The 55,828-nt window shown below is 71.0% G+C and carries 53 protein-coding genes and 3 tRNA genes (2 of these 56 cut by a window edge); 32 read left to right on the forward strand and 24 right to left on the reverse strand.

Annotation, left to right across the window (positions count from 1 at the left end; genetic code table 11):
- Positions 1-910 carry the 3' end of a CHAT domain-containing protein gene (locus ACN267_RS25460; RefSeq protein WP_421489804.1) on the forward strand. It extends 1,346 nt beyond the left edge of the window, so the window shows 910 of its 2,256 coding nt (coding positions 1,347-2,256); its start codon lies beyond the left edge, outside the window; its stop codon occupies positions 908-910.
- A 97-nt stretch (positions 911-1,007) separates the two neighbouring features.
- Positions 1,008-1,517 (forward strand): tetratricopeptide repeat protein, encoded by a 510-nt coding sequence (locus ACN267_RS25465; protein ID WP_421489805.1) that lies wholly within the window; start codon positions 1,008-1,010, stop codon positions 1,515-1,517.
- A 50-nt stretch (positions 1,518-1,567) separates the two neighbouring features.
- Here ACN267_RS25465 and ACN267_RS25470 read toward each other — a convergent pair whose 3' ends face one another.
- Positions 1,568-1,810, reverse strand: coding sequence for a hypothetical protein (locus ACN267_RS25470; protein ID WP_421489806.1), 243 nt, complete (start codon positions 1,808-1,810; stop codon positions 1,568-1,570).
- A gap of 228 nt (positions 1,811-2,038) precedes the next feature.
- Between ACN267_RS25470 and ACN267_RS25475 the strand changes: the two genes are divergently transcribed.
- Positions 2,039-2,377, forward strand: coding sequence for a transposase (locus ACN267_RS25475; protein ID WP_421489807.1), 339 nt, complete (start codon positions 2,039-2,041; stop codon positions 2,375-2,377).
- 144 nt (positions 2,378-2,521) lie between these two features.
- Here the strand turns inward: ACN267_RS25475 and ACN267_RS25480 are convergent, their stop codons facing one another.
- Positions 2,522-3,472, reverse strand: a complete 951-nt coding sequence (locus tag ACN267_RS25480; protein WP_421489808.1) for a CU044_5270 family protein — start codon at positions 3,470-3,472, stop codon at positions 2,522-2,524.
- Positions 3,469-4,077, reverse strand: coding sequence for an RNA polymerase sigma factor (locus ACN267_RS25485; RefSeq protein WP_421490496.1), 609 nt, complete (start codon positions 4,075-4,077; stop codon positions 3,469-3,471). Before ACN267_RS25485 ends, ACN267_RS25480 begins: the two co-directional genes overlap by 4 nt.
- A gap of 363 nt (positions 4,078-4,440) precedes the next feature.
- Here ACN267_RS25485 and ACN267_RS25490 point away from each other — a divergent pair, with 363 nt between their 5' ends.
- Complete coding sequence (locus ACN267_RS25490; protein ID WP_421489809.1) at positions 4,441-5,118, forward strand: hypothetical protein; 678 nt, start codon at positions 4,441-4,443, stop codon at positions 5,116-5,118.
- A gap of 820 nt (positions 5,119-5,938) precedes the next feature.
- Here ACN267_RS25490 and ACN267_RS25495 read toward each other — a convergent pair.
- From ACN267_RS25495 to ACN267_RS25510, 4 genes are all read right to left on the reverse strand, one after another.
- Complete coding sequence (locus ACN267_RS25495) at positions 5,939-6,658, reverse strand: CDP-alcohol phosphatidyltransferase family protein (protein ID WP_421489810.1); 720 nt, start codon at positions 6,656-6,658, stop codon at positions 5,939-5,941.
- Positions 6,633-7,700 (reverse strand): iron-containing alcohol dehydrogenase family protein, encoded by a 1,068-nt coding sequence (locus ACN267_RS25500; RefSeq protein WP_204958274.1) that lies wholly within the window; start codon positions 7,698-7,700, stop codon positions 6,633-6,635. The genes ACN267_RS25495 and ACN267_RS25500 overlap by 26 nt, the downstream gene beginning before the upstream one ends.
- Complete coding sequence (locus ACN267_RS25505; RefSeq protein WP_421489811.1) at positions 7,688-8,419, reverse strand: sugar phosphate nucleotidyltransferase; 732 nt, start codon at positions 8,417-8,419, stop codon at positions 7,688-7,690. Before ACN267_RS25505 ends, ACN267_RS25500 begins: the two co-directional genes overlap by 13 nt.
- Positions 8,420-8,519: 100 nt before the next feature.
- A complete protein-coding gene (locus tag ACN267_RS25510; RefSeq protein WP_421489812.1) occupies positions 8,520-9,329 on the reverse strand; it encodes a hypothetical protein in 810 nt (269 codons plus the stop codon).
- 167 nt (positions 9,330-9,496) lie between these two features.
- On the opposite strand from ACN267_RS25510, the gene ACN267_RS25515 reads away from it, so the two are divergent.
- Both ACN267_RS25515 and corA read left to right on the forward strand, forming a co-directional pair.
- Positions 9,497-10,591 (forward strand): PLP-dependent aminotransferase family protein, encoded by a 1,095-nt coding sequence (locus ACN267_RS25515; protein ID WP_421489813.1) that lies wholly within the window; start codon positions 9,497-9,499, stop codon positions 10,589-10,591.
- Positions 10,592-10,887: 296 nt separating this feature from the next.
- A complete protein-coding gene (gene corA, locus ACN267_RS25520) occupies positions 10,888-12,036 on the forward strand; it encodes a magnesium/cobalt transporter CorA (RefSeq protein ID WP_204958271.1) in 1,149 nt (382 codons plus the stop codon).
- 11 nt (positions 12,037-12,047) lie between these two features.
- Here corA and ACN267_RS25525 read toward each other — a convergent pair whose 3' ends face one another.
- Complete coding sequence (locus tag ACN267_RS25525) at positions 12,048-12,962, reverse strand: polysaccharide deacetylase family protein (RefSeq protein WP_281901795.1); 915 nt, start codon at positions 12,960-12,962, stop codon at positions 12,048-12,050.
- A gap of 233 nt (positions 12,963-13,195) precedes the next feature.
- Entirely contained in the window at positions 13,196-14,092 is an 897-nt protein-coding gene (locus ACN267_RS25530) for a hypothetical protein (protein ID WP_421489814.1), read from the reverse strand.
- 84 nt (positions 14,093-14,176) lie between these two features.
- Between ACN267_RS25530 and ACN267_RS25535 the strand changes: the two genes are divergently transcribed.
- Together ACN267_RS25535 and ACN267_RS25540 are read left to right on the forward strand one after the other, a co-directional pair.
- Positions 14,177-14,707, forward strand: a complete 531-nt coding sequence (locus tag ACN267_RS25535; protein ID WP_204958268.1) for a peptidylprolyl isomerase — start codon at positions 14,177-14,179, stop codon at positions 14,705-14,707.
- Between the two features lie 27 nt (positions 14,708-14,734).
- Positions 14,735-15,682 carry a rhomboid family intramembrane serine protease gene (locus ACN267_RS25540; RefSeq protein WP_204958267.1) on the forward strand — a complete coding sequence of 316 codons (948 nt, stop codon included), beginning with the start codon at positions 14,735-14,737 and terminating at the stop codon, positions 15,680-15,682.
- Positions 15,683-15,745: 63 nt separating this feature from the next.
- Here the strand turns inward: ACN267_RS25540 and ACN267_RS25545 are convergent, their stop codons facing one another.
- Positions 15,746-16,171 carry a PH domain-containing protein gene (locus tag ACN267_RS25545; RefSeq protein WP_204958266.1) on the reverse strand — a complete coding sequence of 142 codons (426 nt, stop codon included), beginning with the start codon at positions 16,169-16,171 and terminating at the stop codon, positions 15,746-15,748.
- A 104-nt stretch (positions 16,172-16,275) separates the two neighbouring features.
- On the opposite strand from ACN267_RS25545, the gene ACN267_RS25550 reads away from it, so the two are divergent.
- The 6 genes from ACN267_RS25550 (at position 16,276) to ACN267_RS25575 (ending at position 22,203) form a co-directional block, all read left to right on the forward strand.
- A complete protein-coding gene (locus ACN267_RS25550) occupies positions 16,276-17,448 on the forward strand; it encodes a thiolase family protein (protein WP_281901803.1) in 1,173 nt (390 codons plus the stop codon).
- A gap of 139 nt (positions 17,449-17,587) precedes the next feature.
- Positions 17,588-18,700, forward strand: a complete 1,113-nt coding sequence (locus tag ACN267_RS25555; RefSeq protein ID WP_421489815.1) for an aminoglycoside phosphotransferase family protein — start codon at positions 17,588-17,590, stop codon at positions 18,698-18,700.
- A gap of 118 nt (positions 18,701-18,818) precedes the next feature.
- Positions 18,819-19,331: a hypothetical protein gene (locus tag ACN267_RS25560; protein WP_204958263.1), complete on the forward strand. Its 513-nt coding sequence runs from the start codon at positions 18,819-18,821 to the stop codon at positions 19,329-19,331.
- Positions 19,332-19,438: 107 nt separating this feature from the next.
- Positions 19,439-20,134, forward strand: coding sequence for a response regulator transcription factor (locus ACN267_RS25565; RefSeq protein ID WP_204958262.1), 696 nt, complete (start codon positions 19,439-19,441; stop codon positions 20,132-20,134).
- Complete coding sequence (locus ACN267_RS25570; RefSeq protein WP_204958261.1) at positions 20,127-21,554, forward strand: sensor histidine kinase; 1,428 nt, start codon at positions 20,127-20,129, stop codon at positions 21,552-21,554. Before ACN267_RS25565 ends, ACN267_RS25570 begins: the two co-directional genes overlap by 8 nt.
- A 55-nt stretch (positions 21,555-21,609) precedes the next feature.
- Positions 21,610-22,203, forward strand: coding sequence for a hypothetical protein (locus ACN267_RS25575; protein ID WP_204958260.1), 594 nt, complete (start codon positions 21,610-21,612; stop codon positions 22,201-22,203).
- A gap of 66 nt (positions 22,204-22,269) precedes the next feature.
- Here ACN267_RS25575 and ACN267_RS25580 read toward each other — a convergent pair whose 3' ends face one another.
- Entirely contained in the window at positions 22,270-24,504 is a 2,235-nt protein-coding gene (locus ACN267_RS25580; protein ID WP_421489816.1) for a phospholipid carrier-dependent glycosyltransferase, read from the reverse strand.
- Between the two features lie 145 nt (positions 24,505-24,649).
- Here ACN267_RS25580 and ACN267_RS25585 point away from each other — a divergent pair, with 145 nt between their 5' ends.
- Positions 24,650-25,354: a glycosyltransferase family 2 protein gene (locus ACN267_RS25585; RefSeq protein ID WP_421490497.1), complete on the forward strand. Its 705-nt coding sequence runs from the start codon at positions 24,650-24,652 to the stop codon at positions 25,352-25,354.
- Between the two features lie 24 nt (positions 25,355-25,378).
- Here the strand turns inward: ACN267_RS25585 and ACN267_RS25590 are convergent, their stop codons facing one another.
- On the reverse strand, positions 25,379-26,263 hold the full coding sequence (locus ACN267_RS25590) for a transketolase family protein (RefSeq protein WP_421490498.1): 885 nt from the start codon (positions 26,261-26,263) through the stop codon (positions 25,379-25,381).
- Between the two features lie 2 nt (positions 26,264-26,265).
- Entirely contained in the window at positions 26,266-26,988 is a 723-nt protein-coding gene (locus ACN267_RS25595) for a transketolase (RefSeq protein ID WP_421489817.1), read from the reverse strand.
- Positions 26,989-27,033: 45 nt separating this feature from the next.
- On the opposite strand from ACN267_RS25595, the gene soxR reads away from it, so the two are divergent.
- Complete coding sequence (gene soxR, locus ACN267_RS25600; protein WP_204958910.1) at positions 27,034-27,495, forward strand: redox-sensitive transcriptional activator SoxR; 462 nt, start codon at positions 27,034-27,036, stop codon at positions 27,493-27,495.
- A gap of 80 nt (positions 27,496-27,575) precedes the next feature.
- Here the strand turns inward: soxR and ACN267_RS25605 are convergent, their stop codons facing one another.
- Complete coding sequence (locus ACN267_RS25605; protein ID WP_421489818.1) at positions 27,576-28,553, reverse strand: NAD(P)H-quinone oxidoreductase; 978 nt, start codon at positions 28,551-28,553, stop codon at positions 27,576-27,578.
- A 295-nt stretch (positions 28,554-28,848) separates the two neighbouring features.
- Here ACN267_RS25605 and ACN267_RS25610 point away from each other — a divergent pair.
- Positions 28,849-28,935 (forward strand) — tRNA-Ser (locus ACN267_RS25610).
- A gap of 190 nt (positions 28,936-29,125) precedes the next feature.
- Here the strand turns inward: ACN267_RS25610 and ACN267_RS25615 are convergent.
- Both ACN267_RS25615 and ACN267_RS25620 read right to left on the reverse strand, forming a co-directional pair.
- Positions 29,126-29,413, reverse strand: coding sequence for a hypothetical protein (locus ACN267_RS25615; protein WP_307821148.1), 288 nt, complete (start codon positions 29,411-29,413; stop codon positions 29,126-29,128).
- A gap of 502 nt (positions 29,414-29,915) precedes the next feature.
- Positions 29,916-30,134, reverse strand: coding sequence for a GntR family transcriptional regulator (locus ACN267_RS25620; protein WP_204958256.1), 219 nt, complete (start codon positions 30,132-30,134; stop codon positions 29,916-29,918).
- A 709-nt stretch (positions 30,135-30,843) separates the two neighbouring features.
- Between ACN267_RS25620 and ACN267_RS25625 the strand changes: the two genes are divergently transcribed.
- Complete coding sequence (locus tag ACN267_RS25625) at positions 30,844-31,212, forward strand: hypothetical protein (protein WP_239485256.1); 369 nt, start codon at positions 30,844-30,846, stop codon at positions 31,210-31,212.
- Here the strand turns inward: ACN267_RS25625 and ACN267_RS25630 are convergent.
- Entirely contained in the window at positions 31,167-31,547 is a 381-nt protein-coding gene (locus tag ACN267_RS25630; RefSeq protein WP_204958255.1) for a nuclear transport factor 2 family protein, read from the reverse strand. The two genes, ACN267_RS25625 and ACN267_RS25630, sit on opposite strands and share 46 nt — an antisense overlap.
- 132 nt (positions 31,548-31,679) lie before the next feature.
- Here ACN267_RS25630 and ACN267_RS25635 point away from each other — a divergent pair, with 132 nt between their 5' ends.
- Entirely contained in the window at positions 31,680-32,213 is a 534-nt protein-coding gene (locus ACN267_RS25635; RefSeq protein ID WP_204958254.1) for a YbhB/YbcL family Raf kinase inhibitor-like protein, read from the forward strand.
- Positions 32,214-32,264: 51 nt separating this feature from the next.
- On the opposite strand, the gene ACN267_RS25640 is transcribed toward ACN267_RS25635, so the two are convergent.
- Positions 32,265-32,975 carry a class I SAM-dependent methyltransferase gene (locus tag ACN267_RS25640; protein WP_204958253.1) on the reverse strand — a complete coding sequence of 237 codons (711 nt, stop codon included), beginning with the start codon at positions 32,973-32,975 and terminating at the stop codon, positions 32,265-32,267.
- A gap of 409 nt (positions 32,976-33,384) precedes the next feature.
- On the opposite strand from ACN267_RS25640, the gene ACN267_RS25645 reads away from it, so the two are divergent.
- Positions 33,385-35,082 carry a hypothetical protein gene (locus tag ACN267_RS25645; RefSeq protein WP_421490499.1) on the forward strand — a complete coding sequence of 566 codons (1,698 nt, stop codon included), beginning with the start codon at positions 33,385-33,387 and terminating at the stop codon, positions 35,080-35,082.
- A 7-nt stretch (positions 35,083-35,089) separates the two neighbouring features.
- On the opposite strand, the gene ACN267_RS25650 is transcribed toward ACN267_RS25645, so the two are convergent.
- Entirely contained in the window at positions 35,090-35,869 is a 780-nt protein-coding gene (locus ACN267_RS25650) for a hypothetical protein (protein WP_421490500.1), read from the reverse strand.
- A 352-nt stretch (positions 35,870-36,221) separates the two neighbouring features.
- Here ACN267_RS25650 and ACN267_RS25655 point away from each other — a divergent pair, with 352 nt between their 5' ends.
- The gene (locus tag ACN267_RS25655; RefSeq protein WP_281901819.1) at positions 36,222-37,721 is read left to right on the forward strand and encodes a peptide deformylase; all 1,500 of its coding nucleotides are present in this window, start codon (positions 36,222-36,224) and stop codon (positions 37,719-37,721) included.
- A 97-nt stretch (positions 37,722-37,818) separates the two neighbouring features.
- Here the strand turns inward: ACN267_RS25655 and ACN267_RS25660 are convergent, their stop codons facing one another.
- The gene (locus ACN267_RS25660) at positions 37,819-38,937 is read right to left on the reverse strand and encodes a globin domain-containing protein (protein ID WP_421489819.1); all 1,119 of its coding nucleotides are present in this window, start codon (positions 38,935-38,937) and stop codon (positions 37,819-37,821) included.
- A 145-nt stretch (positions 38,938-39,082) separates the two neighbouring features.
- Here ACN267_RS25660 and ACN267_RS25665 point away from each other — a divergent pair, with 145 nt between their 5' ends.
- Positions 39,083-39,856: a CPBP family intramembrane glutamic endopeptidase gene (locus ACN267_RS25665; RefSeq protein ID WP_421489820.1), complete on the forward strand. Its 774-nt coding sequence runs from the start codon at positions 39,083-39,085 to the stop codon at positions 39,854-39,856.
- A 76-nt stretch (positions 39,857-39,932) separates the two neighbouring features.
- Here ACN267_RS25665 and ACN267_RS25670 read toward each other — a convergent pair whose 3' ends face one another.
- The gene (locus tag ACN267_RS25670; RefSeq protein WP_421489821.1) at positions 39,933-40,688 is read right to left on the reverse strand and encodes a hypothetical protein; all 756 of its coding nucleotides are present in this window, start codon (positions 40,686-40,688) and stop codon (positions 39,933-39,935) included.
- A gap of 898 nt (positions 40,689-41,586) precedes the next feature.
- On the opposite strand from ACN267_RS25670, the gene ACN267_RS25675 reads away from it, so the two are divergent.
- From ACN267_RS25675 to ACN267_RS25690, 4 genes are all read left to right on the forward strand, one after another.
- Positions 41,587-41,677: transfer RNA gene (locus tag ACN267_RS25675), tRNA-Ser, on the forward strand.
- Positions 41,678-41,712: 35 nt separating this feature from the next.
- Positions 41,713-41,785, forward strand: a tRNA-Arg gene (locus tag ACN267_RS25680).
- Between the two features lie 634 nt (positions 41,786-42,419).
- On the forward strand, positions 42,420-42,791 hold the full coding sequence (locus tag ACN267_RS25685; RefSeq protein ID WP_281902018.1) for a hypothetical protein: 372 nt from the start codon (positions 42,420-42,422) through the stop codon (positions 42,789-42,791).
- A gap of 180 nt (positions 42,792-42,971) precedes the next feature.
- Positions 42,972-43,427, forward strand: a complete 456-nt coding sequence (locus tag ACN267_RS25690) for an Mth938-like domain-containing protein (RefSeq protein ID WP_421489822.1) — start codon at positions 42,972-42,974, stop codon at positions 43,425-43,427.
- A gap of 42 nt (positions 43,428-43,469) precedes the next feature.
- On the opposite strand, the gene ACN267_RS25695 is transcribed toward ACN267_RS25690, so the two are convergent.
- On the reverse strand, positions 43,470-43,913 hold the full coding sequence (locus ACN267_RS25695) for a DUF4279 domain-containing protein (protein WP_421489823.1): 444 nt from the start codon (positions 43,911-43,913) through the stop codon (positions 43,470-43,472).
- Positions 43,914-44,104: 191 nt separating this feature from the next.
- Here ACN267_RS25695 and ACN267_RS25700 point away from each other — a divergent pair, with 191 nt between their 5' ends.
- The 3 genes from ACN267_RS25700 to ACN267_RS25710 all read left to right on the forward strand — a co-directional run bounded on the left by ACN267_RS25700 (position 44,105) and on the right by ACN267_RS25710 (position 45,922).
- A complete protein-coding gene (locus tag ACN267_RS25700; RefSeq protein ID WP_421489824.1) occupies positions 44,105-44,752 on the forward strand; it encodes a DUF4304 domain-containing protein in 648 nt (215 codons plus the stop codon).
- A 118-nt stretch (positions 44,753-44,870) separates the two neighbouring features.
- A complete protein-coding gene (locus tag ACN267_RS25705; protein ID WP_421489825.1) occupies positions 44,871-45,362 on the forward strand; it encodes a helix-turn-helix domain-containing protein in 492 nt (163 codons plus the stop codon).
- Entirely contained in the window at positions 45,341-45,922 is a 582-nt protein-coding gene (locus ACN267_RS25710; protein ID WP_421489826.1) for a transposase, read from the forward strand. Before ACN267_RS25705 ends, ACN267_RS25710 begins: the two co-directional genes overlap by 22 nt.
- Before the next feature lie 27 nt (positions 45,923-45,949).
- On the opposite strand, the gene ACN267_RS25715 is transcribed toward ACN267_RS25710, so the two are convergent.
- Positions 45,950-46,627, reverse strand: coding sequence for a helix-turn-helix transcriptional regulator (locus tag ACN267_RS25715; protein WP_421489827.1), 678 nt, complete (start codon positions 46,625-46,627; stop codon positions 45,950-45,952).
- 99 nt (positions 46,628-46,726) lie between these two features.
- Positions 46,727-47,644, reverse strand: a complete 918-nt coding sequence (locus tag ACN267_RS25720; protein ID WP_421489828.1) for a UbiA family prenyltransferase — start codon at positions 47,642-47,644, stop codon at positions 46,727-46,729.
- A gap of 797 nt (positions 47,645-48,441) precedes the next feature.
- On the opposite strand from ACN267_RS25720, the gene ACN267_RS25725 reads away from it, so the two are divergent.
- The 3 genes in view from ACN267_RS25725 to ACN267_RS25735 are tightly spaced (at most 58 nt apart) and all read left to right on the forward strand, a layout consistent with a single transcriptional unit that may run on beyond the window.
- Positions 48,442-50,265, forward strand: a complete 1,824-nt coding sequence (locus tag ACN267_RS25725; RefSeq protein WP_421489829.1) for a non-ribosomal peptide synthetase — start codon at positions 48,442-48,444, stop codon at positions 50,263-50,265.
- Positions 50,266-50,323: 58 nt separating this feature from the next.
- Positions 50,324-54,766, forward strand: coding sequence for a type I polyketide synthase (locus tag ACN267_RS25730; RefSeq protein ID WP_421489830.1), 4,443 nt, complete (start codon positions 50,324-50,326; stop codon positions 54,764-54,766).
- A 1-nt stretch (position 54,767) separates the two neighbouring features.
- Positions 54,768-55,828, forward strand: partial view of a serine hydrolase domain-containing protein gene (locus ACN267_RS25735; protein WP_421489831.1) — the 5' portion only. It continues 91 nt past the right edge of the window; 1,061 of the gene's 1,152 nt are visible here — the first part of the coding sequence; its start codon is at positions 54,768-54,770; its stop codon lies beyond the right edge, outside the window.

Raw genomic sequence — 55,828 nt, forward strand, 5'->3', positions numbered from 1 at the left:
CCGCGAGCTGACCAGCAAGATCCGCTTCGACAGCCTCGACCAGAGCATCGAGGCCGCCGCACTGCTCGACAACGAGCAGGTTCCCCTGTCGATCCGGCTACGGCACCTGCTCGACGTCGACGGGCCGCTCGGCGACACGCCCTGCCTGTTCGTGTTCGACGACTTCGAAACCGGCAACCTCGACACCCGCGACGACGGCAGCCGGGTCCTCGCCCCGACGATGGCCGAGATCCTGCCCGCCCTGCTGGCCGCCATCCGCGACACCGGCAGCCCGAGCCGCGTCGTCATCACCAGCCGCTACCGCTTCCCCACCCCGGTTGGCACCACCATCGCCGTCGAGGCGCTGGAAACCCTCACCCCGGTTGAGCAGACCAAGAAGATTGCCAACCTGACCAACCTGCGCCCCGAATCCATCATCAACCCCACCATCCGGAATCGGGCGATCGAGGCGGCAGCCGGTAACCCCCGCCTGCTCGACTGGCTCAACCGGATCGTCGGCGACGCCACCCTCGACGTCGACGGCCTGCTCACCGCCATCGAGAACGAAGCCGACCGGTTCCGCCGGGAAACCGTCCTGGCCGACAACCTGCTTGACTCCCAACCCCTCGAACTGCGCCGGATGCTCGCGAGGATCAACGTCGTCGAACTACCGATCCCCGCCGCCACCGTCCACGCCCTGCACCCGCACCCCGACGCCGCCCGGCACCTGCGGCGGGCCGTCGAACTCGGCCTACTCGAAGAGGGCACCGACCCGGAGAGCCGCGAGCCCCGCTACTTCGTTTCCAACCTCTTGCACCCCCTCGTCCGCTCCCTGCTCACCGATGAGGAGCACATCCAGGCCTGCGCCGACGCTGCCAAGTCCCTCTACCAAATCTGGGTCCTCGACCCCACCCCCGCCGATGGCCACTGACCCGAAGGTCCTCGCCTGTTGGGTCGAGGTGCATCGGCTCGCAGTCGCCGGGTGGCAGCCCGCTATCGCCCGGGACGTCGGTGACCGGGTATGTCGTGTGTGGCTGCGTACCTCGCGGTTCGCCGCCGTCGAAGCCATGGCCACCGCGACCCTGACCCTCGGCCCGGACGCCGGTTCCTTCTACGACCGGGGTTGTGCCCGGCGTGCGACCGGTCGGCCGCAGCCGGCGCTGGAGGACTACCACCAGGCCCTGACCATGTACCGGCAGGCCGGCCACCGGGGCAACGAAGCCGCCACCCTCAACAACATCGGCCTCGTGTACGCCAACTTGGGGGATCGGCAGCGGGGCCTGGACCACTACCAGCAGGCCCTGCCCATCCTGCGGGAGGTCGGCGACCGAGCCGGCGAAGCCGTTACCCGGTATAACATCGCGATGGTCCACCGGGCGGACGGTGACCTCGACCAGGCGATCCGCGAACTCGAACGCGTCGTCGACCTCGACCGGCAGGTCGGCCACCCCGACCTCGAAGCCGACACCCGCGTCCTCCAACAACTCCGCCGAGAACGCGCGGAGGACCCAAGATCCGGACCGCTCCCAGGACCGTGACGGCAGCGGTGTCAGTGGATGATCCGCACCACCTGTCCGGCGATGGCATATTAGTTCGCGCCGGGGCAGGCGGAGATCCAGGCGTACAGCAGGGCTTCGCCGGTGCGCAACGGGACACCGGCGACATTGGCCGGGATCAGCGCCGACAGCGGCTGCGTCTGCCCGGTGCAGGTCCAGGTGCGGTACTGCCGAACGGACCCGTAGGCGATGCGGTTCCCCACGGCCTGAATGATCGTGGCGCGCAGCTCGCCGGAGGAGCCCTCGTCATAGGTCACCGCGTAGTCCAACTGCACCCAAGACGTGGAAGGCCAGCAACGACCCCGACTTCACCTCGAAGATGCGCCGCATCCTCGACCTCTACGACCACCCACCAGCCGACGGCAGGGTGCTCTGCGTCGATGGGTTCGGGCCACTCAACCTCCAACCCCGCCCCGGCCACGCATGGCGAGGCGTCGGACATCCGGTGCGACTACGCGCCACCTACCAGCGTGACCAGGGCGTACGGCACATGATCGCCGCCCTTGACCTCGCTACCGGACCGCCTGCATTACCGCATCCGCGACCGCAAACGGTGGTGCGATTTCCTCAGCTTCCTCAAGACCCTGCGCCACCGCTGGCCCGACCAACACTTCTACCTGATCCTGGACAACTTCTCCCCGTGCAAGCACCGTCAAGTCCGCGCCTGGTGCTTCGCCAACCAGGTCGACCTGGTCTTCCTGCCGACGTATGCGTCCTGGCTGAACTGGGTCGAGGCCGAGGACCCGTGCGCCGGAGTAGCGGTATCCCGGCGGGGTCGATACCCCTACTCCGTCCCAAACCGAGTGGATCAAGGTGAGCGCCATTCGGCATCGGAGCGTTGATCGACGGGGTGCCAATGCTGCTCTCGCCACTCTGGCGGTGTGGGCCGGTCGTCACATCGTCGGCACACCGATGTCGTGGCCGAAGTCGGCGGCTCGCCGCGCACGCCTGCATCGGAGTGCGCGGCCCGCCTCGGCGATGACCGTTCAGGCTGGGACTTTGCCGGCCTCTGTGGTCGGGGCTTGTTTAATTATGGCCGAGCTGGTGGTTCCCAGGAAAGTAAATGAGGTGGAGTCGAATACCAGCGCTTCGAAACCACCTGCGGAGATACCGATTCCTCGCCGACCTGAACCATCCTGGACGTCGTTTACCGTGCCGACACCCGGGAGCTTTGCCAGAGCCTTGAAGATTACGCTGCGCTGTTCTGGCTGTAGGTAAGTCCCTGTCATGAGAAGCGACCTTGCTGTTTCGAACGCTAAGCCGTCCTGCCCACTGATCGGGTTGGGAATCGAGGGCTCCGGGCTAGGTGAACCACCTGGGCGATCCCCGATGAGCCAGGCCAGCACCGCAGAGGGGTCAGTAGGGAAATCAATTGGTAAGACGCCCCTTGTGCAGGGTGCGGCTGCACCTCCTGGTACGGCCGGCTTTTGCGCCTCCGGACATGGGGCGACCGGAAGCCAAGGCCCCCACTCGCTGCCGCCCTCTTCGGGGCGCTGTCGTTGCTGGCCGCTCTTCGCTGGGTCCACCGGGAGCCAGATCTGGGTCACGACCGGGCTATTTCTGACGACCTTGAAGGAGCCGTCAGGCTGCTCAACTTGGCTCGGGTAACTGCTGACCGTCTCGGTAAAGATGTACTCGCTGGCCTGGAGGGGAAGAAGAGTGGATTGGCTGCTGACGGCGGCGGCCTTGTCGAGGATGGTAGTGGCCCCGTTGGCCGCCGTCTGGCCAGGCGATATTCGTGGCGGACTCGGCCATACGACCGCCAGCGCCGCAGTAACTCCTGCTACCGCAAGCGTTGCGACTCCGGCGTGCCATATCTTCAACGGTCGCCTACGAGGTGGGTCGCAGAGGGTGGCTGGGGAAAATGGAGCAAGTGGCTCACCCTGGCCCGGGGCGAGGTCCTCTCCCAGCTGCTTGATCAGTTCTAGATCCTTCACGTCAGCTCCAGGGCGATGTCGTCGGGCAGATACTTGCGGATCTTCTGACGGGCGCGATGCAGCCGCGATCGAACTGTGCCGGGCGGTACCTGAAGCGCCCTGGCTACTTCCTCGTAGTTCAGACCGGCCCACGCGACCATGAGCAGCACGTCCCGGTCGCGACGAGAGAGCTTCGTGAGCGCCTCGATCAGCGGCTTCCGTAGCGTCCGAGCTGATACCGCATCAGCCACCTGATTGGCAATACTCTCCGTACGTTCCTGATCTTGATGGATGGAGCGGAGGAGGGTGCGATACCTGGCCTTCTCCACACGGTGGTGGCGGGCGATCTCGTTGATCGCTATGGCGAAGAACCACGGCCGAGCATCGCTGTGTCTGAGGTCGTACGTCTGTCTGGCGCGGAACGCCTTCAAGAAGGTCTCCGCGACGACGTCCTCTGCTGCCTCCCGTCCGAGTCTTCGATAGGCATAGCCGTGCAACACCCTGGCATGTCGCTCATATAGCACACCGAAGTGGCTGGGGTCCAGCATCGACTCCTTGATGACCTCGGAGTCGGTGCGTTCCGCTGTAGCCGGGGTGCCGTGAACGTGGCCTTCCGTATTGATCACCTGCTTCAAATCCGCCTCCTGTGTTCCGTGGCCGCCCTGTCTATGCAGCAGAGGGTCAACGCGTTCGCCCTTTTCGGCCCGCCTACACTATCGTTATCGATTCGTTACACTGACGTAGTGTTACCTGAGTTTCGAGTGGATGGGCCGTGACCTGCCCGGCCCTCACGTAAAGATTAACCCTAAGTGATAGATGTCAAAAAGTAAAAGCAGTCTTTAATTGTTGGAGCATTGTGGGCGGATCCGCGGCAATTCCGCTGCTATCGTAAGGGTCGACGGGGAATGTTTGCGCTGGCAGAAAATGGCGGTCCGCGGGCTGGCATGCCCTCGCCTTAATTCCTAATTACCCTGGACGGAGAGGAATCAATGGCGAAATCAAGAAGACTGGTTCGTGTCCTGCTGGCGGCATCTGCTGCCGCTGCAATCAGCGTCAACGGTGTGCCCGCTCACGCGGGTGGCGCTACCGTGGCCTCCGCCTCCGAAGTGTCGGTGGCCCTCGGGTCACTAATGGAGCTCTATCCGGGCTCGGTAGTGGTGAGTGAAGACACTCTTCGGATTGCTCCTGGTGTCGAGATCACCATGCCGGCGAGCCAGCCGCGAAACAAGAGAGTGTTGTCAAAGGCTGCTGTCAAGGCGGCCCTCGATGCCCCAGCCCGCCAACGACCTGCACCCTCTGCTCCGTCCGAAAGCTGGATCAAGACACCGGCCCAGCGCGGCGCAACTGCCGAGCCACCCCATTACGGATGTAACTATCAGTACCTGTGCCTGTTTGCGGATCAAGGTTTCCTCGGGTACAGCATCAGCTTCTACACCTGCGGGTTCAGGGATCTGGCGACGTTCAACTATCCGACGGGTGGAAAGTGGAACGACCGGATCACGGGCTATGTCAACAATCAGACGAGCGGGACCGTCAGCACCTTCTCCAACTGGAATGGCAGCAGCTTCGTCAAGCTCTTTTCGAGTGAAGCGATCGACTGGAACAGCAACATTGGCCTTGGCGGCTTGTCATACAACGACATCATCGATGGTGTGCGTGTCTGCTAGACACTGAATCGAGATTGGACGCGCGAGGCAAATCTGTGATGTGTGGATCACAAGCCGACAGGGACATGCTGTCGCGCGACCCTGTCGGCTTGGTCCCTGCGACGGTTTGGCATCGTGCCGTCGACGGCGATGGCCCGCGCAGGCCCTCTCGGGAACGTGCGCGGGCCCGCCTCACCGGTGGGCGGAACTGGATTCCCTGCCCTACCTGTGGACGATGTTCGACGACGTGTACTTGCAGTACGTGCCGTCGGGGCCGCTGCCGGTCTTGACCGGTTCGGCACCGGAGCTGTTGCCTGTGTGCCGCCCTTGAACGTCGCAGCGTCCTCGCCGACGTCCTACCACCACACGTTGACCAGCGTGCAGCTGCCCTTGCAGTGGGATGCCATCAGCGGCCGGCGAACCGATGATCACGTTCTTATGGTCGCGGCGCCGGCCTTGTAGCGCACCAGACCAAAGCCGCGGGTGCCGCTGATCGACTGGGTGCTCTTGGCGGTGGGCCAGGTGGTGGCCTGGGCGCCGCTGGGTCACGACCAGGCCGGCGGCGACCACCCCTACGGTGGCGAGCGGCACCAGGGCGAGTCGCCACCGCCGGTCGCGTGCTGGTGCGCCGTTCTCACGTCTCCTCCGAGTGGATCAAAGGATCTCCGCTCCGGACGCCAAGACTCTGATGCTCAGAGATCACCTGCAGCGGCTACTTGGGACCAGCCTGACTCCATTGGGGGCGATGTAGCGGTATCGGGCGCGCTTGATACCGCTGTATCGACCCAGTCGAGTCGATCAAGCTGGGCGGGGCCGACGCGGCCCGCGCGAGTGCTGGTCCCTACAGCGAGGCGCGGGCCGAGAAGGCGATGCTGGCCAGCAGGAAGCCGCCGTTGACGATGGTGAACGCCACGACCACCCAGAACACCAGCGCCGGCACGAGCATCAGCACCAACCCCGCCACGAAGATCACCGCACCGTAGTCGCGGACCAGTTTGACCAGGCGTACCGGCAGGGAGGTGGAGGTGACCATGCTGGCGGCGTTGGGGCCGGACTGCATCACCGAGGTCACCAGGTTGACCATCCAGGTGCCGGCGAAGGTCGCCACCAGCCAGGTCGGCGTGGAGGGGCGCTGCGCCACGGCGGTGGCCGACAGGGCGGCGACCAGGGCGATCTGGGCGGCCACGTCGCAGAGCACGTCGACCCGGGCACCGGCCGCGCTGCCCTGACCGGTCACCCGGGCGAGCTGCCCGTCGGCGCAGTCCAGGGCGTACGCCACCTGCCAGCCGACCAGCGCGACCAGCCCGACCAGCCAGGCCGGTACGGTGCCGGCGGCGACCCGGTCGGCGAGCGCCACCACGGTCACCGAGGCGGCCAGGCCGAGCACCAGGTTGGTGATGGTCAGCGCGGTCGGGCGCAGTCCGAGGCGCTGGGCGACCAGGGCGAAGACGGCACCCAGCCACTGGCTGACCGATTCGCTGAACAGGCCGCCGCCCCGGTTGACCCGGTGGAAGTCGGCGACGGTGGGACGGGGTTCAGCCACTGTGGTCGCGGAGTGCACCGGCGTAGTCTGCCAGCCGCTCCCGCGTCTCGGTAACCGACATGGCCAGGTGCTCCAGGATGGTGTACCGGTCGGGGCGGGTGGCCGGGGCGAACTGCACCGCCTCGACGAACTGGTCGTCGGTGAGGCCCACGTCGGCCGGGTGCCGGGGCAGCCGGTGCCGGCCCAGGCAGGCCGCCATCTCGACGAAGCGCCGCTGGTCGCCGCGCAGGAACGTGCAGAACAGCGCACCGAGCCCGGCCAGCTCGCCGTGCGACGAGGTGCCGGGGAAGAGGGCGTCGACGGCGTGCATGATCTCGTGGCAGCCGCCGCTGGCCGGCCGGCTGCTGCCGCAGACCGCCATCGCCAGGCCGCTGGAGATCAGCGCCTCGGCCAGCACCGTGACGAACGCGTCGTCGGTCATGTCGCCGGTGTGCGCGAGCACCGCCTCAGCGCCCATCCGGGCCAGCGACGCGGCCAGGCCGTCGACCGGTTCGCCGCGTACCTGGCGGGCCAGTTCCCAGTCGGCCAGGGCGCTGATGTTGCTGACCACGTCGCCGATGCCGGCCCGGTTGTGCTGGTCGGGGCCGGCGGCCACGAAGTCCAGGTCGACGATCACCGCGATCGGGATGTGCACCCCGTAGGAGCCCTTGAGTCCGCCGGTGATCAGGCTGGCCACCGGGGAGGCGATGCCGTCGTTGGCGAGGCTGGTCGCCATCGTCACCATTGGCAGTCCGCGCCGGGTGGCGGCGTACTTTGCCACGTCGATGGTCTTGCCGCCGCCGATGCCGACCACCGCGTCGTACGAGCGTTCGCGGAGCTTGCCGCCCAACTCGTCGGCGGCGTCGAGGGTGCCGCCGGCCACGGTGAACACGTCCGCCGAACGCAGCGACGGCCGCAGCAGGTCGGCGATCTGCCCGCCCTGACCGGGGCCGACCACCACCGCCACGTCACCCCCGGCGGAGATCCGCCCGTCGGCGAGGATCGTGGCCAGGTCGGCGACCGCACCGCGCCGCACATCGATGTGCAGCGGGGTCAGGATGGTACGGGCTAGTAGCGGCACGCGATCTCCCGCGCCCGGGTCAGGTCGTCGTGGTTGTCGACCTCGACCCAGGAGACGTCCCCGATCGGCGCGGCCCGCACCTCGCCACCCCGGTCGGCGAACTCCTGGTAGCCGTCCTCGTAGTAGAGGTTCGGGTCCCGCCGCCAGGTCGCCTCCAGCGCGTCGGCGAGCGCCCCGGCCACCTGCGGCTCGATCAGCGTCGCGCCGATGTACTCGCCGTACGCCTCGCCCGGGTCCATCAGCTTGGTGATCCGGGTGAGCTGGCCGGCGGCGTCGAAGGTGGTCTTCATCTCCTCGTCGGCCAGCGCCTTGAGGGTGTCCACGGCGAGCAGGATGCCCGGCCCGCGCTCGGCCAGCAGGGTCTTCTCCACGCTCACCGGGTGCACGGTGTCGCCGTTGACCAGCAGCACGCCCCGGGCGAAGTGTTCCCGGGCCAGCCACAGCGAGTAGGCGTTGTTCCACTCCTCGGCCCTGTCGTTGTGCACCAGGGTGAGGGTGACGCCGTACTTCTCCTCCAGCGCCGACTGCCGCTGCACGACCGCGTCGGCGGCGTAGCCGACCACGATCACGATCTCGGTGAGCCCCACCTCGGCCAGGTTGCGCAGCGCGATGTCCAGGATGGTGGTCTCACCGTCCACCGGCACCAACGCCTTGGGCAGGGTGTCGGTGTACGGGCGCAGTCGGCGTCCCGCACCGGCCGCGAGCACCATCCCGATCATGCGGGGCCTCCCTCGTACGACTCCAGGTCACCGTGGAGGATAGCCCCGGGTGACCGGCCGGCCGCCGTCAACCGGGAGTTCACCCGGGCCGGCCGGGGGTTCAGCCGGGCAGGGCGGCCAGGTCGGCGAGCACGCCCAGCCGCTCGTCGGCGGTCAGCGTGGCGTACGGGCCGGCCGCCCGACGGTCGGTCTCCAACTCGATGGCCCGCCGCTCCGGCCCGTCCGGCAGCTCGCCGACGCTGGCGGCGGTGTGCCCGGCGGCGGTCCACGCGTCGGCGTACGCGTCGGCCCGGTGGTACCGCAGCGCGCCGATCCGGTTGAGCAGCAGCACGCCCGGCGGGGTGCCGTCCGGCTCGTACGGCGGGGCGACCGCCGCGAACGCGGGTCCCGGCCCGGCGTCCGGCTCTCCGGCCAGCAGCACCGCGTACGCCACCACCCGCCCGTACGCCTCGACGAGCCGGCGTACCCGGTCGTCGTGCCCGGCCCACAGTTCCTCGGTCACCTCGGCGTGCACCTGGTACAGCTCGGTGAGGAAGTCGACGCCGCGTTCGGTGGCGGTGATCCCGCCGTCCGGCCGGCGGGCGATCGTGCCGTGGGCGACCTGTTTGTCCAGCGCCCGCTGGCAGGCGGCGGGGTCGCGGTAGCGGTTGACGGCGGCGAAGCCGGCCCGGTCGACGGTGCCGCCCGGTGCGGCGAGCCGGGTGCGGAACTCCACCAGGAAGCCGGTGGCGGCGGGCCCGCCGTACCGTTGGCTCAGTTCGGCGCCGCCGCCGTCGCGGCCGGCGAGCATCCCGGCCACGAACGCCCGCTCGACCGCCGGGGCGACCAGCCCGGCGAAGCGGTGCGGTGCCAGCTCGACGCCATCGTCCGTGATCAACGCGCCGGCGTTGCGGAGGGGCTCGGTGGGCACGCTTCGACAGTAGCGAGCGGGGGCGGGCCGTGCCGATGCCCGGTCCCGTCCCGACCTGCACCGGAGTCGACCGGTTCGGCCCGTCCCGCCCCGTACGGCGTGCCCGCATGTTGAACTTGGCGTGTATGCCGGCCGGAGCGGCCCGGACAGGCCCTAGGCTCGTGCGCATGACCGCCGAGCAGCTGATCTCGTTCGCCCGTGGCGCGCCCTCGCTGGACATCGTGGATGTCGAGGGGCTCAAGGCCGCCGCCGTCTGTGCCTTCGACGCCGACCCCGCCGGGGTCACCGCCTACGGCACCTCCGTGGGTTACCCGCCCTTGCGGAAGTGGATCGCCGAGAAGCACGGCGTCGAGGCGGATCAGGTGCTGGTCACCAACGGCTCGTTGCAGGCCGACGCGTTCCTCTTCGACCACCTGGTCCGGCGCGGGGACGCCGTGGTGGTGGAGCGTCCGACGTACGACCGGACGCTGCTCAACCTGCAACGGATGGGCGGCGAGATCCACGGCGTGGGCATCGAGCCGGACGGCCTGGACACCGCCGAGCTGCGCAAGCTGCTGGAGTCCGGGGTACGCCCCCGGCTGGCCCACGTGATCCCGAACTACCAGAACCCGGCCGGCGTGACCCTCTCCCTGGACAAGCGCCGTGAGCTGCTCGACCTCGCCGCCGAGTACGGCTTCACCATCTTCGAGGACGACCCCTACGCCGACATCCGGTTCCGGGGCGAGCCGCTGCCGTCGATGCTGTCGATGGACACCCGGGGGGTGGTGGTGCACGCGTCGAGCTTCACCAAGACCGTCTGCCCCGGGGTCCGGGTCGGTTACCTGGTCGGGCCGGCGAGCCTGATCGCCGACATCGCCAAGAAGGCGACCAGCCTCTACATCTCGCCGGGCATGGTGGCGCAGTCGATCGTGCACCAGTTCTGCGTCTCGGGCGACATCCAGCGGTCGATCGCCACGGTGTCGTCGGCGCTGGGTGAGCGGGCGGGGGTGCTGGCCGAGTCGCTGCGTCGGCACCTGCCGGAGGTGACCTTCGTCGAGCCGGACGGCGGCTACTTCCTCTGGGTGGAGTTCCCTGAGGACGTGGACGTGGACCGGTTGGCCCCGGCCGCCGCCGAGCGGGGCGTCGCGGTGGTCAAGGGCAGCGACTTCATGGTCGACGGCGGGCGGCACGCGTTGCGGCTGGCCTTCTCCGCGGTGACGGCGGACCGGATCGACGAGGGTGTTCGCCGGTTGGCGGACGCGGTGGCGGCCGTACGCGGCTGAAATATCTGTCGGGTTTCTGACAAAAGCACGACGTGGGCCGGTTGAGGGCTCCCCTTGGCCGGCCCGGCGACCCACAATGCTGCGAGCGTCACTCACGTTCGGCCGATGACCCGGTCGTTCCCGCCGGACGGGTGGGCGACGCGGCAGCATTACCCCCGCCCCCAACGGTGCCGGGTGGGTCGGGTCGCCCCCTCACCCCCCTGAATGCGGCCCGACCCGCCCGGTGCCCACACCCGCCATCCACGGCGGCGGCGTAGCCTGCAAGCCGCAGCAGGACACCCGGGAGGGGGAACGCCATGACGGACCGGGCGGCACGGGAACGGTCGGCGACACTCCACGGCGGTCGGGTGCTGAACCCCCGCGCCTGGGTGTCCCCGGTGCGCGCGATGTCCCGCATCCTCAATGCCGACGGCTCCCCCCGTACCCCCACGCCCACCGGCCCGGGACGCAGCGGGGTGGTCGACTGCGGCCTCTACGTCGACGGCGAACGCCGCCCCGGCCAGTGGCAGTACGCCGAGGCGCTGGCCGCCGCCCGCGACGAGCGCGACGGGTTCGTCTGGCTCGGCCTGCACGAACCGGAACTGGCCGAGATGACCGCCATCGCCGAGACGTACGGCCTGCACGAACTGGCCGTCGAGGACGCGGTGAAGGCCCAGCAGCGGCCCAAGCTGGAGCGCTTCGGCGACGTCAGCTTCCTGGTGCTGCGTACCGCCAGGTACTGCGAGCACAGCGAGCTGACCGAGACCTCCGAGGTGGTGGAGACCGGCCAGGTGATGCTGTTCATCGGGCCGAACTTCCTGATCAGCGTCCGGCACGGGGACGCCTGCCGGCTGTCGCCGGTCCGGGCCGACCTGGAGGCCAAGCGGGACCTGCTGCGGCACGGCCCGTGGGCGGTGGCGTACGCGATCACCGACCGGGTGGTGGACCTCTACCTGGAGGTGGCCGACCAGTTGGAGGACGACCTCGACGTGCTGGAGGCCGACGTCTTCGACCGGCAGAGCAGCGGCCGGATCCAGCGGATCTACCAGATGAAGCGGGAACTGGTGGAGTTCAAGCGGGCGGTGATCCCCCTGCAACGGCCGCTGCTGACGCTGACCGCCCAGGTCAACCGCGAGGTGCCGCAGGAGGTACGACGGTACTTCCGCGACGTGCAGGACCACCTCAGCCGCACCGTCGAACAGGTCAACTCCTACGACGACCTGCTCAACTCGATCCTCCAGGCCCGGCTGGCGCAGGTCACCGTCGACCAGAACAACGACATGCGCAAGATCGCCGCCTGGGCGGCCATCGCGGCGGTGTGGACCGCGTTCGCCGGTGTCTACGGCATGAACTTCGAGAACATGCCCGAACTGAAATGGACGTACGGCTACCCGGGGGTGCTCGCGTTGATGCTCACCATCTCATTGGCGCTCTACCGGTGGTTCCGCCGCAACGGCTGGCTCTGACCGACCCCCGGTCAGTGGGCCGGGGCGGTGGCCGGGGTGGCCGCCGCCATCAGCTGCGAGACGGTGACGAACTCGAAGCCCCGCCGCCGCAGCCCGCTGATCATCGCGGCCAACCCCCGGATCGCGACCAGCCGGTCCACCGGCCCGGTGTCGTGGGCGAGCAGGATGGTGCCCGGCTCACAGGAGTCGACGACGTAGTCGACCAGGCCGTCCGGATTCTGGGTGAACCGGGATTCAAGCATCTGCCGGTTCCACAGGACCACCTGGTAGCCGAGGTCGTTGGCGGCGAGCAGGGTGCTGCCGGCGAGGTGCCCGTACGGCGGGCGGAGCAGGGTGGGCTCCCGGCCCCAGAGCCGGGTCAGCTCGTTGTGCGCCCGGCTGATCGCCGTGCACGCCTGCTCGTAGGTCATCTTCGCCAGATCCTGGTGGGCCCAGGTGTGGTTGCCGATCTCGTGACCGTCGAGCCGGTGCGCCACCAGCCGACCGTACTCGCGGGCCCGGCGGCCGACCATGAAGAAGGTGGCCGGGGTGTCGGTCTGCGCGAGGATCGACAGCACCCGTGGGGTCCAGTTGGGCGCCGGGCCGTCGTCGAAGGTGAGCGCGATCAGCCGGCGGGTGGTGTCCACGCTCCACACCACGTCGACCCGGGACGACCGGGGCGGGGTGCGCCGGTCGGCGTGCACGGTGGCGGCGTACCCGCCGTAGACGGGCAGCTTGCTGTCGGCGGTCGCCTCCGCGTACCCGAACTCGCCGGTCAGCGCCACCCCGGCGCCGGCCAGGGCGGCGGCGGTGCCGGAGAGCACCCGCCGCCGGGACAGCGCCCGCTCACGCCCGGCCGGGCGCTGGGCGGACTGGTCCGAGCGCCCCGTCGAGGGGGCACCGCTCGGCTCCGGAGCCGGACGCTCCGGATCGGTGGTCGGCGACATAACGAGCACTGTAGGAGCCGGACGCCCGCCGGGTGGGCCCGTAACGGTCGGGGGGAACCCTGAAAAATCCTTACGTTCTCATGGGGGCCGCCGCCCTGGGCAGGCTGGATGACGGTGCCGGGCCGTACCGTGCCGGGGGCTGCGGGCGGCGCGGCCCGCGACCCGCCGGAAGTCGGCTGCGGCGCGGGACGACCTGTGGGGTCGTCGCCGCGCCGCCGACGTGGTGCGGGGGATCAGCGCCGGGTGCCGGACTGCGCCTGGTTCCGAGCGGCGTCGAGCGCCTTGCCGAGGTCGTCGGCCGGCCGGCCGGAGACGTCGGTGGCGCCCTCGGCGACCGAGGGGACCTTGTCGTTGGGGTGGATCACCGGTTTGCCGGCCGGGGTGCCGGACGCCACCGCGGAACTGCCGACGCCGGTGGCCGGGGTGGCCGAACCGGTGGGCGTGGTGCCGCCCGCCGACGGGGTCTCCACCACCAGGATGTCGACGTCGTCGCGGGGGGCGTCGACGCCGGCGGCGGCCGGGGCGGTGGAGACGCCGGCGGCGGCCGGACCGGTGGAGACGCCGGTGGCGGCCGAACCGGAGGTGGCCGACGGGACGGGGGCGGTGCCGATGCTGCGGGTCGGGTCGTACTCGGCCCACTCCTGCTGCTCGCGGCGGCGACGCAGGGCCATCGCGCCGGCCACCCCGGCCACCGTGCCGGCGACCAGCAGGCCGGCCATCATGCCGCGCGAGGTCCGCTTCTGCTTGCGGGCCTTCGGGCTCTTCGCCTTGATCTTCTTGGTCACCCTGGCCTGCTTGGCTGCGGCGGCCTTCTTGCCGGCCACCGCCTTGCCGGCGGCCTCGGCCTGGGCGTGGCGCACCGCCAGGGCCACCGGGGCGAGTGCCGCGGCCGTCGTCGCCAGGCCGCTGGAGGCCCGGTCCCGCACCGCGACGGCGGTCGGTGCGACGGCACTACGGGCCGACTGGACCCGCGGGCCGACCGTGGCGCCGGCGCCCTTCGCCGCGTGCGTGGCGGCCTGCCTCAGGTGACCGATGCCCTGGTGCAGCTCCACCTTTGCCAGCTGCCCCTGGGTCTTGCGCCGCCCGATTCCAAACACGGTCCCACCTCCTGGGAGTTGTTCCTTCGTCATCCTCCACCAACGGATGCCTCCGCACTGCCAGATGGGGCACATGGGAGGATCCGCATGGAACTGACCAACGAGTGAGGAGTACCCGTGGCCGAGGCTGTCTACGCCACCTTGCACACCAACGCTGGCCCGATCCGGCTGGAACTCTTCGGCAATCACGCTCCGAAGACGGTTCGTAACTTCGTGGAACTGGCGGAGGGCAAGAAGGAATACACCGATCCCCGCACCGGTAAGCCGGGCAACGGGCCGTACTACGACGGCACCATCTCGCACCGGGTGATCAGCGGCTTCATGATCCAGATGGGCGACCCGACCGGCACCGGCCGGGGTGGCCCGGGTTACACGTTCGCCGACGAGTTCCACCCGGAACTGCGCTTCGACCGGCCGTACCTGCTGGCGATGGCGAACGCCGGGCCGGGCACCAACGGCTCGCAGTTCTTCATCACCGTCGGGGCGACCCCGCACCTGAACAACCGGCACACCATCTTCGGCCAGGTGGCCGACGAGCAGTCGGCGAAGGTGGTGGACTCGATCGCCAACACCCCCACCGGCCCGAGCGACCGGCCGTTGCAGGACGTGGTGATCGAGCGGGTCGAGATCGAGCGCACCGGGGCCTGACCGCGGCTGCGAGGTACCTTTGCACGCATGACTGAACGCTCCGGGCCGGCCGGCGACGCCACCGGTGGGTCGGTGCCGACCACCCCGGTCTGCTACCGCCACTCCGACCGGGAGACGTACCTCAGGTGCTCCCGCTGCGACCGGCCGATCTGTCCGGACTGCATGCGGGACGCTCCCGTCGGCCACCAGTGCCCGGAGTGCGTGAACGAGGGACGCCGCAGCGTACGGCCGGCGCGTACCGCCTTCGGTGGCGGTGCCGCCGGCCGTCGCGGCCTGGTCACCCGCACCCTGATCGCGCTGAACGTGCTGGTGATGATCGTCTCGGTGCTCAGTGACCGGGGCGGGGACTCGCTGATCGGCGGTTCCGGCTTCGGCGGCCTGCTCGGCGGCGGCACCCCGCTGACCCAGTGGGGTTCGGTGCTCAGCTACGCCTCGTACGTGCCGTTCGGCGAGGCCCACGGGGTCGCCTCCGGCGAGTGGTACCGGCTGGTCACCGCGATGTTCCTGCACTACGGCGTGGTGCACCTGCTGCTCAACATGTGGGCGCTCTGGGTGCTGGGGCGGGAGCTGGAGGCGCTGCTCGGGCCGCTGCGGTTCCTCGGCCTCTATCTGATGGCCGGGCTCGGCGGCAACGTCGCGGCCTACCTGTTCAGCAGCCCCAACACCGCGTCGGCGGGTGCCTCGACGGCGATCTTCGGGCTGTTCGCGGCGGTCTTCGTGCTGATGCGCCGGCTCGGCCGGGACACCTCGGCGATCCTGCCGATCCTGGTGATCAACCTGATCTTCACGTTCACCGTGCCGGGCATCTCCATCCCGGGCCACGTCGGCGGGCTGATCGTCGGGGCGCTGATGGCGCTCGTGTTGGCGTACGCCCCCCGGATGCGGCGCTCGGTGTTCCAGGCGGTCGGTGCGGGGGTCATCCTGCTCGCGCTGCTCGGACTGGTGATCGTCCGTACCGCGATGCTGCTCGGCTGAGTGGCAACGTGGCGGTGGTCGGACATCTGTCAGCCCCGCTGGGTCGGTCACCCCGGCGGCACCTCAGGGACGGGCGGCCCGGACCGCCTCGGCCACCTCGGCCGGGGGCGCGCCCAGGTCGGCCCGGCCGAGCAGGTGCAGGGTCTCGCCAGCGTCGATCTCCAACGTCTCGCCGGTCAGCCCGAACCGGGTCCGTCGGTCCACGGTGACCGCCTCCACCGCCTCCCACGGCAGGTACCGCCGGCCGGCGTACCCCCGCACGACGGTGATCCCGTCGGCGTCGACCGCGAGCCGGACCGGGGCGAGCAGGTCGCGTACCGCCCAGGCGGCGATACCCACGGCGGCGGCGACGGCCAGCGCCAGCCGGACCGGGTCGCCGTCGGCGAGCAGTAGTCCGAGGGCGACCAGCCCGACCGCGCCGGCCAGCTTCACCGCCGGGACCGCCGGGGGGACCCGCCACTGACGGGCCGGAGACGTTGGTGGATGCACCGTTCCAGCATGCCAGCCGCGCCGGGCCGGCCCCGGCGACGCGGGCGGCGGACCGGCGTCCGGGGACGTAGTATCGACACAGCCGAAGTTACCGGGGAGTAGTCATGAGTGACGCAGTCATCGTCGGTGCGGTGCGTACCCCGGTCGGGCGACGCAAGGGCGGCCTGGCCGAGGTGCACCCGGTCGACCTGTCGGCGCACGTGCTGCGCGCCCTCGCCGACCGCACCGGCATCGATCCCGGCCAGGTCGACGACGTGGTCTGGGGCTGCGTGTCCCAGGTCGGCGAGCAGTCGTGGAACGTCGCCCGCAACGCCGTGCTCGCCGCCGGCTGGCCCGAGTCGGTGCCCGGCACCACCCTCGACCGGCAGTGCGGTTCCAGCCAGCAGGCCCTGCACTTCGCCGCCGCGACGGTGGTCTCCGGTCAGGCCGACCTGGTGGTGGCCGGTGGCGTCGAGTCGATGACCCGGGTGCCGATGGGGTCCAGCGTCGGCGACGGCATGCCGTTCAGCGACCTCATCCGGGCCCGCTACCGGGGGGTCGAGGGCTTCGCCGACGACCAGCCGCTCCCGTTCAACCAGGGGGTCGGCGCCGAGCTGATCGCCGCCCGGTGGCGCTTCTCCCGCAGCCAGCTCGACGAGTTCGCCCTGGCCAGCCACGAGAAGGCCGCCGCCGCGCAGGACGCCGGGGCGTTCGACCCGGAGCTTGCCCCGGTGCCGTTGAGTGACGGCCGTTCGTTCACCGCCGACGAGGGCATCCGTCGGGACACCTCGCTCGCCGCGCTCGGCGAGCTGAAGACCCCGTTCCGCGCCGACGGGGTGGTGACCGCCGGGTCCGCGTCGCAGATCTCCGACGGGGCCGCCGCGCTCGCCGTCACCACCAGCGAGTGGGCCAGCCGCCACGGCCTGCGCCCACTGGCCCGGGTGCACACCGCCGTGGTCGCCGCCGACGACCCGGTCGCCATGCTCACCGCCCCCATCCCGGCCACCGCGAAGGCGCTGCGCCGCGCCGGCCTGGGCATCGAGGAGATCGGCGTGTACGAGGTGAACGAGGCGTTCGCCCCGGTGCCGCTGGCCTGGCTCGCCGAGACCGAGGCCGACCCGGAGCGGTTGAACCCGCGCGGCGGGGCGATCGCGCTGGGGCACCCGCTCGGTGCGTCCGGTGCCCGGATCATGACGACGATGCTCCAGCACATGCGGGACAACGACCTCCGGTACGGCCTGCAGACCATGTGCGAGGGCGGCGGCATGGCCAACGCCACCATTCTCGAACTCCTCTGACGCCGTCCGCCGATCCCCGTAACGGGGCCGATGTCGCGGTGTCCGGGTGGCTCCGCTGCCGCCACCTCGGCTCCCTCGCGATTCCGTCCGACCGAAAATGGCGGGTGCCGGGGTGGGTGGGTGGCCTACTCTGCGCGGCGTGACGATCGTCTCCGTGGCCCCCGGCTGGGCCGACCCGCAGTGGCGGGCCACCGCGCTGGACTGGGTGACCGGGCAGCTCGACCGGCACGGCCGGCGGGTCACCGGCCCGGTCGAGGCCCGGCAGCGCCCCTGGTCGCTGGTCTGGCAGGTGCCCACCGACGCCGGGCCGTACTGGTTCAAGGCGAACAACCCCGGCACGGCGTACGAGGCGGTGCTGCTGGCCGAACTGCCCCGGCTCGTCCCCGGCCGGGTGCTCGACCCGGTGGCCGTGGACCCGGCGCGGGGCTGGTCGCTGCTGCCCCACGGTGGCCCGTCCCTGCGTGACCTGGCCGAACCCGACCCGGGCCGGTGGGCCGATGTGCTGGCCGCCTACGCCGACCTCCAACGGACGGTGGCTACCCGGGCCGACGACCTCGTCGCACTCGGCGTGCCCGACCACCGGCCGGCGGCCCTGCCGGCCCTGCTCGCCGAGCTGCTCGACGACCGCGCCGCCCTGCTCCTCGCCCCGGAACACGACGGCACCGACACCCGCCCGGCCACCGGCGGCACCGATGTCCGCCCGGCACCCGGAGACGATGGCGACGGCGACGCCCGCCCGGCCGCCCGGGTCGACGGCGACGGTGCCGGGAGCGACGACGGTGTGCTGGACGCGGCGACCTACGAGCGGCTGCGGGCGTACCAGCCGCGCTTCGCCGAGGACTGCGGGCGGCTCGCCGACACCGGCATCCCGGCCAGCGTGCAGCACGACGACCTGCACGACGGGAACGTGTTCGCCGCCGACGGTTACCGCTTCTTCGACTGGGGGGACGCCTCCGTGGCGTACCCGTTCGGCACCCTGCTGGTGACCCTGCGGTCGGTGGCGCACACCTACTCGCTGCCCGAGGGGGACCCGGTGCTGCTGCGGCTGCGGGACGCCTACCTGGAGGCGTGGACCGACCGGCACGACCGGGCGGCCCTGCGGGAGGCCGCCGGGCTGGCCGTCCGGGTGACCACGGTGAGCCGGGCGCTGTCCTGGCGGCGGGCGCTGGCCACCACCGACCCGGGTCGCGCCGAGTACGCCGACGCGGTGCCGGGTTGGCTCGGTGAACTGTTCGCGCCGATGCCCGTGTGACGTCCCGGGTCGGGTCGTCGGCGCGGAAAGACGCACCGGCGGTGCGACCCGCAGGAGTGGAAGTTCCAAAAGTCGACAGTGACCCACATCACCCCTGGTCACGGCTCGTTGGCCAGGTATGGACGTCTTCTCGCGCACCTTCCTCCCGGCCGCCGCCGAGACCGGGCTGGCGGTCCAGACGGTGAGCCGGCACATGCCGGTCTTCCGCCAGTGCGTCGGGTCGGGGGACGCCACCATCCTGGTCGCCCGGTGTGCCCGTCCCGACCGCCCGGTCGACGGCGACTATCTCCTGCTGCTCACCCACCGTCGGCTGGTGGTGACCCGGCAGACCCGGGTACTGCACCGGTTGCGCCTGCACCTCAACACCGAACTGCGGGAGCTGAGCAACGTCACCTGGAGCCCCGACCCGCGCGCCCAGGCCGTCGAGCTGGCCGCTACCGCGATCGACGGGGTACGCGAACGGTTCGTCATCCGTACCCAGCACCCGAAGCAGGTGTGGCAGCTCGACACACTGCTGCACCACGCGTTCCGGACCCGGCTGCGCCGACCCGAGGAACGGGTCGTCGCCACCATCGGTGACGCACCGACCGTCGCGCCGGCCCCGCTGCTGCGCCCGCTGCCGGCCCGCTGACCGCCCGTCGCGTCACCACACGCGCTGCCGCCCCGCTGACCGGTTCCTTACCTGACCCGAACACGGCCCTCCGTTGCGCCCGAGCCCCGGTCGGTCATCATGGGCCGGTGACCGTCGATGCCACACCGCCGCGTGGGCTCGTCCTCGTCGTGGAGGACGAGCCGGCCATCGCCGACCTGGTCCGGCTCTACCTGGACCGGGACGGGTTCGGCGTACACCTGGAACGGGACGGCACGGCCGGGCTGTCCGCCGCCCGCCGGCTGCGCCCGGTGGCCTGCGTCCTCGACATCACCCTGCCGGGCCTGGCCGGCACCGAGATCTGCCGGCGGCTGCGTGAGTCCGGCGACTGGACCCCGGTGATCTTCCTCACCGCCCGCGACGACGAGGTCGACCGGATCGTCGGCCTGGAGTTGGGCGCCGACGACTACGTGACCAAACCGTTCAGCCCGCGCGAACTGGTGGCCCGGGTCCGGGCGGTGCTACGGCGGACCGTCGGCGCCCCCGACGGCGCGGACCGGCCCCGCACCGTCGGCCCGGTCACCCTCGACCCGGCCCGGCGCACGGTGCTCGCGGCCGGCACCCCGGTCCAGCTCACCTCCACCGAGTTCGACCTGCTCGCCCACCTGATGGCCCGCCCCGGCCGGGTCTTCACCCGGGAGGAACTGCTGGCCGGGGTCTGGGGGTACGCGGCGCACGCCGGCACCCGTACCGTCGACGTGCACGTCGCCCAGGTCCGGGCGAAGCTCGGCGCGGCCAGCGTGATCCGCACCCACCGGGGCGTCGGGTACGCCGCCGATGGCTGAACCCTCCGCCCCCCGCCGGGGCACCACCCCGCGCCGCCGCCGGTCCCTGCACACGCTGACCGCCCGCGCGGTGCTGGTCACCTGTGCGGTGGCGCTGGTGTCGGTGCTGGTAACCGCCCTGGTCGCGGTTCCCCTGGCGGTACGCGGGGTGGAGCGCCGCGACCAGGAGGCGCTTGCCGCGCAGGCCCGGCTCGCCGCCGACGTGCTGAAGGTGCGGCCCAGCCGCCAGCGCGACGCGGCCGGCGACCGGCTGATCCGCCAGCTCAAGGACCAGCAGATCGAGGTGTACGTCGTCCAGGGCGGGCTGGCCGACCGCCCCGGCCTGCCCCGACAGGTGGTGAACCGGGTCTCCGCCGGCCGGGACGTCTCCGGCCGACGGTTCGTCAACGGCCAACGGACCCTCGTCGAGGGGCGGGCGCTGCCCGGCGGGGAGGGGGTGGTGCTGACCCGGGCCACCCCGCAGGGACCGTGGCGGCAGGTGCTGCGCGCCCTGTGGCTGCCGCTGCTGGCCGGGCTCACCGCCGGGGCGGCGGCCGGGCTGCTGCTGGCCCGTCGACTGGCCCGGCCGATCCGGCACGCCGCCACCGCCGCCGCCCGGCTGCGCGCCGGTGACCGGGCCGTCCGGGTGCCCGTCGAACCGCCCGACGAGGTCGCCGACCTGGCGTACGCGTTGAACGGGCTGGCCGCCGCGCTGGCCACCAGCGAGGGCCGGCAGCGGGAGTTCCTGCTCTCCGTCTCGCACGAGCTGCGGACCCCGTTGACCGCGATCCGGGGGTGGGCGGAGGCGCTCGCCGACGGGGTGATCGGCGCGGACGAGGCGACCGCGACGGGCCGGACCATGCTCGCCGAGGCGCAGCACCTGGACCGGCTGGTCGCCGACCTGTTGGCGTTGGCCCGGCTGGAGGCGGTGGACTTCCCGCTGGAACCGGTGCCGGTGGACCTCACCCGGTTGGCCGCCGACGCCGAACGCACCTGGTCGGAGCGGTGTGCGGCGGTCGGGGTGCCGTTCCGGCTGGAGACGCCGGGCACGGCGGTGCCCGCGTACACCGATCCGGGGCGGATCCGGCAGGTGGTGGACGGGCTGCTGGAGAACGCGCTGCGGGTCGTACCGCCGGGGGCGCCGGTGGTGCTCGCGGTCCGGCCGGCCGGTGCCGGGCCGACCGCCGGTGGGCTGGTGGAGGTCCGCGACGGCGGACCCGGTTTCACCGACGACGACCTGGCGGTGGCCTTCGAACGCGGGGCGCTGCACCAGCGTTACCGGGGGCTCCGCAAGGTGGGCAGCGGGTTGGGGCTGGCGTTGGCCGCCGGGCTGGTCCGCCGACTCGGCGGGGAGATCGTCGCCGGGCACGCCGCCGAGGGGGGCGCGGCGTTCACCGTCCGGCTACCCGCAAGTCCTTACCTGACCCGAACATCGGCCTGACCCCGCGCCCATCCCGTTCCGCCAGGCTGGTGGCATCACGGACGAGAGGACAGTCATGGCTTATCGGGGAATCGCCGTCACCGCCACCTCGCTGCTCGCGGCGCTCACGTTCGGCGTCGCCGGCTGCGGGTCGGCCCAGGTCGCGCAGGACGGTACGAAGGCCGCCACGGTCGACGTGGCCGCCGCCCTGGGCGTCGAGGGGTTGGCGCTGGCCGCGTGGGGCCTCGACCCGGCCGAGTTGGATCTGCTCGCCGAGCCCGCCGCGTCCGCCACCCCGTCCCCGCAGGCCGGGGAGAAGGGCAAGCGTGGCGAACGGTTGAAGGAGCTGCGGCAGCGCCGGCAGGCCCGGGTGCAGCTGGGCCGCAACGGCCTGCACGGCGAAGCGGTGGTGCAGACCAAGGACGGTACGAAGACCGTCGTCGTGCAGCGCGGCGAGGTGACCGCGATCGACGGGGACTCGGCGACGGTGAAGTCCACCGACGGCTTCACCCTGACCTGGAAGCTGGGCGACCAGCTGCGGGTGGTCGAGCGCCGGACCACCGTCAAGGCCAGCGACGTGAAGGTGGGCACCAAGGTCAACGTGGCCGGGGCCAAGGACGGGGACGCCAGCGTCGCCCGGCTGATCGTGGTGCCGATCAAGCAGAAGTGACCCGTGGGGGACCGGTCGGGGTCGGCGTGGACCACCACGCCGGCCCCGACGTGTGTTCCCGGTGGCTCAGCGGGCCGGGGGCAACGCGTAGCCGACGTGGTCGCGGTACTCGATCGTCCAGCCGGCCGGAACGAGTCGGGCGCACTGGGTGCGGGGGCCGGTGCAGACGATCGCGTCGACCGACGTGGGGTCGGCCGGTGGCCGGTCCGGCAGCACCGACTGCAACGCCACCAGGTCGGGCGACCGACCGTCGTCGGCGCGCAGCAGCAACCACCAGGGGTACTCCCAGTTGTCGTTCTGCTGCACCAGGCCGATCCGTCGGGCGTCGCTGGCCCGTACCGCCGAGGCGGCCCAGCGGAACTCGTCGGCCCACTGCGGGCGGCGTAGGAACCGGGTGTCCCACTCGCCGGTCGTGAAGACCGAACCCGCGCCGACCAGCCGGCGCGGGAAGCCGTAGGACAGGGCCAGCACGCCGGCCAGCGCGGAGGTGGCCAGCACGGTCACCACCAGCCCGGCGGCCACCGACCGGCGGCCCGTCCCGGCCCGCCGCCGCAGCACCGCGTCGACCCAGAGCCCCGCCAGGGGTACGGCCAGCACCAGCGCGTACAGGAGCAGCCGGTTCCCCCACGGCTGCCACTTGATCATCGCGGTGTGCAGGACCACCGCGCCCACCACCACCCCCGCGTACGCCCGCAGGGCACCCGACCGGCCGGGGACGAGCCGGCGCGGGCGGGCCAGCGCGACGACCGCCCCGACCAGCGCCAGCGCCCCGGCCAGCGGGAAGGCCACCCGGTCCTCGTCGGGATACCAGGAGGGCACCGGAAAGACCTCCCGGCCGAACGTGATGGCCCGGTCCTGCGGGTCGACGCCGACCGCCCGGGAGCCGTCCATGATCGCCTCGGCGGTGCCGGCACGCAGCGGGGCCAGCGGGGTGTCGAACGCGGTGTGCCCGATCCGCAGCGCGTTGACCAGCACGGCGGCCGGGTCGTGCCGTTCCATCGGGATGGACTCCCGCAGCCGGGGCGGCCCCAGCGGGTGACCGAACTCGGCCGTCTCCCGGGCCAGGAACGGCCCCACCACCGTCGCCGCGACCAGCACCACCAGCAGCGAGCCGCCCACCGTCCGGGCCACCTGCCGGGCCCCGCTCGGTCCCGGCCGGTCCGTCGGGTCCGACCTGGACCGACCGAGCGCCCGGCCGGCCGGGTCGGCGGTGACCCCGTCGGGGCGGACGGCCAGCCGGAGCTGGGCCAGGCCCCAGAGCAGCAGCAACGGCCCGACGGCGATCAGCCCGCTGGTCTTGGTCAGTGCGGTCAGGCCGGTGGCCGCGCCGAGCGCCAGCGCGTCGGTCAGCCCGGCCCGGCGGCGCAGGCCGTCCAGCACCAGGGTGGCGGCGCAGGCGGCCCAGGCGGCGGCGACCAGGTCGGTCTGGGTGCTGGTCGCCTGGAGGGCCACCATCGGCGTGGTGGCTAGCAGGAACGCGGTGAGCAGTTGGGCCCGCCGGCCCCCGCCGAGCTGGGCGGTGATCCGGGTGGCCACGAGCAGGCAACCGAGGCCGGCGGCCCACTGCACCAGGTTGTGCAGGGCGTCCCCGCCGGTGAACAGGCGCAGATGCAGCAGCAGGTACTCCGCGCCGGGCGGGATGGTCACCTGCCGGTGGATGGCGGTGGGCCAGAACTCCAGGCTGCCCTGGGCCACCCAGTGCTCCACCTTCGGCAGGTGGTACGTCTGCGAGTCGAAGTTGTTCGGCTCGGCCAGCAGCGCCACCACCAGTTCGGTCAGCACCACGGCGAGCACCGTGCCGGCGAGCAGCCGTTCGCCCCGGGTCGCCGTACGCCGGAGGTGGGTCAGCCGGTCCGCCCATCCGGAAAGCAACGCCGCGACGCCGCCCCGGACGGTGGTCGGGGGTGCCACGGCATCGGCAGGCGGCTGCGGTCCGGACGCCGCGCCGCCGGTCCGCCGGTCCGCCGCAGGGCCGCCGACGGCCGCGCCGACCAGCACCGCCCGCCGGCTGCCCGCGACGGCGGCCGGGGTCGCGGCGGGGTCGCGTCGCCAGCCGACCGCCACCGCGACCCCCGCGACGAAGAGCACCCAGGCCAGGGCGAAGGCGGGCAGGGTGAGCGCGTCGAGGGCGCCCAGCACCTCCACGGTCAGCACGGCGAAGACACCGGTCAGCAGGGCGGCCCGGACCAGGCCGAGGCGGTGCGGGGCGACCACCCCGGCGGCCCGGGGGCGCAGGAGGGCGGTGAGTGACACGAGCGCGGCGACGGGGGCCGCCACGAGCATCCAGCCGGCTGCCGACATGGGCGGAAGTAAACACCATTCCGCGCAGTGACCGGGTGCCGGCCGGTCCGATGACGGGCACCAGCCGCTGTGGTGGCGACCCTCGCGCGGCTGACCTGCCAGGCTAGGCTAGGCCCGACTTACTGTCGCCACCGTGGAGATTCCCGTGAAGCTCTCGATCCTCATGCCGGTCTACAACGAGGAAGAACGCATCGCGGATGCCCTCAAGCAGGCATTGGCGGTCGATTATCCCTGCGAGATCGAGCTGGTCGTGGTGGACGACGGCAGCCGGGACGGCACCGGGGAGATCCTCGGCCGGGCGGACGACTCGCGACTGCGGGTGATCACCCACCCCCGCAACGCGGGCAAGGGCGCGGCGATCAAGACGGCCGTGGACAGCGCCGAGGGTGAGTACATGGTCATCCTCGACGCCGACCTGGAGTACGACCCGCAGGACATCCCCCGGCTGCTCGCCCCGGTGCTCGACGGGCGGGCCACCGTGGTCTACGGCAACCGCACCTTCGGCAGCCACAGCGCCTACAGCTTCTGGTACGTGATGGGCAACAAGGGCGTCACGATGGCGGCGAACGTGCTGTTCAACTCCTACATCGGCGACCTGGAGACCTGTTTCAAGCTGATGCCTGTCGAGCTGTACCGGTCGCTGGGCGTCCGGTCCCGGGGCTTCGGGATGGAGGCGGAGGTGACCGGCAAGTTGCTGCGCCGGCGCATCCGCCCGTACGAGGTGCCGATCAGCTACCGGGCGCGCGGGCGCGAGGAGGGCAAGAAGATCACCTGGAAGGACGGGGTCGAGGCGATCTGGATCCTCGGCCGGGAGCGGACCCGCCGCCGGCCCGCCCACCCGCCCCGCTGACCCGTCCTCCCGGTTCGCCCCCGGTCATCCCGCCCGGGTCAGGAACCTGCCGACCGCCCGGCGTAGTCCGGCCGGGTCGAGGCCGTGCCACCGGTCGTGGTCCCCGGCGGTGCCGTAGCGCCGCAGTTCCGCCCGACCCACGCCGAGGCTGAGCAGCCGGTGCGGTCGGTCGGCCAGCGCCTCGGCCACCACCCGCGTCGAGGTGCCGGCCAGGTAGGGCTCCACCACGACCACCTCACCGCCGGCCAGCGCCCGCAGCCCGGTCACGTCGAACGGCCGGGGCCGGTGCGTGTAAGCCACCGTCACCGGCAGGCCGGCCACCGCCGCGAGCGCGGCGTCGAGCACCGGACCGACCGCCACCAGCAGCGCCGCGCCGGCTCCGGCGTCGCGTACCACCTGCAACCCACCCGCCTTCGGGTACGCCCACGCGTTGCTGCGCAGGGACAGCCGCAGGTAGGTCGAGTGCTGCCCGCAGACCGCGTCGTGCAGCAGCTCGGGTACCTCGTCGGGGTGGCCGGGCACGTGCACCGTCCAGCCGTCGAGGGTGTCGATCAGGGCGACGTCGGCCGGGGCGAGGTGGGTCCGGCCGGCCTCCGCCCGGTCGTACGACGCGCCGATGCTGACCAGCACCGCGCCGACCCCCTGGTGGTCGAGGTCCAGCTTGATCTGCTCGTACGCCCGCTCGACGAGGAACGGGGCGTAGCTGTGCACGATCGGGCGCTGCCCGGTCAGGGCGAGCCCACCGGCCACCCCGATCATCAACTGTTCCCGGATGCCCACGTTGACCACCCGGTCCGGATACCGTCGGCCCGCCTCGGTGAAGGCGTCGGCGGAGATGTCGGCCAGCACGATCGTGGTCCGGGGGTCGGCGAGGAACCCGGTGGCGCTGGCGACGAAGGTGTCCCGCATGGTCATTTCCCGCTCCCCGGGGTCGGTCCGTCGACCGCGACGACGACGTGCGGGCGGTGGCCGTCGTGGCCGGTGAGGGCGGCGTGCAGGGCGTCGTGGTCGTGCCCGTCGACGGTGGCGGCGGTCCAGCCGTTGACGGTGAACCGGCTGGCCACCCCACCCGGCCAGCCGTGACTGGCCGACGCGTTGTCGACCACGATCGCGGTGAGCCCGGCCAGGCCGGTCGCCCCGGCGTACGCGATCGCCTCGTGGTTGGAGCCCTCGTCGAGTTCGGCGTCGCCGAGCAGGACGTACACCCGGGGGGTGGCGCGGCCCTGGGCGCGCAGGCCGAGCGCGGTGCCCACGCCCAGTCCGAGGCCGTGGCCGAGGGAGCCGGAGCCGATCTCGACGCCGGGGACCAGGGTGCGGTCGGGGTGGCCGCCGAGGCGGCTGTCCGGCCCGCCCGCGTCGTCGAGCCAGTCGACGGGGATGAACCCCTTGGCGGCGAGCACGGCGTAGTAGCCGGCCACGGCGTGCCCCTTGGAGAGCAGGAAGCGGTCCCGGTCCGGGTCGTCGACGGTGGCCGGGGTGACCCGCAGCACCCGGTCGTAGAGCACCCAGTGCACGTCGACGGTGGAGTACACGTTGGCGTCGTAGTGGCGTCCGGCGCGGAGGCGTTCCAGCGGCGCGACGACGGGGGCGGGCAGGGTATGGCCCGGCGGGTGGGTTGCGGTCGGTGCGGTCATGTGGCTAGCGTGAAACTTGAAGTTAACTTCAACTCAAGGGCAGTGATGCACGAATCGCTCACCATCGGTCAGCTCTCCGCGCGCAGCGGGGTGGCCCAGTCGGCGCTGCGCTACTACGAACGCCTCGGGCTCATCCACGCCGAACGCACCGGCGGCAACCAGCGCCGCTACGCCCGCACCGAGCTGCGCCGGGTGGCGTTCATCCGGATCTCCCAGCAGGTCGGCATCTCGCTGGACGAGATCCGTGCGGCGCTGGACTCGCTGCCCTCGTCCCGCGCCCCCAGCCCCGACGACTGGGCTGCCCTGTCCCGCACCTGGCGGGAACGGCTGGACGAACGGATCAAGCTGCTCGGCAAGCTCCGCGACGACCTGGACGGCTGCATCGGCTGCGGCTGCCTGTCGTTGCAGCGCTGCACCCTCTACAACCCGGGTGACGCGCTGGCCGGCGAGGGCCCCGGCGCCCGCCTGGTGCTGCCCCGCCGCGACGGCCCGCGCCCGCCGGCCTGAGTGGCCCCGGGCCTGCGCCCTGCCGACGCCTGGTCCGTCCGGCAGGCTCGCCGAGGCACCCCGTGGCCCGGCCGGAGCCGTCACCCGGTGGTGAGCAGCACCTTGCCCACGTGGTCGCTCGACTCGACCAGCCGGTGCGCCTGCGCGGCGTCGCGCATCGGCAGCCGCCGGTCCACGACCGGCCGGACCGCGCCCGCCTCCACCAGCGGCCACACCTGCTCCCGCACACCCCGCACGATGTCCGCCTTGTCGGCCAGCGGGCGGGACCGCAGCGCGGTCGCCGCCACCGACGCCCGCTTCGCCAGCAGCGCGCCCAGATCCAGCTCCGCCTTCCGGCCGCCCTGCATGCCGATCACCACCAGCCGGCCGCCGTCGGCCAGCGCCGCCACGTTCCGGCCAAGATAGGACGCGCCCATGATGTCGAGGATGACGTCCGCACCCCGCCCGTCGGTGACCCGCCGGACCTCCGCCACGAAATCCTGCTCGCGGTAGTCGACGGTGTGCGCGGCCCCCAACTCCCGCAGTCTGTCGTGCTTGCCCGACCGGGCGGTCGCCACCACCGTCGCGCCCAGCGCCGCGCCGAACTGCACCGCGAATGTGCCGATCCCGCTGCCGCCGCCGTGCACCAGCAGCGTCTCGCCCCTGCCCAGGTGGGCCATCCGGACCAGGTTCGACCAGACCGTGCAGGCCACCTCGGGCAGCGCGGCGGCGTCGACCGGGTCGACGCCGGCCGGCACCGGCAGCAGTTGCCCGGCCGGCACGGCCACCCGCTCGGCGTACCCGCCGCCGGCCAGCAGCGCGCACACCGGCTGACCCACCGCCCACCCGGTCACCCCCGCGCCGAGCGCGCCGATCACCCCCGAACACTCCAACCCGGGGTACGCGGGCACGCCCGGCGGCGGCGGATACTGCCCCTGCCGCTGGAGCAGGTCGGCCCGGTTCACCGCGCTGGCGGTCACCTCGACTACCACCTCACCCGGGCCGGGCTCCGGGTCGGGCACCTCCGCCCAGACGAGCGCGTCGGGTCCACCGGGTTCCGGGATCGTGATCGCGTGCATGGCCCAGTCTTACCCGATCCGGGCCGGGAACCACGCCCGTCTGTCGACAAGCGCCATGTGGGCAGGTCCGGCCGGCAATATCCACCGGCCGTCGTCCCGGGCGGTCCACCGCTCGCCCACGACGGCCGGAAATTCGGCCACAGTGGACCGTCCGGGTGAGGTCATGCTGGTCATGGCAGGGATCAAGGACCCTCTTCCGGTACGCCGGACTGCGCCCGACGGCGATGGGCCGGCTCGTCCGGACGCGGTTCGTGGCAGACTAGGCACGGGCCGCACACCCCCGGGTGGCGGTTCGGGAGGGTTCGCCTAGTGGCCGATGGCGCTGGTCTTGAAAACCGGTAAGGCAGCGATGTCTTCGTGGGTTCGAATCCCACACCCTCCGCCGGCTGATGATCTACCCTGACGCAGCTCAGCCTCGGTTTTCAGGCCAGGTCTGTTTGCCGGTGGGGGCTGGTGGGGGGTTAGCCCGCGCCGCTCCCGTCGGTGGGGCTCAGGCGGGCGGGCGGCTGGGTGTCTACATGGCTGAGCTGCGCGTTAACGGTGCCCTTACCGTGGCGGCGGGGACTCATAGGTCAGTTCTGGCCAGGGCTTGCTGTGGGTAGTCCTGCTTCCTTGGCGCATTCGAGCAGCCGTCGGTCGTATGTGACGAAGGCGGTGAGTGCCGTGCCGGATTCGTTGGTCAGCACATGGGCGGTGGCCAGGTGGATGGCGTCGAGGCTGCGGAGCATCGGCTCGGCGAAGGCGGCTGCGGTCGCCCGGATCGTGCTGTTGATCCCCAGCCGGAACAGCCGTCCGACGGCGGCCGGCACGCCGATCAACGCCTGCGGAGCTGACCGGCGCAGGGCTCTGGGGACTTCCACCTCGACGAGGGCAGAGGAAACCAGGGGCACGTCGTCGTGCGTGTTAAGCCGGCGACGAGGTCGGTGCTGCACTCCTCCTGCCGGACCAGCTTGATGATGGCGGCGGAGTCGAGATAGATCACCAGCGTTCGTCGTCGCGCATCGCGGCGAGCGAGGCGGCCACGTCCACGTTCTCGTCGCCGAGCTTCGGTGGTAGCGGCACGGGGCCGCCACCGGTGGGGGGGCGACGGCCCGTCCTGCCGACACCAGTTTGGCCAACACCGACCGGTCGTTGCCCACCGGGACGAGTCGGGCGATCGGGCGGCCGCGATCGGTGATCTCCAGGGTATCGCCGCCACTGACCTGGGCCAGCACCATTGCCCCAACCTGCTGGGTTGTACTTTGAGGTCGACTTTGGGAGAAGTGACAGGAGTAAGTCACGCCCAAAGTCAGCCCCAAAGAGTTGAAGGCGCGGCAACATGCGGCGGAGTTGACGTCTGTCTGTCGCGGCGTTCGGCTCGCTCTAGTCCTCGCTCACATACACCCCCGCACCGGCCCGGCCGACTGTGAGCCCTCGGTCCCGGGTGAGTTCCAGGGCGCGCTGGATGGTGGACACGCTGACGGAGTACAGGTCGGCCAACTCCCGTAGGGACGGCAGCTTGGAGCCCTGCGGATACTCCCCGGCGCGGATGCGGGCGGTCAGATCGTCGGCGATCTGCCGCGAGGACATGGGGATGGGCATGGCGGATCTCCGGATGGTCCGGTACCTGGTTGGCCTGGCCAGTAGATCACGACACGCCGGAAACCTTGGTCTCTCCTTGCCTAGTGGCCACATAGTGACCCAGGTTGTCGGGGCGGGTATTCCTCCCTGGTTGGCACCTGGCCGTGATGCCCTCGCCGGGCTGGGGTGGATGCCGTGTCGCCACCTCAGCCCGGCATCCCGTCTTCGCAGCACCACCAGGCTGGAGGCAATTCCGTGAACGAACGCCCGCACGACAACCCACGGTCGGCTGCCTGTGCGGTTCCAGGTGGCCCCCTACCTCCGACGGGGACCCCATACCCCGGTCGCTCATGCTGCGTACGTTGATCATGCACGTCCTGCGCCGGCTGACTGGTCGTCCCGGTGTCTCTCCGCCGTTGGACCGCACCGGACCGGCCACTGCGTATCCGAATCAGACCGGCGGGTGGGCTCGGGTCCGGAGTGCGCCGCCGCAGCCGAACCCACGCGCCGCCCGTGCCGACTGCCCCTGCCGGCAGGCGGCTGTCCGCCGGGGCGCGGTGGATGCGCGCAGCGGAGTGCCGCTCCTGGTCCAGTCCGCGTGGGACTGCCTGGACCACCACCGCCACAGCCGGTGCGGCAGATGCACCGAGGGTGGCTTCTGCCCGCTGGTCGAGGCCGCCCGTGCCCGGATCAGGGCGTGGCGCAGGCTGCGTCACGTCCGGGGCCATCGATGAACGCGCCGCTGCCGGAGGCCGGCGACCTGGTGTACGTCACCCGCGCCGCCAGCGTGCAGTTCGTCAAGCCGATCTGGTGCCGGGTCATCCGGGTGCTCGACTGGATCACCTACGACGGGTGGTGCTGGTTGGACGTCTACCAACTGGACGCCAGAGGCGACGCGGTCGCTCGTCGGTCGGTCTTCGTGCAGCCCGCGAAGCTGGAGAGCCGGCAACCGGTCGGCCGGCCTGAACAGCGGCGACCCCCGGGTGTGCGCCGCCGACCCGACGCCGGTGGCAGCCGCCCTGTGCCGTCCGGCGAGCAGCCCGGACAGCCGGGTCAGGGGACAGGGCTGAGGTGGGCGGCGAGGATGCGCCAGCCGTAGCCGTCGTCGTAGGCCCAGGTGCGGGTGTAGCGCAACCGCGCCGCGAACGGTGCACCCTCGAAGGTGCCGCTGACCCGTCCCCGGAAGAACGTCACCCCGGTCGTGCCGGCCACGACCAGCTCCAACTCCTCCTCCACCAGCTCGTCGAGCACCGAGGTGCCACTGCGGTGGGCGGCCAGGTCGTCGGACTTGCCGAAGGTACGACCGTCCGGCCCGACGGCGATCAGGCGGTCGTCGAGCAGGGCGTCGAGCGCGGCCACGTCGCCGGCCCGCTGGGCGGCCTGGAGGCGGCGCTCCGCCTCCAACAGTTCCGCCTCACGTTCGGTGTCCTGCATGTGCCCTCCCGGTCGTCGCCGCGTCCCCTCATTCTGGCGGCCCGACGGTGCGTGGTGCTTCCGGTTCGTCGTGCCGGCCCGGCGGGGTAAGAAGGGGCAGAGGAAAACGCGCACACCGGAAGGACCTTCCCGATGACCCTGGAACGACCGATCGCCCCGGACCCGTACGAGCTGCTGCCGACCGTTCCGTCGTTCGACCTGACCAGCGACGACGTGCACAACGGCGAGCCGATGGAGGCCCGGTACGCGCACGGCAGCACCGGTGGCGAGAACGTCTCCCCGCACCTGGCCTGGTCGGGCTTCCCGGCCGAGACGAAGAGTTTCGTGGTGACCTGCTTCGACCCGGACGCCCCGACCGGCAGCGGCTTCTGGCACTGGGTGCTGGTCGACGTGCCCGCCTCGACGACCAGCCTGCCGACCGGCGTGCGGGAGGCGGACCTGGGCGGGGCGTTCAGCGTCCGTAACGACTACGGCGACACCGGCTACGGCGGCGCGGCCCCGCCGCCGGGCGACCGCCCGCACCGGTACGTCTTCGCCGTGCACGCGGTCGACGTCGACACGCTCGGCGTCGGGCCGGACGCCAGCCCCGCGTACGTCGGTTTCAACCTGGCGTTCCACACCCTGGCGCGGGCGGTCATCAGGCCGACGTACCAGATCAAGGAGTGAGCGGTGGTCCGCCGGTCCCGCGTGGGCGGGACCGGCGGGCGTGCGGTGCCCTCAGCCGGGCACCCGGGCGACGGCGAAGACGGACTGGCCGAACGGGGGTCGGACGAGCTGCTCGGCGGCCTTGGTGGCGGGCAGGACGAGGGTGTCGTACACCTTGACCATCGGGCCCTCCTTCGGCATCAGCCGGAAGACCTTGGTGGCCATGAAGTAGCCGATCAGGCCGAGCGCGTTGGCGTAGTGCATCGTCTCGACCCGCAGCCCGGCCGCGGTCATCGCGTCGCCGAGGGTCTTCTTGGTGTAGCGGCGCACGTGGCCGGTGGCGATGTCGGCGGGGCCCATCGCGAACTGGAACGCCGGCACGATGATGATCACCGCCCCGCCGGGCCGGACCAGGTCGCGCATGCTGCGCAGCGCGCCCACGTGGTCCTCGATGTGCTCCAGCACGTTGTACGACACGGCCGCGCTGTAGTCGCCGCCGCCAGGGTGCGGCAGCAGCATCTCGCGGACCTCGATGGTCGGCTCGTCGACCAGCCGCTCCTTGAGCAGGACGAGCCGGTCCGGGTCGGCCTCGGTGGCGGTGAAGCGGGGAACGTGTTTGGCCCATTCCAGGGCGTAGTCGCCCAGGCCGCTGCCGATTTCGATGGGGTCGTCACCGAGGTGGGGCACCGCCAGCTCGACGAACCACCGACGGTGGTTGACCGCGGTGGCCAGACCCTCCAGCACCTCTGCCTGGACGCGCTGATCCCCAAGGATTTCTACCATGCGTCGATTCCTCACGATATGACTGACCCGCGCCTGGACCGACAGAGTGAATCATCCGCAGCAGGGGCGGAGGAAACAGGGCACTGTGAGGGCCGAAATGTGGTCGGGGGAGGGCACGTGATCGGCGGTCGGCGAACCCGGCACATAGTACGGCAGTACCCGAAACATGTCACGTGACGGCCATAGGCCAACTACGCTCTGAATTGTTATGACTACTCCCGAATCGGAGCGCGGGACCGGTCGATCCGACGTCGGGGACGCCTTGTCGACGCCGGCCCGACGGGTCGTCCGGCGGCGCTGGCGGCGGGTGCTCCCGGCAGGCCGTTCACCGCGTGCCGGGCCGTCGGTGCCGGCCCGTCCGTCGGCCGCCGGGTGGCGGTGGGACGCGTTGGCCGTGGTCAGCTACCTGATGCTGGCGTTCTGGGTGACCGCCAGGCTCTGGCGTGACCCGGCGGCCGGGGTGCGCGACAACCGGTCGGACCAGGCGCAGTTCGAGTGGATGATGGCGCACGGCGCGCGGGTGGTCACGGAATGGAGCTATCCGTTCGCCTCGGACCGGATGAACGTGCCCGACGGCGTCAACCTGATGGCGAATACCTCGGTATTATCCGTCTCAATCCCGATGACCCCGGTCACTGTCCTGTTCGGGCCGCACTGGTCATTTCTTGTTTTTCTCACCCTGGGAATGGCGGCCACCGGCACCGCCTGGTACTTCTTCCTGTCCCGGGTGGTCACCCGCTCCCGGGGGCCGGCGTGGCTCGGCGCGGCCTTCTGCGCGTACGCCCCGGCGATGGTGTCGCACGCCAACGCCCACCCGAACATCGTCTCCCAGTTCGTGGTGCCGCTCATCATCTGGCGCACCCTGCGGCTGGCCGAGCCGGGCCGGTGGCTGCGCAACGGACTCCTGCTCGGCCTGCTGATCGTCTGGCAGGCCTTTCTCAACCTGGAGATCCTGCTGATGACCGCGATCGCCCTGGCCGTGGTGGTCGGTGCCCTCGCCATCGGCCGGCCGCCGCTGCGCGCGGCGACCCGACCGTTCCTCGCCGGGCTCGGCGTGGCCGCGCTGCTGTCCGCCGTGCTGCTCGCCTACCCGCTGTACGTGCAGCTCTTCGGGCCGGGTTCCTACCACGGCCTGTCCCGGCTGATCCGGGGGTACCGCACCGACCTCGGCGCGTTCGTCGGCTGGTCGCGGGAGTCGCTGGCCGGGGACGCCCGCTCCGCCGACCCGCTGGCCCGCAACCCCACCGAGGAGAACGCCTTCTTCGGCTGGCCGCTGGCCGTCCTGACCGTCGCCCTGGTCTGGTGGTTGCGGCGCAGCGCCTTGGTGGTCGGCCTGGCCGTCCTCGGTCTGCTCTTCGCCGTCCTGTCGTTGGGTCGGGAGGTGCAGCTCAACGGGCGCGACACCGGCGTACCCGCCCCCTGGGCGCTGCTGGAGGACCTGCCGCTGCTGCACTCCGTGGTGCCCACCCGCTGGTCGCTGGCGATCACCCCGATCGTCGGGGTGCTGCTGGCCCTCGGTGCCCAGCGGGCCCGGGATCTCGCCCGCCGGCACCAGGGGGCCCGGCAACAGATCCGCTTCGCCACGACGACCGTCCTGCTGATGGCCCTGCTGCCGCTGCTGCCGACCCCGCTGCCGGCGACCCGGCTCGACCCGGTGCCGCAGTTCGTCACCGGCGGCGGGTGGCGGCCGTACGTGGCGGGAGGGCGCAGCGTGGTGACCCTGCCGCTGCCCGACAACACCTACGCCGATCCGCTGCGCTGGTCGGCCCGGACCGGGCTGGAGATGCCGCTGGCCCGGGGCTACTTCCTGGCCCCCGACACCCGGCCGTGGTCGCCCGAACCGGACGTCGCCCTGTTCACCGCCCCCTACCGGCGGACCAGCAACTTCTTCGCCGAAATCGCGCGGACCGGCACCGTCGGGCCGATCACCGCCGCCGACCGGCGGTCCGCCGTGACCGACCTGCGCTACTGGCGGGCCGGCGTGGTGATCCTCGGCCCGCACCCGCAGGCCGACGCGCTGCGCCGGGCGATGACCGCGCTGACCGGCATCACCCCCGTCCGGACCGGCGGGGTGTGGCGGTGGGACGTCCGGCCGCTCACCGGGTGAGCCCGGGTCAGGCCGTGCGGACGCAGCAGCCCTGGCAGACCTTCGGGCTGGGCAGGGTGAACGCCAGGCAGCAGGTGCGCCGCTGCACGGTCGGCTCACCGCCCCGGCCGGGCACCAGCTCGACCAGGTCGGCCAGGCCGAGGGTGCCGAGCAGGGTGTCGATGGTGGTCACCGACGGGCCGGGCAGGGCGTCGCTCGCGCGCAGGATGCCGTGCGCGATCCCCGAGGCCACCGAGCCGAGCAGGGTACGCGCACCCACCCGTACCTCCGCCTGGATCGCGGTGACCATCGGGGCGAGGTGCGCGTCGAGCAGCGAGGCACGCAGGAGGCCGAGCAGTTCGGCCTCGTCGGCGGCGACCCGGACGCCGGGCTGGCCGGTGAGGGCGAGCGGGTCACCGGGCAGCACCGCGACGGTCGTCGAGCGGTGCAGGCCCATGGTGAGCAGTTGCCGGTGGTCCTCGAAGTGGATCAGCACGTCGGCCGGGTCGAGCAGCGGCACCCGGCGGGCCGAGGCCCAGCCGAGCACCACCGGCAGCGCCGTCCAGTAGCTGTAGGACTTCCAGGCCAGCGCGGCGCACGCGTGCGGGGTGCCACCCCATCGGCGGGCGGCGGCGCGCAGGAACTCGGGCATCCGGGTGCCGTCGACGAGTGTGGTGGCCGGGCTCCAGCCGAGGTCGTCGGTGACCACCAGGCCGGGCGCGAGGCCGGGCAGCACGTCGGTGCCGAACATGGCGCGCAGGGTGGCGGTGACCGGGGCGAGTCGGCCGGCGAGATCCTGGCCGGGCAACACCGCCGTCATCCGGACCCCCTCCCGTCCCGCTCGGCCCGCCACGGGTGGTGGCGGTCTCCTCGGCCACTCCGGTGTCGGAGGGGTCGTCCGTGAAACTACGTCCGCGAAGCTAAGGCTAGCCTAACCATGCCTGGGTGCTGAGGGAAGTCTCTGCGGAGGTGGATCGGGAGGCCGGGATCACGATGTCCGTCCCGTCGGTACGGATCGGCCCGGTTCGGCTACTACCCGGCCGAAGGCGGGGAAAACGCGGGCGATGTCAAGGCATATGTCGGCAACGTGCCAGTTCGCTACAGGGCGACGGGAAGAACGTGAAGACTTGTCATCCCGGCTGCGCTGCGTGAGGAAGCTGATGACGACCTCTCCCCTGGAGCGGGCCGCCGATTCGTTCGCGGCGGAACTCGCCCGGCACCGGACGGGGCGAGGGCTGACCAAGAAACAGCTCGCCACGATGATGGGCTTCGACCCGTCGTACGTGAGTCACGTCGAGGGGCGACGACACCGGCCCACCGAGGACTTCGCCCGCCGCGCCGAGGCCGTCCTCGACGCCGGCGGCGTCATCTGGCAGCGGTTCCGCGAGTACGACCAGCTCCGCCAGACCCGGGCCACCCCCGGCCCCCGCGAACCCGCACCCCCCGGCCGCTGGCTCCCCCCGGGCACCGGGCTCGTCGTCGAACGGGAGACCGCCACCCTCACCCTGGTCGACGGCACCTACCGGTGCGTGATCCGCCGTCGGCTGCACAACGCCGGCACCGAACCGGTCACCCGGTACCTCGTCCGGGTCGCCGTCGACCGGTGGCCCGACGACCCCGGACGCTCCAACCGGCACCACCGCGAACACCCGCTCACCTTCGCCGAGCTGCGCTTCCGGGCCGTCCACCACGACGACGGCGCCCGCGAACCGATGCACTGGCGGGTCCGTCACGACCGGGACGCGTACAAGGAGATCTGGCTGCTGTTCGAGAACGCCGACGGGCGGTTCCCGCTGCACCCCGGCGAACGTGCCGAGGTCGAGTACGCCTACCGGGTCGGCCGGGTCAAGTGGGGCCCCTGGTTCCAGCGGGCCGTCCGCCTGCCCACCCGGCACCTGGCCGTACGGCTGGACCTCCCGGCGGCCCTCGACCCCCGGGTGTGGGGGGTGGAGACCTCGCTCTCCGCCGACGAGGGACCGCTGCGCACCCCGGTCCGCCGCCACGACCGGGGCGACCGGATCGTCTTCGACTGGTCCACCGACGACCCGCCGCTCAACACCCGGTTCCGCCTCCAGTGGCGGTTCCGGCAGGAAGCCGTCGAGTCGCCCCCCGTGCCGGCCCGCCCGGCCGACCGGATGCGCGCCCTCGGCGTGCTGCCCCCCGACGCCACCCCGCCCGGCCGACCCGCCCGCCCGCTGCACCTGCCCCGGGAGGCCGCCGCCGCCCGCGAGGTGGCCGACCGGCTCACCGACGTGCTGACCCGGGCCGAGGAGGTGCACCCGCTCAGCGCCGGCACCGGCCTCGCCGCACCGCAGCTCGGCCTGGACGTCGCGGTCGCCGTGGTCCGCCCCGCCGACCGGTCCGCCCCACCGGTCGTCCTGGTCAACCCCCGGGTGGTCGGCGAGAGCCCGGAAACCGTCGAACAGTACGAAGGCTGCCTCGCTGCCGCCGACCACCGTGGCCTGGTGCCCCGCCCGCTACGCATCGACGTCGAACACGCCCGCGCGGACGGCAGCCGGATGATCACCTCGTTCGCGTACGGGATGGCCCGGTTGGTCGCCCACGAGATCGACCACCTCGACGGCCGCTCCTGGACCGACCGGATGGCCCCCGGCATGCCGCTGGTCCCGGTCGAGGAGTACCGCGAGAGCAACGTCTGAACCCTGCCCCGGACGCGGTCCGGGCGGGCACGGAGGGGACCGGGGCGCGTGCCCCAGGGGGCGGGGGCACGCGCCCCGGTGCGGGGGGAGTAAAGCTCTACAGGTTGCCGAACGTGTCGTACCGGATGTGCTGCGGCGGGACGTCGTCCTCGGCGAGCGCCCGCAACGTCGCCCGGACCATCGCGGCGGAACCGGAGACGTAACAGTCGTGCGACGTCCATGGGCCGTACCGGGCTACCACGTCAGGGACGTCCCCCTGCTCACCGTCGAAGTCCGGGTCGTCACTGCACGACGGGGTCACCGACAGCCACGGGTGCGCGGCGACCAGCTCCTCCAGACCGGCCAGGCCGTACAACTCGTCGGCGTGCCGGGCACCGTAGAAGACGTGCACCCAGCGGGCCCGGTTCCAGCCCGCCAACTCCTCCACCATCGCCTTCACCGGTGCCAGGCCCACCCCGCCGGCCACGCAGAGGATGTCCCGCCCGGAATCCCGGTCCACCGTCATCGACCCCATCGGGGCGGCCACCCGCAGCAGGTCACCCGGCTTGGTGCGGCGCACCAACGCCCCCGAGACCCAGCCCGCGCCGACCGGCGTACGGACGTGGAACTCCAACACGTTGTCGTCGTTCGGGGCGTTCGCCACCGAGTACGTCCGCCACACCCGGGGCAGGTGCCGGGGCACCTCGACGCTGACGTACTGGCCGGCCTTCCAGACCAGCGGGTGCTGCAGGGCGCGGACGGTCAGCACGGCGGTGTCGCTGCCGTACCGCTCGTGGGTGAGCACCTCCGCGTGCCAGTACGGCGGGTTGTCGTCCGACTGCGCCCCGGCCAGCATCGTCGCCGTGATCGCCGCGTACGCGTCCCGCCACGCCTGGTCGTACTCCAGGTTCCAGCCGTCACCGGCGGTGGTACGCAGCGCGTCGAGCAGCGCCACCCCCATCGTCGCGTAGTGCGCGGCGTCGACGTGGTACTTACGGTGGTCCCGACCCAACGAGCGCAGGTACTCGTCGAAGCTCTCCGGGTCGTCCATCACCTGGCTGGCGGTGACGATCGCGTCCAGGATCCGGTCGCCCTGACCGGTCATCTCCGCCGGGAACAGCCGGCGCAGCTCCGGATCGAGCAGGAACAGTCGGGCGTAGAAGCGACCGCTCAGCCGGTCCCGGTCCTCCTCGACCAGGGTCCAACTCTCCTTCAGCAGCCGAGCGAAGTTGTCCACGGGGGGCGGTCCTCCTCCTGACGGCGGATCGGGCCCCGATAGAATGTCCACGGAGCGTATGCACCGGTCGCACAGAATGTGCGATCGGCTCATCTGGGCCCACCGGCCGGTGCGATCGGGCCACCCCGTCGGGCAGAGTGGTGCGGTGACCGTTGAGCAGCACACCCGCCCGGCGTCCAGGCGGGTCGTCGGCACCGAGACCCTGCTGGTCCTCGGGCTGTCACTCGGGCAGTCGGCCGTCTACGCCGTGGTGTCGCTGACCGCGAAACTGACCGCCGACGGGCCGCTGTCGAAGCAGACCGCCTCGCTCAACACCTCACAGTCCGCCCGCCCCTGGCTCGACCTGACGTACCAGCTGCTCGGCATCGTCTTCGCGCTGCTGCCGGTGCTGCTCGCCGTACACCTGCTGGCACGGGACCCCGGCGACCCGGCACGGACCCTCGGCGTGGACCTGCGACGGCCCGGGTCCGACCTGGCCCGGGGCGCCGGGCTCGCCGCGCTGATCGGCCTGCCCGGCCTGGCCCTGTTCTGGGCGGCGGCGCAGCTCGGCGTCAACGCCACCCTGGTCCCCGCCGGCCTGCCCCCGTTGTGGTGGGCGGTGCCGGTGCTGGTCCTCGCCGCCGTGCAGAACGCCGTGCTGGAAGAGGTGATCGTGGTCGGCTACCTGGTCACCCGGCTGCGCCAACTCCAGTGGCGGCTCGGCGCGGTCATCGCGACCAGCGCGCTGCTGCGCGGCTCCTACCACCTCTACCAGGGCTTCGGCGCGTTCGTCGGCAACGCCGTGATGGGCGTGGTGTTCAGCCTGTTCTACCTGCGCACCCGGCGGGTGATGCCGCTGATCGTGGCGCACACCCTGCTCGACGTGGTCGCCTTCGTCGGCTACTCGTTGCTGCCGAAGGACTGGTTCGACTGGCTCTGACCGCCGCTGCGTCGCCGGTCGCCGCTGCGTCGCCGGTCGCCGCTGCGTCGCTGCTCGCCGCCGCTCGGCGGGCGGCCTAGCCGCCGCTCCGGGCGGGTCGGTAGCTCGCCACCGCGCGGGCGGCCAGCAGGTCGGTCGCCGCCGCGTCACCCGCCGCCGTCGCCAGCACCGCCGCCCCCGGCAGCAGCCGGGCCGCCAGCCGGAGCGCGGCCCAGCCGCCGGCCTGCGCGGCCAACGGGGTCGCCAACCGCCACGCGGCCTGCGCCGCACGCGGCCATGGCCCGTCGCCGGGCCCGTCCGCCGCCCGCGCCGCGTCCAGTGCGGCACGGGCACTGTCCGCGTCCGGGTGCACCCGGGTCAGCACCAGCAACTCCACCGCCCGCTCCGGGTCGGCCGGGTCCCGGCCGTACGCCGCCGCCACGTGCAGCACCAGCGCCGACTGCGTCCAGAGCACCGCCGCCAGTTCGGCCAGCGGCGCGAACAGCCCGGCCACCGCCGCCGTCGCCCCACCCACCCCGGCCCACCTGACGAACCGCCGGGTGGCCAGCCGGGCCAGCCCGTCCGGGTCGGCATCCGGGTACGCCGCGCGCAGCCCGCGCACCCACTCCCGTGCCTGCGGTCCGATCCCCTCGACTGTCGCCAGGGCCAGCAACTCCGGCGCGAACCCCGGATGGGCCAGCAGCCGGGACCGGATCACCGCCAGTTCCAGACGCCCCGTCGCCGCGCCGCCAGGGTCCGCCGTCGCCGTCGCCGGCACGGCGGAGGCGCCGGTGGCGGTGGTCGGGGTGTCGACGGGGTCCGGCCCGGCGGGCGGACGCTGCCGGGCGGTCACCCGTCGCCTCGCGGGCGGGGTGGGTTCCGTGGTCGGTTCGGAAGCGGGTTGCGGTGCCGCCTTCTTCGGTGGGGTCGCCCTCGTGCGGGGTGCGGGTCGGCCGGTGGTGGCCGGGGTGGCCTCCGCCGGCGTCGCCTTCCGCGCGGCCCGTTTCCGTGGCGGTGTGCCCGGTTCTGTCGCTTCTGCGCCCGGCTCTGCCGGTGTGGCTGGTTCCGGGGGTGTGCCCGCGGTGGCGGGGCCGGCGGCCTCATCCGCCGGCAGTTGCCCCCGGGGTGCTTTGATGGCGCTGCCGGCGGCCGCGCCGCCCGTGCGGGTGCGGGCGGTGCGTCGCACGGCCGGTGTCGTGGGGCGTGCCGGTGCGCCGGCGGCGTCGGGCGTCGCGGTGGCGGCGTCGGGTGCCGCTGCATCGTCCGCGAGGGGCGGCGTCGGTGCCGTCGGCGGGTCCTCCGCCGCGCCGGTCGGTTCCGCTGCCGCACGGCGCGGTCGGGCGGGAGCCGCCGGTGGTGGTACGGGCGACTCGGCAGCAGGCGGTTGGAACAGCACGGCCGGTGCCGCTTTCGTCGGTCGGGTGCGTTTCGGTCGGGTCGTCGAGTCTTCGGCGGAGGGCTGCTGCTGCCGGGGCGGCGCGGGTGGCGGCGTGAAGGTGGCCTCCGGCGAGCGGCGACGCGCCCGGTCGCTGGCGGGGCGGCGGGGCGGGTCGCTCGGCGGCTGCTCCTGCATGGAAAAGGAGCGTAGCCGCGAACGTGACCTCGCACACGCGGGAATACTCCACGCCGGGCGGGCTGGCGGTGCCCCTGGCGCGGCTCCCACCAGGGGTTGCCGCCCGTGGGGATAGTCGCTTTGCCCCGGGTGGGGGCGGGCCTGTATCCTCGTCCGCGGTGGTCCGCAGGGTCACCGAGGAGACTTCGCCTAGTCTGGTCTATGGCGCCGCACTGCTAATGCGGTTGGGGTCTTAAAGCCCCTCCCGGGTTCGAATCCCGGAGTCTCCGCGCAAAACCGGTTGTGTAGACTGGTCGAGCACCGGGCGCCCGTAGCTCAATGGATAGAGCATCTGACTACGGATCAGAAGGTTAGGGGTTCGAGTCCCTTCGGGCGCACAAGATCATGAGGGGTCTGACCTGCCGATATGGCGGTCAGGCCCCTTTGTTTTTCTGTCCCTTGTGGTCGGTTGGGTGCTCGGTGGGTGCTCGTGCGACGAGCATCCCTCACGTCCGGTCCTGTCGGACGGGTTGCTGCTGGGTCCAGGCGTGTCCGTGGTCGTGGTTGGGGTGGGTTTCCGGTCTTGTGTGGCAGCGGGGTTTTGGGGTCACCGTTGTCGCTGCTTTCCGTTATGGTCGGTTCACCGTGGGCGTTGTGGCGGGCGGTGGTCAGTAGTCCGATGTCAGTGGCGGGACGTCGTCGTGGATCCGCAGCAACTCAGTGATGTGAAACGGGCGCTTGGGCGGCTGCTGGCTGGGTGGCGTTCGCGGCGTGGGTTGACGCAGGACGATGTCGCGGTGGGTGCACAGCACTCGGAGCACGGTCGCGAATGTCGAGCGGGGTCGGCAGGTCGTGGACCGGGTTTTGTGGGCGCAGTGTGAGTCGTTCCTGCGGGCCGACGGATCTTTCGAGTCGGTCATGCCCGTCTTGCTACTACCAACAGCGGCGCTTCTACTCCAAGGCTCACAAGTCAGACACCGTCACGACTTTGCCGGGGCTGGGGGGTTACGGTGGATGATTAACAATCCGACGATGAGGCTGCAAATGATCAATGTCCAGGAGTTCGCGCGACGGTTGAGTACTCTCGGAGCTGATGCGTTTACCAGCGACGACGTCGTGGACCTGGCGACCGCGGCCGATGTTCGCATCAGCGCAGACGTCGAGATCGACGCCACCGTGGCGCAGCGCTTGCTCGACCAGGTCTCGCCCACCCTGCCGGTCACCGGGGCCCAGATCGCGGCGTCGCAATGGCCGCCACCGGAGTCTTCCCGTCCTGCAGCGCCTTTGGTGTCGTTCTCCAGCCCTGGTGCCGTCGACGGACCGGCTGATCAGCCGACCCGACGCCGCAGTTCCGGGTCTGCGGGTAGGGGTCGGCGCCCCGGCTCCCGGCGAACGGGCAGGTGAAACAGCAGTCCCAGCTTCTTCAGCAACCGCCAGCCTGCTCGCCGCAGCCGTCGACTGCGACGCGGGCTGCGAATCCCACTCTCGCCGCCGTCATCGGCTGAACTTCGTCCTCCTGTCCGGCTCCGTACGCCCGGGCCGGCTCGACGCACGACGATCCCGGTAAAGCATGCGGATCGCGGCATGAGCGTAAGGTCTGGCAGCCTGCACAGAACGTTCAGCCGCGGCCGACGCGGCTCCGTCCAACGAGGGGCCGCCGTGTCCAGCGAAACAACTCGTTCGCCGCTCGTACTGGCGATCTCATGGGGCCACATGGACGTCGAAAACCTTGGAGTTGGCAAGGACTTCAAGCTCTACCCCAGCGGTGGCCGCCCGTGGGACTGGTCCGAAACCGGTACCCGCCACAGCCCCGGTGTTCAGCCCGATGATGTCCTAGAGCTTCTGGCCCACGGTGCCACGACCGTCGTACTGTCGCGTGGCATGCGCCTGCAGCTGCAGGTCGACCCGCGTACCCTCAGACTGTTGGAGGAGCGCGGGGTGACCGTCCACGTGGCCGAGACCACCGAGGCAGTCCAGATCTACAACGACCTCGCCACCAGTGGCACCGCAGTCGCAGGACTGTTCCACTCGACCTGCTGAACGCAACGATAGAGACACGCTTGCAGCGGCAGATGAGGACGGTCATCGGCTTGAATGGGCGGTGAAGTCTCCCGCGTACTCATCCGATTCGACGCTAGCGCCCATCCGTGCGAGCAGTTGGATCTGCTCACAGCTCAGCCACCAGCCCATCGCGTTGTAGCCGCCGTCTGGGTCGTCGAACCAGCGAACCATCATCAGACCTGCGTCGACGTCGCCGCCGTCGACGAGGGCCCGCACCCGATCGGCCGCCGGGGCGATACGGGCGAGCACGGTGGACGCCTGCTCGTCGATTCGTCCGTGCGTCTCACAGCGGATCTCCCACCGATGAGCTGCCGGGACCGGCCCCGGCGATGTGCGACGGCTTCCCATGGCGGCGGTCCGATCCGGTTCAAGCCCGAGACATTCCGTAATCTGTTCGGCTGTCACCGCCTCGCTGTCGAGCCAGAAGTAGCAGTACTGCTGAACCTTCCACGGCCCGTCCACCATGTACGCCAACCTATGCGTTCGGACCCGTGGGCGTGCACTCAATTCGGCTAGATCCGGACGCCGCCGGGTCGACTAACATGACTGACTGTAGTTGATTTTGCAGGCAGGCGCGGTCGGAGCCGCACTCGCAGATGTCGATAGTTGTCGTGTACTGAGCCCGTGCCTGCCTCTCCCCAGAGGGGAGCTTGCTGTTGGACGAGAGAGGTGATGCCCAGGTGTCTGCGCAATCGCTGTTCGGCACGCTCGTCAAGGAGGTCGCCGATCAACTCGCAGGGTACGGTTTCGAGCGCGACAAAATGATCTTCCGTCGGTCTTCACCCGAGGGTGATGTGTTGATCATCGAGCTCCAGACGTCCGATTGCTCGAGCAGGGCCGAGAAGGTGTTCTACGTCAACGTGGCGTTGGTGCTGGCACCCAAGTGGGAGCGGGATCGCCTGCGCTACAGACTCCCCGAGTCGGCGAGGCCTCGGGAAATGCACGGTCTCTGGCGGCACCGGATCGGTTTCTCCGGCTTCTCCGGTGGCGATCAGTGGCGGGTCACGGATGAGGCGAGCGCGGCTGAGGTGTCGGCCCTGATCCGGAGGCGGCTGGACGAGATCCTGCCGGTGCTGCTGCCGGCGTTCGACCGGGACGTCCTGCTGGGGGATCCTCCCGATTTCCTCTCGTACGCTGGATGGATGGCACGTGGGTGGGTGCTGGCGGAGCGAGGGCCGTCGGAGGAACTGGAGAAGTTGCTCTTCTCGGAGCCCACGACCGGTGAGTTCAGTTCGGTGGCGAGGAAGGCCATCTGGGAGTGGGCGACAAATCACGGCAGCCGGGATCGGGAGGGGTCCCGGTGACCGGCCCGTGTGTCCTCTGCCACGATCATCGCTGCTACAGATCTTGAATGGCCGGGTCGTCCACTGTGCGTCGGCGCGTCGGCGTGATCTTCGTTGGTGGTCGTTGTAGGCCGGGGTGATGAGGTATCCCGATGGAGGTGGGTTGTCCGCGCGGGGGCGGGCGAAGCGTGAGGCGGTACGGGGGCAGGCTGCCGGGTGGTTCGCCCAGGATGTGTCGGTGCCGGAGATCGCGTGCAGGCTGCGGGTGTCGCAGACTGCGGTGTACGGCTGGCGCAAGCGATGGCAGGCCGGTGGTGAACAGACTCTGGCGTCGAAAGGGCCTGGCGGGTCTCGGTGCCGGCTGGATGAGGGTCGGTTGCGGCGGCTGGCCGATGCTCTGGAGCAGGGGCTGGCGGCGCACGGGTTCGGTAGGGATCAGCGGTGGACCCGGGCGCGGGTGTCGGACCTGATTGCCCGGATGTTCCGCGCCCGGCACACGCTGTGGGGGACGGCGAACATCATGTACCGGCTGGGTTGGTCGGTGCAGGTCCCCGCGCATCGGGCGGTCGAGCGTGACGAGGCCGCGGTCACCACGTGGCGGCGGGAGACGTGGCCAGCGGGAAAACGGTAGCGGCGCAGCGGCAGGCGTGGCTGGTCTTCGAAGATGAGGCCGGTCAGACGCTGCGCCCACCGAAGGCACGCACCTGGGGACCACGCGGGCACACCCCCGTGGTCGCGGTGTCGGGGAAGGGCTCCGGCCGCGTCTCGCTCGCCGGGCTGACCTGCTACCGGCCCGGCCAGCGGTCCCGACTGATCTACCGCACGACCACCCATCGCGGCCGCAAGAACGAGCGCCGCAGCTTCAGCGAACGCGACTACATGGCCCTCCTCGATGCCGCCCACCAACAGATCGACGGCCCGGTCGTGCTGGTCTGGCACAACCTGAACACCCACGTTTCCGCCGCCATGCGGCAGATGATCGACGCCCGGGACTGGCTGACCGTGATCCGGCTACCGGCCTACGCCCCGGACCTGAACCCCACCGAGGCCGTGTGGTCCCACCTCAAACGCAGCATCGGCAACCTCGCCGTCACCGGCGTCAACCACCTCCTCGCGATCATCAAGAACCGGCTCCAGAGCATCCAGTACGCACCGACCTACTCGACGGGTTCCTCGCTCACACCGGACTGACCCTTGAACCCGACACAACCTGACAATTCAGGATCTGTAGCGGTGCGGCAGGCCCACCTTGTTGATCGCATCCACGCGCGAGGTTGCCGCCAGCTTGCGGAATATCTTGCGCAAATGAGCTTTCACGGTGGGTTCGCTGATCGCGAGTTCCTTGGCGATCTCGCGGTTGGAGTAGGCGCGGCCGACACACTTGAGCACCTCCCACTCGCGCTCGGTGATGTTGTCCGGGCGCGTGACCCCCTCGGGCTCGCTGCGCTGATCGTTCCCTGCCGCAGCGGCCCGGTTGGCGAGCCGGACGTGTTCGTGCGCCACGCTGCCGATATAGAGCCGGATGCTGATCGCCTCGTGCAGGCGGTCGAACATGTCGGGTAGGCGGTCGGGGCTTTCCGACATCGCCACCTCGCGTAGGACGGGCACCGCCGCGCGCCACAGCAGGATGCCCGCGCGGATCGAGTCGGCGACGAGGATCTGCTGGCGGGCCCGGTCGATGCCGAGTTCGCGGGTGGCGGCCTGCGGGTCGGGTCGTTCCTGGGCGATCGGGCCGAGCAGGTGCAGGCATTCGCCGAGTATCTCTTCGGCTTGACGGCGGGTCTGATCCCAACGGTCGGCCGTGGCGACGAGAGGGCTGTCAGCGTCGCGCAGAGCCCGCTCGTAGCGGGCGAGGATCTCGACGGTATGCGCTCGGAAACTGTCGACCAGCGACACCCTGTGCCTCGTAATCCTCTGCCTCGTACGACCTTTGGACCAGGAATCTGCACACAGCTTCTCTGAGGATATCCCACGACGCAACATCTTTTGTTGTGGTCAGAACGTGTTGCGGCAGACAAGGGAAATTCCTAGCGCGACGATAGCTCCATATTGACCGACCATGAAGCTGCGGTAGGGGTGACCGAGGGAGTCGGCGGTGAGTGAGCGGCAGTCGCGGGCGAGGCGGGACGCCGCCGCTGTGAGTACCAGCATGGACGGTAGCAGGATCGGTGCTGCCAAGGTGGCCGCCGTGAGGCCCGTCGCCGCGACCCCGACCGCTAGTACGGCGGTGTACCGAGCGACGGGATCGACCCCGTGCCGCACCGCGAACGTGCGCCGTCCCGCCAGGGTGTCACCCGGCACGTCCGTCAGATCCTTGGCCAGGGCACCCACCAGCCCCATCCACGATGACATGGTCAGGCCGAAGACGATCGCGGCGGTGCTGAAGCCCTGCGCGACACCCATGCCCCCCAGGAAGGTCAGCAGCCCCAGGCCGGTGACGACGGCCGAGGTGGCCACCCCCTGGTGCTTGGCCGGGAACGGAGGACCCGAGTAGGCAAACCCCAGGCCCAGGAAGACCAGTACTTCGACCTCGATGCCGGCCACCGCGCCGGCGCCGAGCGCCAGGGTGGCCATGCCGCCTGTCAGCACCGCCGCGCTCGACCGGGGCAGTCGCCCCGACGCGACAGGGCGCCGCGAGCCGTTACCGCGGTCCTCGGCGACGTCCATGACTCCGTTGAAGATGTAGACGGCGACGGCGGCCGAGAACCACGCCACGGCGCCGACGGCGATCGCGTCGAGGTGGGCACGCGCCTGGCCGGCAAGCGCCGCCCCGGCCAAGAAGCGGCTGAGGAACATCACCTGGACCAGTGGCCGGGACTCCAGCAGCCCCATGGCCAACGTGTGACCTGCGGCACTGGTCGCGTTGAGCACCTCGACTGGAAATGTGGATTTTCGGCGATCGTTCTGCGTCATTTTCGTGAACCCCGTTTTCACGCTGACCCGATGAAAGCAATGCAGCACCAGCCTCGTTCCTCAATTAAGGAATGTCCAGAGGAGGCCCGCTTGCGGGGGTGGCGACTCCACGACGCGCGGCGCGAGTCACGCCAACGGTGGTGGCAGTCAGGTCTGACACCGGCGAGGCGATAGTAAGCTGCCGGTTGCTCTCGGTTCTGGTAACAACCTGGCTCACCGTCTGAGCTTGCGGTTGCAGGTGACCCGGCAGGGGAATCCCGGCCCGCAACAATCAGAACGAAGCTTTCCATCATGATCGCTCGGAGCGTCGCACGGGTCACGGCGGTCGCGCGGCATGTCGTGCCATGGGTCAAGCGATCCTTCCGCCATCGATGCCCAGCATCCGGGCCTGCTGGGCCAGGCCGCCCACGGGCGAGCCCGGCGACGCCGTCGTCAGACCCGTGCCCGCCGGTGCCGCCAGAGCACCCCAGCTGAATAGCGGTTGTTCCCTGGTCAGGTGGCAATTGGGCGGCTGCGTGCCAAACGCCGATCCGACCAGCTGGATCGCGTTTGTACGTGCAGTTGTCGGTCGTAGAGGGATTACTGCGGAATGATGGCCGTAATCCTTTCGAACGAGTGGGTCGGTGTTGACTGAAAAAGTGGCCCTTGTTAGCGTCGGGACGACCTTCTGGAATCGTCACGCTTTTGATCTTTGCGTTGTCTGAGCTTACGGTCGACTACGGGGAGTTGTTATGCCATCGGCGTCGTTCGTGAACAGTGGTCGTCGGTCAATTGTCGAACAGTGCCGTCGGCGAGCGATGAGCACGCCCGACGCGGTGGCCGTGGCCGACGCCACGGAATCCTTATCCTGGGCGGATTTCTGGCACCGGGTAGAGGCGACCGCCGGCGTGTTGCGCGCTGCCGGCTGCGGGCCCGCCCGCCCGATCGCGATCTGCATGGCACCGACGGTGAATCGTCTGGTGGCGATGCTTGCCGTGATGGGGATCGGCGCGCCGTACGTCCCGGTCGACCCGCACTACCCCGATTCCAGGATTCGCTCCATGGCCGACGCGGCCGACGTGGGGTGTGTCCTCGTCGACGAAACAACCGAGAAGAGCTTCGCTGCGCTGCCGTACCGGCTCCTGAACCCCTTGCCATGCTCACCCGATCAGGGCGGAGCCGCTGTCGTCGAGCCGGGGAGCGCCGACCTGGCGTACCTCATCTTCACCTCCGGATCGACGGGCGAGCCGAAGTGCGTCGCTATCGAGCACGGCGGTGTCGAGAACCTGTTCGCGGCACTGGACCTGGTGTTGCCGAGACCGCACAGTTGGCCGGAGGAATGCTGGCTCGCCGCGGCCAGCATCTGCTTCGATCTGTCGGTTGTGGAATTGTTCTGGCCGTTGACCCGGGGTATCCCCGTCATGCTCGCCGCTTCCGATTCCCTGGCCGGCAGGAACAGTGACGGTGTCGAGGTGCTCAACAGCATGCTGACCAGCGGGCGGGTCACCCACTTCTTCGTGACGCCCTCGCTGGTGCAGCTCATGCTGCAGGACCGCGCGATCGCCGCCGGTATCAGCAAGCTGCGGGTGCTGATCCTGGGCGGCGAGATCGTCCAGCCCGGGCTGGTCGGCCAGCTCAGCGCGGTGGAACACGTCTACAACGCCTACGGCCCGACCGAGGCCACCGTAGCGACGACACTGCACGAGTGCTCCGACCGTGACACCGGCTACGTACCGATCGGGCGACCCCTGCACGGCTACACCGTGCGTGTCGTTGACGAGGCTGGGCGGGAATGCTCTCAGGGCGAACCTGGTGAGCTGCTGATCGCCGGTCCCGGCCTCGCCCGGGGTTACGTCAACGACCCAGAGCTCACCGCCCGCAAGTTTCCCGTCCTGGGCGATGGAGAGGACCGGCGGCGCTGGTATCGCAGCGGCGACCTGGTCAGTGTCGGTGCCGACGCCACCCTGCGCTACCACGGCCGGATTGACGGTCAGGTCAAGGTGCGGGGCTATCGAATCGAGCTTGGCGAAATCGAGGCGACGATCCGTGCGATGGCTGAGGTCGGGGAGGCCGTCGTGCTGCCCGTCCGGGATGACGCCGGCAGGGTGAGCGGGCTTGTCGCGGCGGTGAAACCTGCCGCACCCGGTCTCACGGCAGACACGGTCAGGACCCGGCTCGGTGAGTCCCTTCCGTGGTACGCGGTACCGCACCTGGTGCGGATCATGTCCGCGCTGCCGCTTGCCGTGAGCGGCAAGGTGGACCGACGGGCGGTGGAACGGTTACTGGCCGGCAGCGGCCCCGGGGCAGCCCACGCCGGCCGGGAGGGCCGTTCCTACGAACAGATTGTCGCCGATGCCTGGGCCACGGTGCTCGGCACGGATCGGTCGTTCGCCACTGACGAGCGGTTCTTCGACGTCGGCGGCAACTCGGCACAGCTCGGCTCGGTCTTCACCCAGCTGGTCAACGCTGTCCCCGAGGCGGACCTGCGGCTAATCGACCTCTATCGGCACCCAACCGTCGCCGCGATGGCGGCACGACTGCGTACACCCGCGCCCACACCGCACCGGGCCGGCGGCTGGGTTCGTCCGGGTGGCGCGTCGAGCGCGGCGGAACGGAGGCGTCTGGCCCGGCGGGCGACGTAGGGCAGCGTGCGAGGTAGGAGCAGAAAGAGGCGGCACCACCCACGGGAGGATCCGGTCAATGAGCTACGAGGACAGCGTAGCGATCATCGGAATGGCCTGCCGGTTTCCCGGCGCGGACACCCTTGAGAGGTTCTGGTCGAACCTGGTGGGGGGCGTGGAGTCGATCACTGTGACCGACGGGCCGTCCGGGTGGATACACGCTTCGGCCCTCTTGGACGGCATCGACCGGTTCGACGCCGGCTTCTTCGGCTACAGCCCACGCGAAGCGGCGCTACTCGACCCACAGCAGCGGCTCTTCCTCGAGGTCTGCTGGGAGGCACTCGAGGATGGCGGCGCGGCGGGTCAGCGGGGCACGCCGGATGTCGGCGTGTACGGCGGCTGCGGCACCAGCCTCTACCTGATGCACCACCTCGGGCGGCAGGCGAGCAAGCCGCTGCCGAACTTTCTTGACTCGGCGCAGGACCTACAGCTGATCATGGCCGCCGGAGGCGACTTCCTGACCAGCCGGGTGTCGTACAAACTCGATCTCAACGGTCCCAGCGTGAGCGTCCATGCCGCCTGCGCCACCGGCCTCTACGCGCTGCACCTGGCTTGCCAGGCGTTGCTGGCGGGCGAGTGCGACATGGCCCTCGCCGGCGCGGCGCACGTACCGGTGCCGCAGATCGATCGTTATCAGCCAGAGCCCGGTCTGGTGCTCTCCGCGGACGGGCACTGCCGGACCTTCGATGCGGGTGCCACCGGGACGATCTTCGGCAGCGGCGTCGGCGCAGTCCTGCTCAAGCCGTTCGACCGGGCGATGGCCGACGGCGACCGGGTGTATGCGGTAGTCCGCAGTACCGCGATCAACAACGATGGGTCCGGCAAACCGGGGTTCAGCTCCCCGAGCCTGTCGGGTCAGGCCGCAGTGATCCGTCAGGCGCTCGCCGCCGCCGACGTCGAGCCCGGCTCGATCTCCTACGTCGAGGCGCACGGCACCGCGACACCGACCGGCGATCCCATCGAGGTCGCGGCGTTAACCGAGGTGTTCGGAGGGGTCCCGCCCGGCTCCTGTGCCCTGGGCTCGGTCAAGACCAATATCGGGCATCTGAGCTGGGCCGCCGGCATCGCCGGGCTGATCAAAACGGCGCTCGCTCTCTGGCACCGGACGCTGCCGGCCTCGTTGCACTACCGGGAGCCTAATCCGGGCATCGACTTCGCCGGGTCGCCCTTCTTCGTACAGTCCGAGACCGCGGGGTGGGAGTCCGGTGGGACACCGCGTCGGGCCGGGGTCAGCGCCTTCGGCCTGGGTGGCACGAACGCGCACGCGATCCTGGAGGAGGCACCACCCGGTCCCGCCGAAACCGGCACCGACGCCAGAATCCAGGTACTACCCCTCTCCGGCGAGTCCGAGCCCGCAGTGCGTGAGCTGGCGTCGCGGATCGGTACGGCCCTGCTGGGCGAGGCCGCGCCGAGCGCCGCTGACGCCGCGTTCACCCTCGGCACGGGGCGTCGACACTTCCCATACCGGGCGGCGGTCGTCGGTTCAGACCGCAAGACGCTCGCCATGCTGCTGGATGCCGTGACGAATGGCGAGGCGGACGCGGCAGACGGGTTCGATGGAGAGATCGGGCTCCACTCCGGCGTCGCCCGTGACGCCGTACCCCGGCTGACCGCGCTCTTCTCCGGGCACGGTGCCGAATACCTGGAGGCCTGTCGCGATCTCTACCTGACCGAGCCCGTGTTCCGCAGCTTCATCGAACGTGTCGACCCGCACTACCAGCAGCTCATCGGCCACCGCCTCTCCAGTTTCCTCTATCAGGATGAGGCGCGCCGGGGGATGCCGATCACCGACTTCCGGCTGGCCCAGCCGGTCGTCTACACCCTGCAGGCGGCGCTGCTCACCCTCTGGCGCCACTGGGGCATCGAGCCGGACGGGTACGTCGGCCACAGCCTCGGCGAGTACGCGGCGGCGTACGGTGCGGGCGTCTTCGACTTCACGACCGGGCTGTATCTCGTGTCCGAGCGTGCCCGGCTGTTCAGCACCCTGCCCGAGTCCGGTGCTATGGCCGCCGTCTTCGCCGACGAGCGTTGGGTGCGGGAGCTGCTGGCCGAGCATGATCAGGTCGACCTCGCGGCGGTCAACGCGCCGAACCGTACCGTGATCTCCGGTGACGGCGCCGCCGTCCGAGCCGCCACTGCGGAGGCCGAGCGGCGCGGCATCATCTGTAAGCCCCTGCGGGTCGGCCGCGCCGCGCACTCCCGGCAGGTCGACGCGATCCTCGACGCCTACGCCGCCGTACTGGACGCCGTTGACCTGCGCCCGCCGGTGCATACGCTCGTGTCCACGCTCACCGGCGCACCGGCCACGGCGGAGATCGCGACACCCGAATACTGGCTGCGGCAACTGCGCCAGCCGGTCCGGTTCGTCGCCGCGATCCGCGCAGCCGTCGGGGAGGTGCCCGGCATCCTGCTCGAGATCGGCCTGGCCGACACCCTCACCGGCCTGTCCCAGCTCACCCTCGGCACCGACCCCCGGAACGAGCCGACCTGCCTCGAAACGCTGCGCTGGGATCGCAACGACGTCGCCTCCACCCGGCTCGCGCTGGCCGGTGCGTACACGGCGGGACTGGAGGTGGACTGGTCGTCCGTTTCGCCCGGCGGCCGTACCGTCACCCTGCCCACCTATCCCTTCCAGCGGGGGCGGCACTGGGTCGAGGCGGTGCCGACCGGTGGGGACACGGCGGTCGGGCGCGTTGATGACGACCTCCCGGAGAGCCCCGACGGGGTAGCTCAGGACGGTCCCGCCCTCTACTCGGTCACCTGGGCCGACGCGCCGGCGATCCCGCTGACCCGAGCGCCGGGCCGGGTCCTAGTCGTCGCCCCGTCCGTACATTCGGCCGCCGAACTGACCCGGGAGCTGGAGCGCCTCGGAGCCGAGGTTCTGGTCCACGTCCACACCGACGACGCGGTGGCGGACACCGTGCGGGTGCTGACCAGCCTTCGGCCGGCGACGGTCGTCAACGCCGTTCCCGTGCTGCGCAAGCGGCAGACCGACCTGGGTGAGCTTTCCACCCGTACGGGTTCGGCCCTCGACGAGGTGGCCGCGGCCGGGGGAGCGGTCACCCTGCAACTCTTCCAGGCGCTGGCCAGGGCGAACCTGCCCGCCGTCGTCTACACCGTGACTGCTGGTGCCCGTCGCGTCCTGACCTCAGACGACGTGGTCTCCGCGCAGGGCGCGATCATCGGTTTGGCCCGAACCGCGCGTACGGAGTTCCCGGCCGTCCGGCACGTTCTCGTTGATCTCGACGCGGCCGCGACCAAGCAACGGTGGACCGCGACGATGTCGTCGTTCGCCGCCGTCCTCGGTTCCCTCACCGTCGGCTCCGGTGACGCCGAGTTGGCGCTGCGCGGTGACCGGGTGCTGCTGCCCCGACTCCGGCATACCCCGGTGCCCGTGCAGGCCGGGCCGTCCCGTCTCGATCCGGAGGGCTGGTATCTGGTCGTCGGCGGACTGTCCGGTGTCGGCCTGGAGTGCGCGCATGCGCTGCTGGAGCTCGGTGGCCGGCGGTTGGTCCTCGGTGGCCGGTCGGCACCCCGCCCGGAGCAGGAGCGGCGGCTACGGAGACTGGCCGAGGAGTTTGGGGCGGAGATCCTGACCGAGAGGGTGGACGTCACCTCTGCACAGCAGGTCGACCGGCTCTTCGTCAGCTACGGCGGGACGGGCGCGGGCATCCGGGGCGTCGTGCACGCGGCGGGCGTCATCGACGATGCGACCATCGACCGGACGGATTGGCGCGGCATCGAAGGGGTGCTGGCACCGAAGGTGGAGGGTGCATGGAACCTGCACCGTAGTGCCGCCGAGCACGCGCCCGCCCTCGACCTGTTTGTCATGACGTCCTCCTTCACGGGGCTGTTCGGTAATCCCGGGCAGGCGGCGCACGCGGCGGCCTGCGCCTACCTGGACGCGTTGGCCGGGCATCGTCGGGCACTCGGCCTCCCTGGCTTGTCGATCAACCTGGGTTCCTGGTCGGACGTCGGCTATCTGGCCGGTAAAACCGCGTTCCTGCTCCGGCTCGACGAGCAGGGCCTCGGCACGTTCACCAGCGCCGAGGGGCGCCCACTGCTGCGTGCCGTGATGGCCAGCCGGTCTTCGGGACAGGTGGGGCTGTTGGCGGTCCGTTGGAAGGATCTCGACCCGGAGCACCACCTCGCCTCCAACCCGCTCACCGGCGACCTGACCGGTGCGCTGCCCGCGCTCACCGTCGCCGCGCCCGAGGCGGCCCCGGAGGACGTACTGGCCTGTTGTGTGGAGGTCGTAGCGCGGGAACTGGGTTTCGACCGCGACGAGATCGACGGGCTCGACCTGGCGCGGGCGGGCATGGACTCACTCAATGCCCTCACCATCCGCAACCGGCTGCAGCGCCGTCTGTCGGTACCGCTGCCTCCCTCGATCTGCTTCGACAGACCAACCGTGGGCGAGCTGGCCGAGGAGATCGAGCGGCGGATGCGGGAGGGGGCCTGATTTGGAACACATCGTCGGCACCCACACCGAAGAGTTCCTCCCGTTGGCTGAGGAGTTCGACCGGATCCACCGTGAAGGGCTGGACTCCCACAGCGAGCTCTGCGTGTACGTGGACGGCGAGGAGCGGGTCCGGCTGCGCTCCGCGCAGCGCACACACGACCAGGTGCAGAACGTACGCTCGGTCAGCAAGGCCCTGCTTGCCGTCATCACGCACGCGCTGCACGAGCGGGGCGCGATCGACATCGATTCCCCGATGGCCGAGGTCTGGCCGGAGTTCGCCGCGGCCGGCAAGACCTCGCTGACGCTGGCCACCTTCCTCGCTCACCAGGCGGGTCTGGTAGGCGTCGATCGTCGGCTCTCCGTCGATGACGTGCTCGACTGGTATCCGGCCGTTGATGCCCTCGCGGCGCAGCGCCCCTACTGGGAGCCGGGAACCGACCACGGCTACCACGACCTGACCTTCGGGTGGGGCGTCGGCGAATTCCTGCGGCGGGCCACGGGCAAGCGTGTGGACGAGCTCTTCCAGGAGCACTTCCGCGAGCGGCTCGGTGCCGAGGTTCGCATCGGCATCAACGACCTGACTCGCTTCGCACCGTTCCGCCAGACACAGCCGACCGGCACCAGCACCGCCGCGGACATCCTGGCCCTGCTCGGCGACCGCACCTCGTTGTTGAGCCGCTCCCAGCGCAACCCGAACCTGACGGGTGTGGAGAACTCTCTGCGGTACCTGGGCGCCGAGGTGCCCGCCTGCAACGCTGTCTCCTCCGCAAGCGCACTTGCGAGGATCCTCGCCGCCACGATCGGCACCGTCGACGGCGTACGCCTGTGGAACGAGTCGACCCTGCGACGCGCCACCCGGCTACGGCGGCGCGGGCCGGACCGGGTCTTCGCCCGGGAGCGCGCGTACGCGCTCGGGTTCATGTTGCCTGACCCCCACCTACCGCAGGCGGGTCTGACGGTCGACTCGTTCGGTCACTACGGGCAGGACTGTGCGCTGGTCTTCGCCGTGCCGGCCGAGAACCTGGCCTTCGCGTACACGACCACTCAGCTCAACCGCCGAAT

This window comes from Micromonospora sp. WMMD734 (assembly GCF_049178975.1).
Lineage (GTDB): Bacteria > Actinomycetota > Actinomycetes > Mycobacteriales > Micromonosporaceae > Micromonospora > Micromonospora wenchangensis.

What these genes read in the sequence shown, in the direction of transcription:
- ACN267_RS25490 (WP_421489809.1), top strand. Translation starts at nt 4,441, where the DNA reads ATGGCGAAATCAAGAAGACTGGTTCGTGTCCTGCTGGCGGCATCTGCT.
- ACN267_RS25505 (WP_421489811.1), bottom strand. Translation starts at nt 8,419, where the DNA reads ATGATCGGGATGGTGCTCGCGGCCGGTGCGGGACGCCGACTGCGCCCG.
- ACN267_RS25515 (WP_421489813.1), top strand. Translation starts at nt 9,497, where the DNA reads ATGACCGCCGAGCAGCTGATCTCGTTCGCCCGTGGCGCGCCCTCGCTG.
- corA (WP_204958271.1), top strand. Translation starts at nt 10,888, where the DNA reads ATGACGGACCGGGCGGCACGGGAACGGTCGGCGACACTCCACGGCGGT.
- ACN267_RS25525 (WP_281901795.1), bottom strand. Translation starts at nt 12,962, where the DNA reads ATGTCGCCGACCACCGATCCGGAGCGTCCGGCTCCGGAGCCGAGCGGT.
- ACN267_RS25530 (WP_421489814.1), bottom strand. Translation starts at nt 14,092, where the DNA reads ATGACGAAGGAACAACTCCCAGGAGGTGGGACCGTGTTTGGAATCGGG.
- ACN267_RS25540 (WP_204958267.1), top strand. Translation starts at nt 14,735, where the DNA reads ATGACTGAACGCTCCGGGCCGGCCGGCGACGCCACCGGTGGGTCGGTG.
- ACN267_RS25550 (WP_281901803.1), top strand. Translation starts at nt 16,276, where the DNA reads ATGAGTGACGCAGTCATCGTCGGTGCGGTGCGTACCCCGGTCGGGCGA.
- ACN267_RS25560 (WP_204958263.1), top strand. Translation starts at nt 18,819, where the DNA reads ATGGACGTCTTCTCGCGCACCTTCCTCCCGGCCGCCGCCGAGACCGGG.
- ACN267_RS25570 (WP_204958261.1), top strand. Translation starts at nt 20,127, where the DNA reads ATGGCTGAACCCTCCGCCCCCCGCCGGGGCACCACCCCGCGCCGCCGC.
- ACN267_RS25575 (WP_204958260.1), top strand. Translation starts at nt 21,610, where the DNA reads ATGGCTTATCGGGGAATCGCCGTCACCGCCACCTCGCTGCTCGCGGCG.
- ACN267_RS25580 (WP_421489816.1), bottom strand. Translation starts at nt 24,504, where the DNA reads ATGTCGGCAGCCGGCTGGATGCTCGTGGCGGCCCCCGTCGCCGCGCTC.
- ACN267_RS25590 (WP_421490498.1), bottom strand. Translation starts at nt 26,263, where the DNA reads ATGCGGGACACCTTCGTCGCCAGCGCCACCGGGTTCCTCGCCGACCCC.
- ACN267_RS25595 (WP_421489817.1), bottom strand. Translation starts at nt 26,988, where the DNA reads ATGACCGCACCGACCGCAACCCACCCGCCGGGCCATACCCTGCCCGCC.
- soxR (WP_204958910.1), top strand. Translation starts at nt 27,034, where the DNA reads ATGCACGAATCGCTCACCATCGGTCAGCTCTCCGCGCGCAGCGGGGTG.
- ACN267_RS25605 (WP_421489818.1), bottom strand. Translation starts at nt 28,553, where the DNA reads ATGCACGCGATCACGATCCCGGAACCCGGTGGACCCGACGCGCTCGTC.
- ACN267_RS25620 (WP_204958256.1), bottom strand. Translation starts at nt 30,134, where the DNA reads ATGCCCATCCCCATGTCCTCGCGGCAGATCGCCGACGATCTGACCGCC.
- ACN267_RS25625 (WP_239485256.1), top strand. Translation starts at nt 30,844, where the DNA reads ATGAACGCGCCGCTGCCGGAGGCCGGCGACCTGGTGTACGTCACCCGC.
- ACN267_RS25630 (WP_204958255.1), bottom strand. Translation starts at nt 31,547, where the DNA reads ATGCAGGACACCGAACGTGAGGCGGAACTGTTGGAGGCGGAGCGCCGC.
- ACN267_RS25635 (WP_204958254.1), top strand. Translation starts at nt 31,680, where the DNA reads ATGACCCTGGAACGACCGATCGCCCCGGACCCGTACGAGCTGCTGCCG.
- ACN267_RS25640 (WP_204958253.1), bottom strand. Translation starts at nt 32,975, where the DNA reads ATGGTAGAAATCCTTGGGGATCAGCGCGTCCAGGCAGAGGTGCTGGAG.
- ACN267_RS25645 (WP_421490499.1), top strand. Translation starts at nt 33,385, where the DNA reads ATGCTGGCGTTCTGGGTGACCGCCAGGCTCTGGCGTGACCCGGCGGCC.
- ACN267_RS25655 (WP_281901819.1), top strand. Translation starts at nt 36,222, where the DNA reads ATGACGACCTCTCCCCTGGAGCGGGCCGCCGATTCGTTCGCGGCGGAA.
- ACN267_RS25685 (WP_281902018.1), top strand. Translation starts at nt 42,420, where the DNA reads ATGAGGCTGCAAATGATCAATGTCCAGGAGTTCGCGCGACGGTTGAGT.
- ACN267_RS25690 (WP_421489822.1), top strand. Translation starts at nt 42,972, where the DNA reads ATGAGCGTAAGGTCTGGCAGCCTGCACAGAACGTTCAGCCGCGGCCGA.
- ACN267_RS25695 (WP_421489823.1), bottom strand. Translation starts at nt 43,913, where the DNA reads ATGGTGGACGGGCCGTGGAAGGTTCAGCAGTACTGCTACTTCTGGCTC.
- ACN267_RS25705 (WP_421489825.1), top strand. Translation starts at nt 44,871, where the DNA reads ATGAGGTATCCCGATGGAGGTGGGTTGTCCGCGCGGGGGCGGGCGAAG.
- ACN267_RS25720 (WP_421489828.1), bottom strand. Translation starts at nt 47,644, where the DNA reads ATGACGCAGAACGATCGCCGAAAATCCACATTTCCAGTCGAGGTGCTC.
- ACN267_RS25725 (WP_421489829.1), top strand. Translation starts at nt 48,442, where the DNA reads ATGAGCACGCCCGACGCGGTGGCCGTGGCCGACGCCACGGAATCCTTA.
- ACN267_RS25730 (WP_421489830.1), top strand. Translation starts at nt 50,324, where the DNA reads ATGAGCTACGAGGACAGCGTAGCGATCATCGGAATGGCCTGCCGGTTT.